General features: G+C 53.3%; 58 protein-coding genes, 1 tRNA gene and 1 pseudogene (1 of these 60 only partly in view). 23 read left to right on the forward strand and 37 right to left on the reverse strand.

The genetic code is table 11. From position 1 onward, the window contains the following. The 4 genes and pseudogenes from CLV80_RS13640 to CLV80_RS13655 form a co-directional block, all read left to right on the forward strand. Positions 1–445 (forward strand): annotated as a pseudogene (locus tag CLV80_RS13640) (helix-turn-helix domain-containing protein); the annotation flags it as partial. Between the two features lie 267 nt (positions 446–712). Continuing rightward, positions 713–1,318, forward strand: a complete 606-nt coding sequence (locus tag CLV80_RS13645) for an ATP-binding protein (RefSeq protein WP_133169779.1) — start codon at positions 713–715, stop codon at positions 1,316–1,318. Between the two features lie 271 nt (positions 1,319–1,589). Continuing rightward, a complete protein-coding gene (locus CLV80_RS13650; RefSeq protein WP_243394574.1) occupies positions 1,590–1,796 on the forward strand; it encodes a hypothetical protein in 207 nt (68 codons plus the stop codon). A 5-nt stretch (positions 1,797–1,801) separates the two neighbouring features. After that, entirely contained in the window at positions 1,802–2,527 is a 726-nt protein-coding gene (locus CLV80_RS13655) for a nucleotidyl transferase AbiEii/AbiGii toxin family protein (RefSeq protein WP_165793385.1), read from the forward strand. Positions 2,528–2,694: 167 nt separating this feature from the next. On the opposite strand, the gene CLV80_RS13660 is transcribed toward CLV80_RS13655, so the two are convergent. From CLV80_RS13660 to CLV80_RS13675, 4 genes are all read right to left on the reverse strand, one after another. After that, the gene (locus CLV80_RS13660; protein WP_207766588.1) at positions 2,695–3,123 is read right to left on the reverse strand and encodes a hypothetical protein; all 429 of its coding nucleotides are present in this window, start codon (positions 3,121–3,123) and stop codon (positions 2,695–2,697) included. After that, positions 3,117–3,284: a plasmid mobilization relaxosome protein MobC gene (gene mobC, locus CLV80_RS13665; protein WP_243394575.1), complete on the reverse strand. Its 168-nt coding sequence runs from the start codon at positions 3,282–3,284 to the stop codon at positions 3,117–3,119. Before mobC ends, CLV80_RS13660 begins: the two co-directional genes overlap by 7 nt. Next, complete coding sequence (locus CLV80_RS13670; protein ID WP_243394576.1) at positions 3,230–3,595, reverse strand: hypothetical protein; 366 nt, start codon at positions 3,593–3,595, stop codon at positions 3,230–3,232. Before CLV80_RS13670 ends, mobC begins: the two co-directional genes overlap by 55 nt. Positions 3,596–3,750: 155 nt before the next feature. Beyond that, positions 3,751–3,827, reverse strand: a tRNA-Arg gene (locus CLV80_RS13675). Positions 3,828–3,916: 89 nt separating this feature from the next. On the opposite strand from CLV80_RS13675, the gene CLV80_RS13680 reads away from it, so the two are divergent. Both CLV80_RS13680 and CLV80_RS13685 read left to right on the forward strand, forming a co-directional pair. Continuing rightward, on the forward strand, positions 3,917–4,942 hold the full coding sequence (locus CLV80_RS13680; protein WP_106358496.1) for a LacI family DNA-binding transcriptional regulator: 1,026 nt from the start codon (positions 3,917–3,919) through the stop codon (positions 4,940–4,942). Positions 4,943–5,046: 104 nt separating this feature from the next. Next, a complete protein-coding gene (locus CLV80_RS13685; RefSeq protein ID WP_106358497.1) occupies positions 5,047–5,622 on the forward strand; it encodes a hemerythrin domain-containing protein in 576 nt (191 codons plus the stop codon). 49 nt (positions 5,623–5,671) lie between these two features. On the opposite strand, the gene CLV80_RS13690 is transcribed toward CLV80_RS13685, so the two are convergent. From CLV80_RS13690 to CLV80_RS13705, 4 genes are all read right to left on the reverse strand, one after another. Next, on the reverse strand, positions 5,672–6,616 hold the full coding sequence (locus tag CLV80_RS13690; RefSeq protein ID WP_106358498.1) for a type IV pili methyl-accepting chemotaxis transducer N-terminal domain-containing protein: 945 nt from the start codon (positions 6,614–6,616) through the stop codon (positions 5,672–5,674). 129 nt (positions 6,617–6,745) lie between these two features. Beyond that, on the reverse strand, positions 6,746–8,326 hold the full coding sequence (locus CLV80_RS13695) for a phosphate ABC transporter substrate-binding/OmpA family protein (protein ID WP_106358499.1): 1,581 nt from the start codon (positions 8,324–8,326) through the stop codon (positions 6,746–6,748). Between the two features lie 281 nt (positions 8,327–8,607). After that, positions 8,608–9,306, reverse strand: a complete 699-nt coding sequence (locus tag CLV80_RS13700; protein ID WP_207766589.1) for a winged helix-turn-helix domain-containing protein — start codon at positions 9,304–9,306, stop codon at positions 8,608–8,610. Next, the gene (locus CLV80_RS13705; RefSeq protein ID WP_106358500.1) at positions 9,284–9,565 is read right to left on the reverse strand and encodes a hypothetical protein; all 282 of its coding nucleotides are present in this window, start codon (positions 9,563–9,565) and stop codon (positions 9,284–9,286) included. Before CLV80_RS13705 ends, CLV80_RS13700 begins: the two co-directional genes overlap by 23 nt. 167 nt (positions 9,566–9,732) lie before the next feature. On the opposite strand from CLV80_RS13705, the gene CLV80_RS13710 reads away from it, so the two are divergent. From CLV80_RS13710 to CLV80_RS13720, 3 genes are all read left to right on the forward strand, one after another. Next, a complete protein-coding gene (locus CLV80_RS13710) occupies positions 9,733–10,194 on the forward strand; it encodes a hypothetical protein (RefSeq protein WP_133169780.1) in 462 nt (153 codons plus the stop codon). 121 nt (positions 10,195–10,315) lie between these two features. Further along, positions 10,316–10,933: a ribonuclease HII gene (rnhB, locus tag CLV80_RS13715; RefSeq protein ID WP_106358502.1), complete on the forward strand. Its 618-nt coding sequence runs from the start codon at positions 10,316–10,318 to the stop codon at positions 10,931–10,933. 104 nt (positions 10,934–11,037) lie between these two features. Next, positions 11,038–12,147, forward strand: a complete 1,110-nt coding sequence (locus CLV80_RS13720) for a site-specific DNA-methyltransferase (protein ID WP_106358503.1) — start codon at positions 11,038–11,040, stop codon at positions 12,145–12,147. 126 nt (positions 12,148–12,273) lie between these two features. On the opposite strand, the gene CLV80_RS13725 is transcribed toward CLV80_RS13720, so the two are convergent. Then, on the reverse strand, positions 12,274–13,395 hold the full coding sequence (locus CLV80_RS13725; protein ID WP_106358504.1) for an alkane 1-monooxygenase: 1,122 nt from the start codon (positions 13,393–13,395) through the stop codon (positions 12,274–12,276). Positions 13,396–13,442: 47 nt separating this feature from the next. Further along, complete coding sequence (mutY, locus tag CLV80_RS13730) at positions 13,443–14,495, reverse strand: A/G-specific adenine glycosylase (RefSeq protein WP_106358505.1); 1,053 nt, start codon at positions 14,493–14,495, stop codon at positions 13,443–13,445. A 68-nt stretch (positions 14,496–14,563) separates the two neighbouring features. Between mutY and CLV80_RS13735 the strand changes: the two genes are divergently transcribed. Together CLV80_RS13735 and CLV80_RS13740 are read left to right on the forward strand one after the other, a co-directional pair. Next, positions 14,564–15,073 (forward strand): DUF721 domain-containing protein, encoded by a 510-nt coding sequence (locus tag CLV80_RS13735; protein WP_106358506.1) that lies wholly within the window; start codon positions 14,564–14,566, stop codon positions 15,071–15,073. Between the two features lie 12 nt (positions 15,074–15,085). Further along, a complete protein-coding gene (locus CLV80_RS13740) occupies positions 15,086–15,751 on the forward strand; it encodes a DsbA family protein (protein WP_106358507.1) in 666 nt (221 codons plus the stop codon). 51 nt (positions 15,752–15,802) lie between these two features. On the opposite strand, the gene lpxK is transcribed toward CLV80_RS13740, so the two are convergent. From lpxK to CLV80_RS13775, 7 genes are all read right to left on the reverse strand, one after another. Continuing rightward, a complete protein-coding gene (gene lpxK / locus CLV80_RS13745) occupies positions 15,803–16,789 on the reverse strand; it encodes a tetraacyldisaccharide 4'-kinase (protein ID WP_106358508.1) in 987 nt (328 codons plus the stop codon). Next, positions 16,790–17,986, reverse strand: coding sequence for a 3-deoxy-D-manno-octulosonic acid transferase (locus tag CLV80_RS13750; protein ID WP_106358509.1), 1,197 nt, complete (start codon positions 17,984–17,986; stop codon positions 16,790–16,792). It lies immediately after the preceding gene. Between the two features lie 20 nt (positions 17,987–18,006). Next, positions 18,007–18,249, reverse strand: coding sequence for a DUF4170 domain-containing protein (locus CLV80_RS13755; protein WP_106358510.1), 243 nt, complete (start codon positions 18,247–18,249; stop codon positions 18,007–18,009). Positions 18,250–18,285: 36 nt separating this feature from the next. Next, positions 18,286–19,077: an inositol monophosphatase family protein gene (locus CLV80_RS13760; RefSeq protein ID WP_106358511.1), complete on the reverse strand. Its 792-nt coding sequence runs from the start codon at positions 19,075–19,077 to the stop codon at positions 18,286–18,288. Continuing rightward, on the reverse strand, positions 19,064–20,410 hold the full coding sequence (locus CLV80_RS13765; RefSeq protein WP_106358512.1) for a TldD/PmbA family protein: 1,347 nt from the start codon (positions 20,408–20,410) through the stop codon (positions 19,064–19,066). The genes CLV80_RS13760 and CLV80_RS13765 overlap by 14 nt, the downstream gene beginning before the upstream one ends. Positions 20,411–20,462: 52 nt before the next feature. After that, the gene (locus CLV80_RS13770; protein WP_106358513.1) at positions 20,463–22,001 is read right to left on the reverse strand and encodes a hypothetical protein; all 1,539 of its coding nucleotides are present in this window, start codon (positions 21,999–22,001) and stop codon (positions 20,463–20,465) included. Between the two features lie 72 nt (positions 22,002–22,073). After that, positions 22,074–23,576, reverse strand: coding sequence for a DUF2125 domain-containing protein (locus tag CLV80_RS13775; protein ID WP_243394577.1), 1,503 nt, complete (start codon positions 23,574–23,576; stop codon positions 22,074–22,076). A gap of 127 nt (positions 23,577–23,703) precedes the next feature. Between CLV80_RS13775 and CLV80_RS13780 the strand changes: the two genes are divergently transcribed. The 7 genes from CLV80_RS13780 (at position 23,704) to CLV80_RS13810 (ending at position 30,744) form a co-directional block, all read left to right on the forward strand. Then, positions 23,704–24,453: an SDR family oxidoreductase gene (locus tag CLV80_RS13780; protein WP_165793392.1), complete on the forward strand. Its 750-nt coding sequence runs from the start codon at positions 23,704–23,706 to the stop codon at positions 24,451–24,453. Continuing rightward, positions 24,450–25,064 (forward strand): enoyl-CoA hydratase/isomerase family protein, encoded by a 615-nt coding sequence (locus CLV80_RS13785; RefSeq protein WP_106358515.1) that lies wholly within the window; start codon positions 24,450–24,452, stop codon positions 25,062–25,064. Before CLV80_RS13780 ends, CLV80_RS13785 begins: the two co-directional genes overlap by 4 nt. Positions 25,065–25,124: 60 nt before the next feature. Then, entirely contained in the window at positions 25,125–26,435 is a 1,311-nt protein-coding gene (locus tag CLV80_RS13790) for a mechanosensitive ion channel family protein (protein ID WP_106358516.1), read from the forward strand. After that, the gene (locus CLV80_RS13795) at positions 26,432–27,604 is read left to right on the forward strand and encodes a TIGR03862 family flavoprotein (protein ID WP_106358517.1); all 1,173 of its coding nucleotides are present in this window, start codon (positions 26,432–26,434) and stop codon (positions 27,602–27,604) included. The genes CLV80_RS13790 and CLV80_RS13795 overlap by 4 nt, the downstream gene beginning before the upstream one ends. A gap of 62 nt (positions 27,605–27,666) precedes the next feature. Further along, entirely contained in the window at positions 27,667–29,787 is a 2,121-nt protein-coding gene (locus tag CLV80_RS13800; protein WP_106358518.1) for a YjbH domain-containing protein, read from the forward strand. Next, positions 29,784–30,428, forward strand: a complete 645-nt coding sequence (locus tag CLV80_RS13805; RefSeq protein WP_106358519.1) for a YjbF family lipoprotein — start codon at positions 29,784–29,786, stop codon at positions 30,426–30,428. The genes CLV80_RS13800 and CLV80_RS13805 overlap by 4 nt, the downstream gene beginning before the upstream one ends. 103 nt (positions 30,429–30,531) lie before the next feature. Beyond that, positions 30,532–30,744, forward strand: coding sequence for a hypothetical protein (locus CLV80_RS13810; RefSeq protein ID WP_106358520.1), 213 nt, complete (start codon positions 30,532–30,534; stop codon positions 30,742–30,744). Positions 30,745–30,797: 53 nt separating this feature from the next. Here CLV80_RS13810 and holA read toward each other — a convergent pair whose 3' ends face one another. From holA to CLV80_RS13835, 5 genes are all read right to left on the reverse strand, one after another. Continuing rightward, on the reverse strand, positions 30,798–31,826 hold the full coding sequence (gene holA / locus CLV80_RS13815) for a DNA polymerase III subunit delta (RefSeq protein WP_106358521.1): 1,029 nt from the start codon (positions 31,824–31,826) through the stop codon (positions 30,798–30,800). After that, positions 31,823–32,305: an LPS assembly lipoprotein LptE gene (lptE, locus tag CLV80_RS13820; RefSeq protein ID WP_243394578.1), complete on the reverse strand. Its 483-nt coding sequence runs from the start codon at positions 32,303–32,305 to the stop codon at positions 31,823–31,825. Before lptE ends, holA begins: the two co-directional genes overlap by 4 nt. Beyond that, on the reverse strand, positions 32,295–34,826 hold the full coding sequence (gene leuS / locus CLV80_RS13825; RefSeq protein ID WP_106358522.1) for a leucine--tRNA ligase: 2,532 nt from the start codon (positions 34,824–34,826) through the stop codon (positions 32,295–32,297). Before leuS ends, lptE begins: the two co-directional genes overlap by 11 nt. A 77-nt stretch (positions 34,827–34,903) precedes the next feature. Then, positions 34,904–35,296, reverse strand: a complete 393-nt coding sequence (locus CLV80_RS13830) for a DUF3576 domain-containing protein (protein WP_106358523.1) — start codon at positions 35,294–35,296, stop codon at positions 34,904–34,906. Between the two features lie 160 nt (positions 35,297–35,456). After that, positions 35,457–36,572, reverse strand: a complete 1,116-nt coding sequence (locus CLV80_RS13835; RefSeq protein ID WP_106358524.1) for a porin — start codon at positions 36,570–36,572, stop codon at positions 35,457–35,459. A 226-nt stretch (positions 36,573–36,798) separates the two neighbouring features. Here CLV80_RS13835 and CLV80_RS13840 point away from each other — a divergent pair, with 226 nt between their 5' ends. Together CLV80_RS13840 and CLV80_RS13845 are read left to right on the forward strand one after the other, a co-directional pair. Further along, complete coding sequence (locus CLV80_RS13840) at positions 36,799–37,452, forward strand: YggS family pyridoxal phosphate-dependent enzyme (RefSeq protein ID WP_106358525.1); 654 nt, start codon at positions 36,799–36,801, stop codon at positions 37,450–37,452. Next, complete coding sequence (locus CLV80_RS13845) at positions 37,452–38,096, forward strand: pseudouridine synthase (protein ID WP_106358526.1); 645 nt, start codon at positions 37,452–37,454, stop codon at positions 38,094–38,096. The genes CLV80_RS13840 and CLV80_RS13845 overlap by 1 nt, the downstream gene beginning before the upstream one ends. Here CLV80_RS13845 and CLV80_RS13850 read toward each other — a convergent pair. Both CLV80_RS13850 and CLV80_RS13855 read right to left on the reverse strand, forming a co-directional pair. Continuing rightward, positions 38,093–38,689 carry an alpha/beta hydrolase gene (locus tag CLV80_RS13850; RefSeq protein ID WP_106358527.1) on the reverse strand — a complete coding sequence of 199 codons (597 nt, stop codon included), beginning with the start codon at positions 38,687–38,689 and terminating at the stop codon, positions 38,093–38,095. The genes CLV80_RS13845 and CLV80_RS13850 overlap by 4 nt on opposite strands. A 1-nt stretch (position 38,690) precedes the next feature. After that, positions 38,691–39,620, reverse strand: coding sequence for a VOC family protein (locus CLV80_RS13855; protein WP_106358528.1), 930 nt, complete (start codon positions 39,618–39,620; stop codon positions 38,691–38,693). Positions 39,621–39,811: 191 nt separating this feature from the next. On the opposite strand from CLV80_RS13855, the gene CLV80_RS13860 reads away from it, so the two are divergent. After that, a complete protein-coding gene (locus tag CLV80_RS13860) occupies positions 39,812–40,459 on the forward strand; it encodes a peroxiredoxin (protein WP_106358529.1) in 648 nt (215 codons plus the stop codon). A 43-nt stretch (positions 40,460–40,502) separates the two neighbouring features. Here CLV80_RS13860 and CLV80_RS13865 read toward each other — a convergent pair whose 3' ends face one another. The 10 genes from CLV80_RS13865 to CLV80_RS13910 form a co-directional block, all read right to left on the reverse strand. Then, entirely contained in the window at positions 40,503–41,156 is a 654-nt protein-coding gene (locus CLV80_RS13865; RefSeq protein ID WP_106358530.1) for a hypothetical protein, read from the reverse strand. A gap of 228 nt (positions 41,157–41,384) precedes the next feature. Next, entirely contained in the window at positions 41,385–43,520 is a 2,136-nt protein-coding gene (gene pnp, locus CLV80_RS13870) for a polyribonucleotide nucleotidyltransferase (RefSeq protein WP_106358531.1), read from the reverse strand. Positions 43,521–43,888: 368 nt separating this feature from the next. Then, complete coding sequence (rpsO, locus tag CLV80_RS13875) at positions 43,889–44,158, reverse strand: 30S ribosomal protein S15 (RefSeq protein ID WP_106358532.1); 270 nt, start codon at positions 44,156–44,158, stop codon at positions 43,889–43,891. 133 nt (positions 44,159–44,291) lie between these two features. Then, on the reverse strand, positions 44,292–45,134 hold the full coding sequence (locus CLV80_RS13880) for a calcium-binding protein (RefSeq protein ID WP_243394579.1): 843 nt from the start codon (positions 45,132–45,134) through the stop codon (positions 44,292–44,294). A 98-nt stretch (positions 45,135–45,232) separates the two neighbouring features. Next, positions 45,233–45,751, reverse strand: coding sequence for a DUF1643 domain-containing protein (locus tag CLV80_RS13885; RefSeq protein ID WP_106358533.1), 519 nt, complete (start codon positions 45,749–45,751; stop codon positions 45,233–45,235). A 33-nt stretch (positions 45,752–45,784) separates the two neighbouring features. Further along, complete coding sequence (gene truB / locus CLV80_RS13890; RefSeq protein ID WP_106358534.1) at positions 45,785–46,690, reverse strand: tRNA pseudouridine(55) synthase TruB; 906 nt, start codon at positions 46,688–46,690, stop codon at positions 45,785–45,787. 173 nt (positions 46,691–46,863) lie between these two features. Next, on the reverse strand, positions 46,864–47,772 hold the full coding sequence (locus tag CLV80_RS13895) for a type IV pili methyl-accepting chemotaxis transducer N-terminal domain-containing protein (RefSeq protein WP_165793386.1): 909 nt from the start codon (positions 47,770–47,772) through the stop codon (positions 46,864–46,866). A gap of 86 nt (positions 47,773–47,858) precedes the next feature. Continuing rightward, positions 47,859–49,439: a phosphate ABC transporter substrate-binding/OmpA family protein gene (locus CLV80_RS13900; RefSeq protein WP_106358536.1), complete on the reverse strand. Its 1,581-nt coding sequence runs from the start codon at positions 49,437–49,439 to the stop codon at positions 47,859–47,861. A gap of 357 nt (positions 49,440–49,796) precedes the next feature. Next, a complete protein-coding gene (gene recQ / locus CLV80_RS13905) occupies positions 49,797–51,830 on the reverse strand; it encodes a DNA helicase RecQ (protein WP_106358537.1) in 2,034 nt (677 codons plus the stop codon). Between the two features lie 139 nt (positions 51,831–51,969). Beyond that, positions 51,970–52,302, reverse strand: a complete 333-nt coding sequence (locus tag CLV80_RS13910; RefSeq protein ID WP_106358538.1) for a hypothetical protein — start codon at positions 52,300–52,302, stop codon at positions 51,970–51,972. A gap of 407 nt (positions 52,303–52,709) precedes the next feature. On the opposite strand from CLV80_RS13910, the gene CLV80_RS13915 reads away from it, so the two are divergent. Continuing rightward, a complete protein-coding gene (locus CLV80_RS13915; protein WP_106358539.1) occupies positions 52,710–53,354 on the forward strand; it encodes a histidine phosphatase family protein in 645 nt (214 codons plus the stop codon). Between the two features lie 9 nt (positions 53,355–53,363). Beyond that, entirely contained in the window at positions 53,364–54,404 is a 1,041-nt protein-coding gene (locus CLV80_RS13920; protein ID WP_106358540.1) for a saccharopine dehydrogenase, read from the forward strand. A gap of 11 nt (positions 54,405–54,415) precedes the next feature. Here the strand turns inward: CLV80_RS13920 and CLV80_RS13925 are convergent, their stop codons facing one another. The 3 genes from CLV80_RS13925 to mutL all read right to left on the reverse strand — a co-directional run. Then, a complete protein-coding gene (locus tag CLV80_RS13925) occupies positions 54,416–54,733 on the reverse strand; it encodes a DUF3775 domain-containing protein (RefSeq protein ID WP_106358541.1) in 318 nt (105 codons plus the stop codon). Positions 54,734–54,796: 63 nt separating this feature from the next. Continuing rightward, positions 54,797–56,026, reverse strand: coding sequence for a DNA recombination protein RmuC (locus tag CLV80_RS13930; RefSeq protein ID WP_106358542.1), 1,230 nt, complete (start codon positions 56,024–56,026; stop codon positions 54,797–54,799). Continuing rightward, on the reverse strand, positions 56,023–56,442 hold the 3' portion of the coding sequence (gene mutL, locus CLV80_RS13935) for a DNA mismatch repair endonuclease MutL (RefSeq protein WP_165793387.1). It continues 1,419 nt past the right edge of the window; the window shows 420 of its 1,839 coding nt (coding positions 1,420–1,839); the start codon falls outside the window, past its right edge — the gene reads right to left on this strand; its stop codon occupies positions 56,023–56,025. Before mutL ends, CLV80_RS13930 begins: the two co-directional genes overlap by 4 nt.

Genomic DNA, 56,442 nt, shown 5'->3' on the forward strand with positions numbered 1-56,442 from the left:
ACCACGAATGAGGTACCCTGCATCAGAGAAACTGGAGATCATCCGCTTAGTCGAAGAGTCGCATCTTTCGGCCCGTTTGACACTGGCTAAACTGGGTATCCCCCGGACGACGTTTTACCGTTGGTATGATCGGTATCTGCAGCGCGGTGAGGCCGGGTTGCAGGATCAATCTCCTAAGCCAAAGCAGGTCTGGAACCGTATCCCAACCGAGATAAAGGCTGACGTCATCAAACTGGCGTTGCAAGAGACGGAACTATCGCCGCGTGAGTTGGCGGTGACGTTCACGGATCAGAAACGCTACTTTGTATCGGAATCCACGGTTTATCGCACACTCAAGGCCCACGACTTGATCACCAGCCCTGCGTTCATCGTCATCAAGGCGGCCAATGAGTTCAAAGACAAAACGACTGCGACCAATCAGCTTTGGCAAACAGACTTCACCTATCCGTGAGAAACTCAATCGTACCATCCATGGAGAAACTCCCTCAATCCGCACCGAAGTTCGTTCTGGCAGCGCGAGACGCAAAAACTGAACAACAACTGAATACTTCGTTCATGGGAATGATCACCGAGGTCGAACTGCCGCCGGTCCAAAATTTTAGAACATCTCAGCGACAGCAAGCAGTTACAGTCAGCGCAAGTCCCTACGCACGATGCCTCACCTCAGCCCCAATCTAGCAATTTGCCAAATTGGAATAAGGAAGTTCTATGGTTGCGCGGTGGCCTGCCCAATAGTTTGATTGCAGATACTGACGCCGATAGTTTCGATTGGAGAAGACGCTATCTCAGTAGCATGCTCAAGCAGGATCTTTGTTGTTGGGGCATCGATGCCAGTGATCGCTTTCCAGAGGTATTTCAATGGATTGCCAATAATACCGGCGAAGAGTTTCATGAGGCCAACTGCGCCAAGGGTCTATCGATAAAGAGGGATAGCGTAAGAAGATCACTGGACCTTCTCGAAAGGATGGGACTGCTGCGTTGCTTGCCGAATTGGCCTGCTGGCAGCAACAAGAGCAACAGTTCGATGCAAGCATACCATGTAAGAGATTGCGGATTATTGCATGCCATGCTGGGAATCGACACACTTAACAAACTTCGCGAAAGCGACGCGCTAGGACACAGTTGGGAAAGCTTTTGTATCGAGGCAATCATCAATGCGGCATCCGATAATGTAACCCCCGCATTTTATCGCGACAAAGAAAAAAACGAAATCGATCTAGTTCTAAAATTCTCCAATGGAGCGACTTATGCTATCGAGATCAAAGTGAATGAAACTGCGCGTGCAAAAAAGGTTTTGCCATTGGATGCGATGCAATAGGAGCAACACACAGGATCGTAGTTCACACTGGCGAAACCGACATAACTTCGAAGGAGGGCGTGTCGAGGCTATCTCTAGCTTCACTATTCAGTCATTGCCTTGATGGGTTTTGGGTGCTGACCGTAGGGCACAAGAGCTTTTTTGCAGGACTATTCCATTCGAAGGGTCATCTTGAAAACACATTCTTTAAGAATAAGTGTTAGCACGAGTGCAGAACAACGGCAGCACGAAAGAACTGGAAGCAAGCCACTCCATCTGATAGGTACAAGACATGCAGATTCACGTGAACACATATCCTCAGCTGCACAACCTGTGCTGGAATCGCCCCGACAATGCTGTTGTGGATGGTCAAGAGGCGCTTGGTTTGTATGAGCGGAACTGGCGTTTTGTCGAAGCTGATAAGATCTGCCCGGATGAGCAAAAGCTGCTTGGAGTGCTAGTTGATCGTTATGGTAATGGCGTCTTTATGGCTGCGTGACAGCCTTGTTTGAGACAGTATCATTCCAGCGTGAACACCACACAGCAATCCTGAACGTCCTACGAGCGATTGACGGGGATTTACTAGACAAATCAAAATGTTACTTTGGCGGTGGCACCGCTATTGTACTTAATCTCGGTGAATACAGAGAAAGCGTAGACATAGACTTTCTCTGCGCTGACAAAGACGGTTACCGAGAGCTTCGTACTCGCATTGCAAACAAACCAAATTTGGACAACATCCTACGCAGTGGAGCAAAATTAGACGTGTTGCGCGACGTGCGGGCTGACCAGTACGGCCTGAGGACGTTAGTTGAAAGCAACGGAACGAAGATCAAGTTCGAAATCGTCAAAGAATCGCGAATCGATTTGAACGGAAGTATTGATCCACGTTTTGGCGTGCCAGTACTTGACCGGCACCTGATGTATGCAGAGAAGCTTCTGGCCAACTCTGACCGATATTATGCTCCTGAGGTACTGAGTCGAGACATTCTTGATTTATCAGTGATGATCTCTCGATGGGGCCCCGTGCCTGATAGCGCATGGAAAGTCGCAGCAGAGGCATACGGAGAAAAGATTCGAGATGACTACGATTCTGCGATTGATAAGATTCGTGTCCCCGAATGGATGGAAAAATGCGCCCAAGGAATGGAAATCAATGCCGAAGTCGCCGAAGAAATCCTGACGATTCACGGTGGCTCAAAACCTAGCCAACCATCGCCTTTCGATTGAATGACTACCTCGAAGAAAGCAGCTTTAAACTTGACTTTTGGGCTGGTTAGCAAAAACGATTTGGTACGTTCCGTTCGTGTCAGACATCATCAAATTCGTAACAGTCGCTCTCTTTCACTTTGCGCCTTAAGTTCAATATTTGCTCCGCCGTTATCGGGCTCAAGGTGTTAACCAAAGCGGATTTTGCGTCCAATCGTTAGCCGAATACGCGCGCCTTCATCAACTTGCCTGTTTTGCGGTTCTTGGGTCTCTTCGGCGGCAAGGCGAGTATTTCGTCCATCATTTGAGGAGAGATCGTTATCCAAATGTCGCCATGTGCTTTGCTGCTCTTCGGTAGGGGCATCCTCGGCAGCAAAGCTGATCACGCCTGCGCGGTAGGTCCATTGGTGGCGGCTAGTGTCGATGATGGCTTCAGTGCGGTCGGGATTGCCGCGCAGTACCTCGGGTAAAGGCTCGCGCGTGACGGTCACAGGCTGGCCGTCGGCATCGCGGATCAAGTCGCGATTGTCGTCATAGGCCAGCACCTTGTCCGCGACGAGGTAACCGACCGGACCAGCGCCCGCGCCTTTGCCGTTGCGAAAGAACTTGATCAGCATCGGCGGGCGGCCTCGATGATCTGGGCAAGCTGGCGCTCGATGATCAGCAAGCGACGGGCAACAGTGAGCGCGTCGAGGTCAGTGCGGCCCAACAGCATCGCGCGGTTCAGCCAGCGGGCGATCTGGTTGAGGTTGCCGCCAATGCGTCCGACGGCCAGCACCAGTGCCGGATCAACGCGGGGGACGGGCTTGCGTCGGCGGGCTTGGCCAGATCGATCCGGTAAACGACGGTGAAACCGTTCTTGCAGGTCCGTGCGCCGGTCTCGACAAGGATGCCTTCCTTCAGAAACTCACGCACGGTTCGCTTCACTGTGGTCTCGCCCAGCTCGGTATGCCGCTGGATCGTACCCTTGGAACACCAGATGCCTGAGCCATCGTCGCTCGCCTTGTCGGCCAGAAACATGATGATCTGCTTACGCGTTGCGCTGCCGAACTTGCGTTCCGCGCATGTGTTCGCAACCCGCCAGCTCATTGGAAGGCCCCTAAAAGCGCAAAGACGTGCGAATTTTGTACAGGTTTTGTACGAGATTTCCGCCATTTCAGCAGAATTCGGCGCGAAAGCTCGCGGGACTTTCTGCAAGCTCCTGCACAAAGCACTGTAAATAATCCATATTTTTCAGGTGTTTTTGGTGACCCCGGCAGGATTCGAACCTGCAACCTGCCCCTTAGGAGGGGGCTGCTCTATCCAGTTGAGCCACGGGGCCGCCGTGGCTGATCAATGCCTTTCTTTGCCCATCTGGTCAACGGGCCAAAGGGCCGTTAACAATGTCGGATGCAATGACAGGACCGATCCGTGACCAGCCGCAATAAACGACCACTGACTCTGCGCGATGTTTCTGAAGCATCGGGCGTAAGCGAAATGACTGTTAGCCGCGTTTTACGTAACAAGGGTGATGTAAGTGCTGCGACCCGTCAAAAGGTGCAGGACGCCGCGAAGAGCTTGGGGTATGTGCCCAACAAAATCGCGGGTGCATTAGCGTCGCAACGCGTGAATCTTGTTGCGGTGATTATTCCATCATTGGGGAACATGGTCTTCCCAGAAGTTCTTTCTGGTATTTCGGAAGTGTTGGAAGATACCGTGTTGCAGCCGGTTGTTGGCGTTACCGACTATCTTCCTGAAAAAGAAGAAAAAGTTCTCTTTGAAATGCTATCTTGGCGGCCATCTGGGGTGATCATTGCTGGTCTTGAACACTCTGAGGCTTCGCGCGCCATGCTGCAGCAATCTGGCATTCCGGTTGTTGAAATCATGGATGTGGATGGCGATCCCGTTGATGCTTGCGTTGGTATTTCACACCGTCGTGCAGGCCGGATAATGGCCGAAGAGATCATCGCAGCGGGCTATAAACGTATCGGTTTCATGGGTACGAAGATGCCGCTTGATCACCGTGCCCGCAAACGGTTTGAAGGTTTTACGCGGACGCTTGCGCAGTCTGGTGTCGAAATTGCAGATCAGGAGTTTTATTCTGGCGGTTCTGCGCTTGCAAAAGGCCGGGAGATGACGGCCAAGATGATCGAACGGACGCCGGACCTCGATTTTCTATATTTCTCGAATGATATGATTGGGGCGGGTGGCCTGTTGTATCTGCTTGAGAAGGGGATCGACGTTCCGGGGCAAATTGGGCTTGCGGCGTTTAACGGTGTTGAATTGCTGGACGGTTTGCCGATCCAGTTGGCGACCATGGATGCATGTCGCCGTGAAATCGGTGCTAAGGCCGCTCAAATTATTGCCGATTACCATGAGGGTGCCGATCAAGAAGAGGGTCCGCTGGTAACGCTTAGTCCCAAGCTTGCTTTGGGGGATACTCTGCGTCGCCGCTGATGGGTCGTGCTTGAAAGCACAGAAGTTCATCGTTCAATTGATAGCAAACTAGGGTATCCAAATAGCAACGCACGCGGTGCGTCTGTTTGACAGATTGGATTGCCATGACTCCTGAACTTGCCCTTGCGAACCGTAAAGCGCTGCCAGATCCATTGCGCGTGTTGATCAAAGAATTCCCCCGTGACGAATGGAAGACCAATCCAAACTATTCGCAGTTGATTGCTTTTTGGTTAGACCGTCACCTCATGTTTCGTCGTTTGCTCACGCAGTTGAATGGCGACCTTGAAGGTGTGATGGATTCAAATATGGATTCTGAAAACTATAAACGCAGCCTGTCACGCTATGGCGGGATGTTGATCAATCAGCTTCACGGACATCACCAAATCGAAGATGTACAGTATTTTCCGGTTATGGCCAAATTGGACAAACGTGTTTCACGTGGCTTTGATTTGTTGGATTCCGATCACCATGCGATGGATGGTTTGCTTTCCGGGCTTGCTGGTGGCGCGAATGATGTCTTGCAGTTTGATGCGAATAAGAAGGCAAAGTTCACGGATCGCCTGGGTGATTTGCACGGGATACTTGATGACTTTGGAAAGATGCTGAATAGGCATTTGATCGACGAAGAAGAACTGGTCGTTCCAGTCTTGTTAAAATACGCGCCAGAACAGCTGCGCTAACAAAAAAAGGGCGCCTCTGCGGGCGCCCCTTTCAGTCAAACTGGTCGCTTTACAAGCCCAGTTTCGAGTTTTTATCGTAGAGCACAGTAACGTTGTTCATACGAGCTTCGATGCCTAAGAACGCAAAGAACACACGTTGACGCGTTGCTTCGTCAAGCGATGCGCCACTTTGTGCCTGCTCAAGAAGTGGCTGAAGCGCGTCCCATTCTTCGACAGCGAATTGAAGGCCTTCTTCGATGCGGGCTGTCGGTGGTGGGCGGACCCCAACGCTTTCCAAACCATTACGCAGGGCTGACAGGGTGTCACTGAACAGCTTTGCGTTCTTGGCTAGGTCTGCTTGTGCTTGCTCGACGTTGATCCCTGATGCGATCAAGCAAACGTCTTTCGACATTTGCGCTGCCAATGTCCGTTGGCGGCCTGAAAGATCGATCAAAAGCGCATCAGCGTGCAGCAATGCAACAGGATCGGCGTATTGCCCGGTGATTTCACTCACAAGAATGTTGGCAGTTTCCAAAAGCGGACCACTTTTGTCGGCAAGCGCTTTGATCTGCGCGTTATCATCTGCAGCAACGGCTGTCGCGGTTGCTTGGTCAAGCAGCGGACCCCATTCATCGTTTAGCGAGCTAATAACTTGCAACGTGCGCGGTCGGGTTTCTTCGCCCAACACGCCCATCCGGCGGTTGCCTTGCAGCAATGCATCGCTGATGACCGTGAACTGTTCTGCTGAGATTTGCAGAACGGCTTGGCTTTCGCGAACAGTGATGCCTGAGTTGAGGTTGCACGCTGAAGCAATGATGCGTTGGCTTAGCGTAGAAAGCTGGCCTGCAATATTGATCCGTTCGCTCGCGCCAACATCGGTTGCAATATTTTGGGCGGATGCGCCCGTCGCAATGCAAAGTCCGATCGACGCGACCGAGGCAACGCGGGTAAGTCCAGAGAACGTGAACCGCCGTGATGCTGCCAACTTTGTCTTTAGATTAGTTGTTTTTGACATATCATTTCCTTTATCGTTCCCGTCTCAGGCACTGGCTTAGACAATCGTTAACTCTTGCAGGTATCGCTAGATAAACTTTGGTCGGTTGCGAGTGCTTGAATTGGGTACGTTGGTCATTGGCTGAACAAGTTACGCTGGTGACTTGATCCAAACTTCGACGCGGCGGTTGATGCGGCGGCCTTCTTGGTTTGCGTTGCAACCAGATGGTGCGATTTCACCGTACCCAACCGAAGAAACTGTGATGCCATTAATACGGTCCCCAGCATATGAAACGAGGTCTTGGGCGACTTGAGACGCGCGTTGCTGTGATAAATCACGATTGCCATCGAATTGGCCTACGTCATCCGTAAAGCCGGCAAGCAAAACTTCTGTGCCTTCTGGCTGCGTCTCGAGGTATTCGATCAGGCGATCACGGTCGATCCGACCGCGTTCATCCAGCTGTGCAGACCCTGTGCGGAAGCGGAATGTCGTTGAAAGACGGTCATAGTCAACCATCTGGCCCAACATTTGACGCATAAATCCGGCTTCGTAGGCATCTGCAGCAGGGTCAAGCAAGCTGCGTGCGCGGCTGCTTTCAAGTGATTGTTCGCGACGATCTACGGCAAAACCGATAAACCCAGCTTTGCCGATTAGGCTATCTGCATCGTTTGAGCGGGCAAAGTCGACGAACGCAAGCGTTTGATCCGAAGCGGTGTCTTCGCGTGTGTAAAGGTACAAGCGACGCTGCAACGCGTATTCTTCGGTACGTGCTGAAAACGCATCAGGAGTCATTGTGATCCCGCATTCGTTCACAAGGCTAACCGGGTTTGCACCACGTTGGAACGAGTAACCGACTACGCCGATTGCACCTTGTGTTGCGTTTACAAGCTGTGATGCTTCGCTTCCGGATGCGGCGATCTGCGCACCAGATGCAAGCGATGCAGTGGTTTCACCAAAAATACGGTCTTCAAACACAGCACGGGTACCCGAGTCTTCGGATTGGGTAATGACCGTGATGGGCATATCAGGCCCGCCAACCTGTGACCAATTCGTGATTTGACCAGAATAGATTGCGCGAATTTCTTCGGTTGTCAGTGTGTCGATCGGGTTTGCCGCGTTTGTAATGACAACGAGGCTATCGATCGCGACGATGTGTTCTTGGGCTGGGTCGACCATGTTACCACCGCCAGCATCACGCAGGCTGCGGGCTTCGTCAGGGACGATGCGCCGTGACGACATAGCGATTTCAGCTTCGCCTGACAGCAACTGTTGGAAACCGTCACTAGAACCGGTTGAAGCCACAAGGAACGATACCAGATCGTCACCAAAGCCCTGATCGGCAGTCAATGTCGCGATGAGTTCACCGTTTTGCCCTGTGTTTCCAAGCGACGCAGCAGCATCAAGAACGCCTGCATACCCTTCGAGCAAAAGCGGCATTAAGCCGGAACCAACAACATCAGACCCCCCAATCGTGATGTCAGTTTCGACGGTGTCAAATGTCGGGCAGGACGCGCCAGAACAGCTTACTCGACTTGCGGCAACCCGCAATTCGCCAAGTGCTGTTGCGATGATATAGGCGTTGTCTTGGAAGTCGATGAACTCCCCGGTCATGTTCACTGTGCCGTCGCCTGATGACAACGTAACTTCGCCTGCTTGTGCCATACCCGCGATGGTCAAGCTACTTGCAAGGGTCACAATACCCAATGCAGCGTTCGTTCGCTTACTTAACATTAATTACTCTCCTCCCTGGGTGGGTGATCAATTTGTCGGCGAAAAATTGCCGCAAATGGATACGCCCAGGTTTATGTGTCTACGTAATTAACCATTAGTTGGTCGAATTGTGCGCAAATTGCGGCGAATCTTTTCCAAATTAGAGGAGAAGAGGGGAAAAGCACTAAAATAGTCAACTTTTTGGATCAAATCCTAACCAAATGCCCCATTCATTTTAGACGCATTGCGCGGAACGCCGCTTATTGCGAAAGTGATTCGTGCGACTTAACGCCGCGTCACCTTTAGACCATTTTGATTACATCTTTGTCGATCGCGAGCATGTATCCTTTGCGCGCGATGTTTTTGACCAGCAGTTCGCTGATCATCTGATTGCCCAAAGTATCGCGCAGCCGTTTGATCCGGGTTGCGCCTGCTGCCTCTTCGCAGTCGGCGCTGTTTCGGCCCGAAATGACGCCTTCAATTTCGGCGCCCGATAAGACTTCATCGTCCATGCGCGCCTCTGCTAAGACGGATAAGGTTTCGATTGCGGCTTCGGTTAGTTTAAATTCAAAGTCATTTAAATAGACGGCTTTTTGATCGCGGCTAATGATCAGTGAATTCACTTCGATCCCCTGCCGTTCAATTTTGCTCATCCGTCGGTTCAATACGACGAGCATGGCAAGGAACGCGACTGCCGCGATCAGCAGGGCGGTCGCAAATACCAACAGGACAAAGATCACAAAACGATAAGACGATAGTGTATCTGAAAACGCTGTCCCCGATTGCGCCAGAATTTCTAGCAGTTTGATTTCTGCGTTTCCTGTGAGCGTGTCATTTTCCACGAACAATCGTTCTACGCGTACATTAAATGCGTTTGCGTCCGGCAGATTGATAAACAGCAAAACCGCAGCGATGGCCAAAATCAGAACAATTGCCGCGATGCCCGCGACAACGATCTTATTGCCGATCTCACGTGCTTCAGTAGCGGAGGAAGTAGTCACCAGCGCTGCCCCTTCTTTCTTCTAGCCCGGCGTCATCAAAGACACTAAGCACATTCAATAGTTGCCAGCCGTCGCGTTCCAACGCCGGGCGTAGTTGATCTTCGGCAGACCGTACACTGCAATCGCCGCGCACTTGGGTCACACCATAGTGAAGCCGCAGTGGTCCGTCTTGCTTGGCCTTATAGTCAGCATAGCAATCAGCCTGAGCGGCCCCTGCGGTCATGCAGAAAATCATGAATGTAAAAGAAAGATGTTTCATGGCTCTAATTGACCTTAAAGCGGGCTGATATTCAATAACGTCATATGTTATCTTGTGCGCCATCGCATAACCATACCCCGTTATTGTTTGGCAGCGAAGGTCCGCTCCAATTTCGTTTCATCAGCGTCACCCACTCTTTTTTGGCGCAACAGATGAAAGGAACACATATGTTTAAATCACTGATCGCAGGTGTCGCCGCAGTTTCGCTTACCTTTGCGACCGCTATGCCAGCGCAAGCAAATGGGTTTGACCGCGAGGATGCTGGCAAATTGATTATCGGGCTGGCCGCAATTGCAGCATTGAACGCGGCGCTCGAGAACAGAGACCGCAATGACCGCGAGCCAGCACAGGTAGAGGACCGGACCCAGCGCCATCCACAAGGCTGGACAGGCCGTCCGCGCCCGGCAGGCAATCGCAATGTTTTGCCGTCTGAATGTTTGGGTCAAATTGATACCCGCTATGGCGATCACCGGATGTACATGAGCCGTTGCCTTGAGCGGCATCAAGTCTGGGTTGCCCAATTGCCGCGTCGTTGTGAAGTACGGCTGTTCACTAACGACGGCCCCAGAAATGGCTTTGATCCGGCTTGCATGCGCCAAGAAGGTTACCGTTCTGATCGGCGTCGCTAAGACGCTGACACCTAGCGCGACTTCAAGCCCCAGTCGTCGTGCCACCTTGGGGCAAGGGTTCGATATGGCCCTTGCCCCTTTTTATTCTTGAACCGCGGGCCGTGTTCTGGTCACTGATCACATGACAAATCCTGATTACACATTTGAACAAGCCGCCCTAGATCGCGGTTTCACCTATATCGCTGGCGTGGATGAGGTTGGGCGCGGCCCGCTTGCTGGTCCCGTCGTTGCAGCCGCTGTCGTGCTGGATACAAACAACATCCCAGACGGATTGAACGACAGTAAAAAGCTGACAGCCAAGAAACGTGACGCCCTTTACGACGCGATAATGGAGCAGGCGGATGTGTCGCTGGCAGAAGCCACCGTCGCTGAAATTGACGAGCACAACATTTTGCGTGCATCACATATTGCGATGGTGCGGGCGATTGCCGGGCTTGGCCAGCCAACAGACCACGCATTGATCGACGGCAACATGGTGCCGCGCGGTTTGACCATTTCAACCGAGACAGTCGTCAAAGGTGACGGGCGTAGCCTTTCGATTGCGGCCGCTTCTATCGTCGCAAAAGTGTGGCGTGACCGACACATGGTGGATTTGGCGCAACAGTACCCCGGCTACGGTTGGGAAAAGAACGCGGGTTACCCGACAGCGGTACACAAATCAGGGTTGGAAAACCTTGGTGTGACCCCACACCATAGACGTTCGTTCAAGCCGGTGCACAATATCTTGTATCAAGAGTAAAACGTAAGCCATTGATTCAATAAAACTTTTGACAGTGAATCCAGTCTGACTCACACTAGGGACAACCAAAGAGCGGAATAACCGCCGGGTGTATGAGGCAGAAAATGACGATTAAAACCAAAGCAAAAGGGGCTTCTGAGCTCCCTCTGAACACGATTCTTGATGGTGACTGCATCGAGCGTATGAACAGCATGCCTGCGGGTTCTGTTGATCTAATCTTTGCGGACCCACCCTATAACTTGCAGCTAAAAGGTGATTTGCATCGCCCGGATAATTCCAAAGTCGACGCAGTTGATGACGCTTGGGACCAATTCGATAGCTTCAAGGTTTACGATAACTTTACACGCGAATGGCTAAAGGCCGCGCGTCGTTTGCTGAAACCCAATGGCGCGATCTGGGTTATCGGCAGCTACCACAACGTATTTCGCATGGGCGCAGAGCTGCAGAACCAAGGTTTCTGGCTGCTGAACGACGTCGTATGGCGCAAATCAAACCCGATGCCGAACTTCCGTGGCAAACGCCTGACCAATGCGCACGAGACGCTGATTTGGGCCTCTAAGGAAGAAGCCAGCAAATACACCTTTAACTACGAAGCGCTAAAAGCCCTAAACGAGGGCATCCAGATGCGGTCTGATTGGGTTCTGCCCATCTGCACTGGCCACGAGCGCCTGAAAAACGATGCAGGCGAAAAAGCCCACCCAACACAAAAGCCGCAGTCACTGCTGCATCGTGTACTGGTTGCGACAACGAACCCCGGTGACGTTGTTCTTGATCCATTCTTTGGCACAGGTACCACGGGTGCGGTTGCTAAGATGCTTGGCCGTAACTTCATCGGGATTGAGCGCGAAGAAGCATACCGCAAGGTCGCGACGAAACGTATCGCCAACACGCGCAAGTTCGATAGCGAAGCGCTTGAAGTATCTACTTCGAAACGCGCAGAGCCACGTGTTGCATTCGGTGTTCTGGTTGAACGCGGCATGTTGCGCCCCGGCGAAGAGCTGTGGTCGCTGAACGGTCGTCACAAGGCCAAAGTACGTGCAGACGGCACGCTAGTTGGTGACGACATCAAAGGATCAATCCATCAGGTCGGCGCCCATCTCGAAGGCGCACCAAGCTGTAACGGCTGGACTTATTGGCAATTTAAACGCGACGGACAAAAAGTTCCGATTGATCTGCTACGCCAGCAGATCCGCTCAGAGATGGCGAAGCACTGACGCAGGCTTAACTGCGTCACATTCCCCAACGTTGATACCGCCGGTGATTGCGGAGAACCCTTCCATGGTGGAAGGGGCCGCGATTACTAACTTTGCCCGCCGTCTTAGTACGGCGGGTTTTTTTGTTTAGCGAGGTAGAGGATTGCTTGCTGTTTTGTACGGTGCCCAGTCTTCGATTTCCGGGTAGTACAGGTTGCGCCATGTTTGTACGCGTGGGTGCATGACCTTTTTCCAGATAGGTGGGACCAGCGCGGCCATCGTCATAACGGGGTATCCGAACGGTAGCTGCGGTGCTTCATCGTCGGTGTAGTTTTGTAGAAGCGGGAAGCGCCGGTCGGGTTTGTAGTGGTGGTCTGAATGGCGTTGTAGGTTGATCAACAGCCAGTTCGACGCCTTATGTGCCGCGTTCCATGAATGGCGCGGTTTTACATGTTCGTATTTGCCGTCGCCCAGATGTTTGCGCGTTAGCGCATAGTGTTCGACGTAGTTCACCAGCTCTAGCTGGAACACCGCCCAGAATGCCTGCGTGGCAAAAAGGAATACGCCCCACCATCCGGCAATAGCGAATGACAAAACCGCAAACGCTGCCTCAAGCGCCCAATACCGCCAAAAGGGATTGGATTTGTGATGCCAAGGTAGATTTTTACGCGCGAGCATCGCTTTCTCCGCAAGAAACGATGACTCTAGGCTTTGCCAAAGGACACGCGGGAAGAAGTGGTAAAAGCTTTCGCCGTACCGCGCCGTGACGGGGTCGCGCGGTGTGCCAACATAGCGATGATGAACTAAAAGATGCTCGGATCGGAAGTGACCGTACAGGACGGAGGTCAGCAAAATGTCACCCAACCAACGTTCAGTTTTCGGTTTCTGGTGCATCAGTTCGTGGCTGTAATTTATGCCGATGGTGCCGGACAGTATCCCCAGCGCGGCGAATAATGCCCATTGTTCACCCCAGTGCAAATGCCCGGATCGGGTTACATAGGCCATCAGTCCGAAAATCGTGATCAGTTGGACAGGCACCCAAATCAGCGTGATAAGCCGATACCAGAAAAGGTCTTTATCCTCGGTTTCGGGGTCCTTATTTTCTAGATTTAAGCCCAGCAAAAAATCCAAGAATGTAAACAGATACCACGTTGCCAGCGGCAACAGCGCAATACTCCACCCACCGTAAACCGCGGCGATAACAGCGAGCGGGATTAATCCAAGCGACAGCCAGAACGGTAGCGCGGCACTGATGCTTTTGATCGACATGGGGTACCTCTTAGTTAAGATAACCCTACGCTTGGGTCTCTTAACGCTCAAGCGTCGCGTAGCGTCGGACCCGCCAGATCGAACACTTTGCGCATCGCTGTGGGTAGGGCTGTTGGGCTGAAATCAGCCTTTTTGACGAATTCACCACGTGTTGGGGCTACGTCCAGACCGACTGTTGCCGTCATGATGGTTAGGCGCAGATGGAAATGCGTAAAGGTATGTCTCGCTTCTTCGTTTAGCGTTTGCCAATCCGTATCAACTGGCGGTGCGGGTTCAGGCGCATCGCCCCATTCTGACCCCGGCCAACCTAACATCCCGCCCAAAAGCCCGCTTTCTGGGCGCGTTTCCAACAGCCACGCGCCGTCACTGCGTCGCACGACATAGGCAATCCCAAACCGAGTCGGCGTTTTCTTTTTTGGTGTTTTCTTTGGCAGCTCTGCCGCGGTTCCTGCAATCCGTGCATCGCAAGGGTCACGCCAAGGGCAAATTCCGCAAGCCGGACTTTTCGGTGTGCAAATGGTTGCGCCTAGATCCATCACTGCTTGGGCATAATCGCCGGGGCGTTTGGCGGGGGTAAGCGCGCGTGCTTTTTCGGTTAAAGCAGGCTTTGATCCCGGCAATGGGTCGTGAATGTCATGAAGTCGCGCCATGACTCGTTCCACATTACCGTCCACAACCGTTTCAGGCAGATCAAACGCGATGGATGAAATCGCTGCAGCTGTGTAAGGGCCGATGCCGGGCAGCATCAGAAGTGTTTCATAGTTTTGCGGAAAAACACCATCATGGTTATCAACAACTGTACGGGCACATTTCAGCAGATTTCGGGCACGCGCATAATATCCTAACCCCGCCCAAGCCGCCATGACATCGGCGTCTTCGGCTGCTGCCAATTTGTGCACGGTTGGCCATAACGACATGAATTTGTTATGGTATTCATGAACGGCAGCCACGGTTGTTTGTTGCAACATGACCTCTGACATCCACACCGCATAAGGATTCGGAAGCGTCCCGGCCTTGCGTGCATCAGGTGGCACGCGCCACGGCATTGCCCGCGCATGGACGTCGTACCAGTCCAAAAGCTGTAAACTGAGGTCACGCAATGGTTATTTACCTTTCACATGTCAGGCGCTGACTTGGCGCAACGGCTGACATACAGTAGAGCTTAGTTATGAAACAAGCACGCCATAAGGGCACCACGCGCGGATTTTCTCGTGCGGCGACGTTGATGCAAACCCGCATTCGCACTGCAAGCGAAGAGCGTGGCTTTGCTGTGACCCGCCTTTTGACACATTGGTCAGAGGTGGTGGGTGAAGCAACCGCAAGCGTCGCGACCCCTGTGAACGTGAGTTACGGCAAAGGCGGCATGGGTGCGACCCTAACGTTGCTGACGACTGGCGCGCAGGCCCCGATGCTTGAAATGCAAAAAGAGCAAATTCGCGAAAAGGTGAATGCCTGTTATGGCTATCGCGCAATTGCGCGTGTGCGTATCACGCAAACCGCACCGACAGGATTTGCTGAGGGGCGCGTGGCTTTTACCCCAGCCCCGAAAACCCGAAAAACGCCAAGCCCCGCCGCGCAGTCCGAAGCGCAGGCGTTGGCAGGCACCGTCGAAAGCGACGATTTGCGTGCAGCCCTTGCGGCGCTGGGCGCAAACGTCTTATCAAAACAAAAAACCTGAAAAGAGGTGAACATGAAACGTAGAACTTTGTTAGCTACTGGCGGCGCTGCCATTTTGACTGTTGGGGCTGGCCTTGGGCTTTTGCCACGTAATCAGCAGACAGGTCTTTTGCCTGGCGCTGCAAATGCACAAGAAGCAACAGGTGAACGGCCCGAGGTCATGGAAATGGTCGTCGGCAACCCGATGGCGAATGTCGAAGTGATCGAATACGCGTCATTCACTTGCCCGCATTGTGCCAGCTTTAACGCGAACCAGCACAAGCTGCTAAAAGCGAACTACATTGATACGAACAAGATCCGTTTCGTGTATCGCGAAGTGTATTTTGACCGTCCCGGCCTTTGGGCGTCGATGATTGCGCGTTGCACTGACAACCCTGACTTCTTCTTTGCGTTCTCGGACGTGTTGTATGAACAGCAACGCGAATGGCTGGCAAGCGGCGACCCCGCAACGATCATCGAAGAACTACGTCGCCTAGGTAAGACAGCTGGCCTTGATGATGCAGCGCTTGACGCCTGCCTTAGCGATGCAGCAAAGGCCGAAGCGTTGTACACGTGGTACCAAGAAAACGCTGACCGTGACGGTATCAGTTCGACACCAAGTTTCTTGATTGATGGCGAAAGCTATTCGAACATGGATTACGATGAATTTGCTGCAATTCTAGATGAAAAGCTAAGCTAAGTATTGTTGAACGATAGTGGAAAGGCGGGCCATCTGGTCCGCCTTTTTGCGTTATAACCCAAGCTGGTCAAATGCAGCGTCAATTGGCGCCCAATCTGCGATCTGTAGGCGAACGGGCAGCGTTATGACCTTCATCCGAAAACTGTCGGGCAGGCGTACCGCGTCTTTTTCGGTTGTAACCAGCTGTGCGTTTCGTGTTTGCGCCTCGATTTCAAGCCGCTTCATCAACGCATCGGTTAGTGGTTGATGGTCTGCCAATGCTTCGACGCGCACAACATCGGCACCCATTTCGCGCAAGGTTAAAAAGAATTTCTCGGGGTGGCCGATACCGGCAAAGGCAAGCAGTTTCAGGCTTTGCCACGGCATTCCCGTCGGAAGCGGCGCAAGGTGCCCGGTCAAATGCGGTACATCGAATGACCAATCTGTGGCGAATTGGTCCTGCGCCTTGGCTGGCCCGATCGACAGTACAAGATCAGCACGCCGAAGTCCGACATCGACTGGTTCACGCAATGGCCCAGCAGGAATAACCCGCCCATTGCCGAACCCGCGCATGGCATCAACGACAACGATAGATAGGTCTTTGGCGACGGTAGGGTTTTGAAATCCGTCGTCTAGTAGGATGACATCTGCACCCGCGTCTTGCGCTGCCTTAACACCAGCAGAACGATCACGCGCGACCCAAGTTGGCGCAAAAGCAGCGAGCAGTAGGGGTTCATCGCCTGTTTGGCCGGCTTTATGGTTGCGCTCATCTACCTGAATGGGACCTTCGAGGCTGCCACCGTAACCGCGCGACACAACATGGGGTGTGTGTCCCCGTTCTTTTAGCCGTTCAATCAACGCAATCGTCGTGGGCGTTTTGCCGGTGCCGCCAGCGTTAATGTTGCCAAGACAAACAACAGGGATATCGGCGCGGATTGCAGGCGGTTGCCGTAAACGGCCGGCGGTAAGGCCAGCATAAATAGCCGCCAATGGAGCTAATAGACGTGCTGTAAAAGCGGGGCGATCTGGAGCCGTAAACCAAAATAAAGGCGCGCGCATTCAGTGCCCCAATTCTTCGAGCCGTAGCCGAATATAGTCGGCAATCCGGTTGCTTACCGTTGCCCCACGAGAGGTGACATCCCATGCGGCATGCGCAAGTTCAGCAGTTTTATCAACAGCGAGCAAAATTTCGATGATTGATCCCAAATCGCCGCTTGATCGAATAAGACGCGACGCGCTTGCGGCATTCAAACGTGCCGCGTGTCGTTGAAATGGCGCAACAAGCGGACCGTATAGGACGGCCGAACCCAATGCTGTCGCTTCGAACGGATCACGGCAGCCGCCACCACGTAACGTACCGCCGATAAACGTGATTGGCGAAATCCGATACCACAAACCTAGATCATCATCGGTGTCGATCACATAAACTTGGGTCAGTTCTGTGGGTTCGGGTTCTTCGGATCGCAGTGTGACATAGAAACCTTGTTCACGCATCGTTTCCGCAAATGCTGTCGCATCGTTTTTGTTGCGTGGTATCATAATGAACAAAAGGCGGTGCGCGCGGCGGCTTGCCTGTAGGTGCGCACGGCTAAGGTCGTTTAGCTCGGCCAGATGCGCAGCGGCGGCCAACCATGTGGGGCGCGTACCAATTGCTTTTGCCAACGCTTGACGTTCGTCTTCGTCGCAGGGCAGGGGTGGCGGGCAATCTTCCATTGCGCCAGACACGATAATTGCTTCCTGCGAAGCACCTGCACGGGTTAAGCGATTGGCAGCGTTTTTATCAAGGGCAAGGATGGCTTCGAATTGGGACAGAAGGGATCGCATTGCGCCGGGCACCCAGCCACCCGTGACCTGTTCTAGCCCATCGCCGTTTGCATCGACCAGAATACTGTGCATCTTAGCGGCACGCATTTCGTCCATCAGTAGCGGGTCAAGGTCACCTCTTACCCAGATCCCCAGAGTGGGCTTCCAGTGGTCGATAAACTCGCGGATCGTTTCCTTATTGCGAGGTTCTTGCATGGCGCGCCCACCATTCGCATGGGTCCATTCGCGTAATGTAGCAATGATTGTGATCGGATCACCGTCTACGGTTACCTTCCGGCCCAAGGTCTCGATGGCGGTGAGTTGGTCGGCGTGCGTACACCGTGCCCAAATAACGACCCCTTCCGGGCGCGCCGGATAGGCAAGAAGACGTGTCGGTTGGTCAGCCGACCCCCGGCTTGCCAGATAGGCTGCAATTGAAAGGGATCGGGCCATGTTCGACTATCCAGCGGGGCTTAGCCCAGTTCTTCGGTCGCAGATGCGGCTGTTTCTTCGTCACGAAGACGGTGAATGTGCGCGATAAAGTAACGCATGTGGGCGTTATCAACAGTGCGCTGAGCAGCGCCTTTCCACGCGTTATATGCCGTTTCATAGTTTGGAAACATGCCAACAATGTCGATTGCGTCGACATCTTTGAACGCATTCTTCGTTGGGTCGATCAGTTCGCCACCGAAGACAAGGTGTAGGCGCTGGGTCATAGGGAAACCTTTGTGAGTGTTACGATTGCAGCCATTCTACGGGTTTGCGTTCTGCGGCTCAAGGAGCACGGCCAGATTGGCATGCAAATTGGGGCCGGCGGCCAAAACACCGGGCACCTTTGGAAAGATGTTGTTGAACTGAAGCGGGCGGTCATGTTGGTCAGTAACGCGTGCGCCGGCCTCTGTCGCGATCAAAGCGCCAGCAGCAATGTCCCATTCCCAACTGGGCCGCAGGGTCATCATGCCGTCAAAGCGGCCTTGCCCGACCAAGCACAATCGGTAAGCCAGAGAAGACCGAAAGGCTCGTTTGATCGGCGGCGCCACGCCACCACGCCAAAACCGGCCGTCAAAGTTGGGTTTAGCACCTAAAACAGTAGCGCCTTCGACTTGGACCTCAGAGGCACGGATAGGAACGCCATTCATTGTTGCGCCGCCGCCAAGCGTGGCCGCAAACATGACGTCGCGGACGGGTAAATAGACAGCTGCCGCAACGACTTGGCTGTCCTTTACAATGGCAAGGGCATGCGACCAGTCTTTACCGCCTTCGATGAACGCACGGGTTCCGTCGATGGGGTCCACCACGAATTGGCGTTCCGTCGACATCCGGGCGTCAGAGTCCTCGGTTTCTTCGGATAGCCAGCCATAGTCGGGACGCGCATCGCCTAGCGTTTCTTCTAGCATGTTGTTCACGGCCAAATCGGCCTCGGTCACGGGGCCTGCACCGTCGGGTTTGTCGGTGACGTTTGGGTTTTTCTGGAAAAACCGCATGGCGATGTCGCCCGATTGGCGGGCGGCATCGATCAAAAGCGAAAGATCAGTCTCCGGCAAGGGTTAGCCCTTCGACCAGAAGCGATGGAACCACGCGCGACAGATGCGTACGGGCATCGTTTGCTGGGATGATCGACATCAGCATATCGCGCAGGTTCCCGGCGACCGTGCATTCGTTCACTGGATACGTGATTTCACCATTCTCTACCCAGAACCCAGAGGCACCGCGTGAATAATCACCAGTGTTGGGGTTAATCGTTGACCCAATCATTGAGGTCACGAGCAGGCCAGTTCCCATCTGCTTGATGAGTTCACCACGGGTTTGGTTGCCCTGAGTAAGGGCCACGTTGGTTAGGCTTGGGTTTGGCGGTGCGCCGGTGCCACGTGCAGCGTTCGCTGTGCTTTCCAGCCCCAGCTTGCGCGCAGTCGCAAGGTCAAGTGTCCAGCCCGTTAGCACGCCATGATCAACAATCGCGCGTTGCGAAGTTTGCAGTCCCTCGGCGTCAAACAGTTTTGATCCAGGAACGCGCGCGCGGTGTGGGTTTTCAATGATCGAAAGACCCTTGGGCAATACCTGCTGGCCCAATGCATCTCGCAACCAGCTAGATCCGCGTGCGATCATAAGGCCGTTTGTCGCCTGTAGCAGGTGACCGATCAGACCGTTGGCAATCCGTTCGTCGAACAGGACGGGGTACGCGCCGGTTTTAGGCTTGCGGGCACCTGTGCGTTCAACGGCACGGGCTGCTGCGATTGTACCGATTTCATCAGCATCGCGCAGGTCCGCCTGAAACACGCGGTTGTCGTAATCATAGTCGCGTTCCATCTCGGCGCCGGTGCCGCTGATTGCAACGCATGACAGGCCGCGATCGGTGCGTGCATAGCCTGCAGAAAACCCGTTGGTCGCGGACATATGGATGTGGCGACGGCTATAGCCGGACGATGCAGACTGCACCTGACTGATGCCTGGATTGCGCAGGGCAGCGGCTTCGGCGCGGGCGGCTGCGTCTTGCAGCGCGGCGGGATCGGGTTCTTCGCTTGGATCGAATAATTCAAGAATATCTGTGTCGAGGTTCGTTGCCAGCTGCGATGGGTCTGCCAACCCGGCATAGGGGTCTTCTGGCGCTTCTTTCGCCATCGCGACAGCGCGTTCAGCAACTTGGATCAGCGTATCCGGCTTGGTGTCGGATGATGACACACAGGCCTGACGCTGGCCGACCAGAACACGCAATCCGATATCCACCCCTTCGGACCGTTCCGCATGTTCAAGCGCGCCGGCGCGGACGTCGATAGAAATAGAAGTGCCGTCCACGGCAATCGCATCGGCGCTATCAGCACCAGCACGGCGCGCAGCATCCAATAGCTGCTGGGTCAGATCAGAAAGAGGCTGTGTCATCAGGTATCCTTTGTTCCCTCAGACGTAGTGCGCCGGGCCGATACTCGCAAGACTACTTGACGCGTTCGCCGTTCATTCTGATTTCGCCATCGTCATTGATTTCCACCGATGTGGTCAAAGTTCCGTTGCCATCATCCCGAGTGAACGTACCGATCATCATACGGGGCATAGTGACATCCTGACTGGCTACAACGCCAATAGAAACAAGGTTATCCAGCAGTTCATGCACGCCCGTCAGCAAGATTTCTGCTGCCCCTGCTGGTCGTGGCATACCATCAAATGTATCAAAATCGTCCATGTCAAAGGTGAACGCGCCTTTGCTCTCTATCGATGCGCCAGCAGCACTAAGGTCAAACGCATTAATCGTCAGGTTGTGCAATTCGACAGGGTTCTGGTTTATCAAAAGCCCGTTCTCGATGTTTAGAAAATCCAACCATTCGACATTGTGCATGATGTCGGCTGAGAGATCGATATTCATGTCCATCTTGTCGCGCGACAGGATACCGCCAGGATCAAATCGATCCCAGATATTGTCGCTGAAGTTCGCCCCGCCAATGCCCATCTGGTACTTTGCATTCGTAGGTGTGTCAGTGCTCAACAGGGGAATGTTCAGAGACATCGACAGTCTGTCAGCCTGCGCTTTGATCGCAGAATTCAATCCAGCAAGGTCCATCCAAGAACTTGCTACAAAATCGCCCGAGCAATCATCCACGAGACTATCAATAAGTACGCCGTCCGCCGAGATGTTTACCGTAGAGCTTGAAGTGCCGCAGTTATGATCCACCGAAACAACTGCGTCATTGTTGATATAGTCGGTTTGCTCGCCTGAGCTTGAAGCCATTGATTGTGATGTCTGAATGAACATCCCATCACGCAACGCTGTACTGAGGTTCAGAACATCTAAGCCGCGAGCCGGAAAGGCGGCGCGGGCCTGGGCCTCTAACGCGCCGTAACGGCCTTTATCTACTGAGCGCGTTCCAAAGCCGTCGTTGGTTTCCAGCTCGTATCCTTGCGGGCCGTAGGAAATTGATGAGACAATTTCGATCAACTCACCTTCGTTCACAGTTGTTGTGTGTGAATAGCTCTCGCCGCTGAAGATCATCGACATTCCTACACCGTTATCGGTGGCATCGTCGCCTAAATCGACGTTGAATTTGCCGCTATAAGCACCCGCAGATTGTTTATAAGTTAGTGCGCCTGCGAACCCGCTTGCGCTGGTTTTCAATTCAGCTTGTTCTACCTGAATTTCACCCGAAAGTTTCTCATCTGTGAGTGAAGGATAGTCGAGTTCAAATCGGTAAGTGATCTTTTTGGGGTAAATGATTGAAACTGTGCCGTCGTCCTGTTCGATCATGGTCATCGGTGGCAGCGTAGAACGGATGGCTCCGGCTTCGAAGGGAAGGGCATAGCTGAACAGTATATCGTTCACGAATAGCATGTTGCCGTCACGTTCTAATGTTGCGTCTATCGTGCCACCAAAAGCCTGCACCAAAGCAATACGATTGTTCCACACATCATCCGCCGTAATATCGGCAAAGGTGGGTGAGGCAGCTAAGGTAAACGCTGTGGCAAGAAAAGAACGATTGGGCATCTGTAAATTCCAGTTAGATAATAAAAAAGGCGCGCCGGTTGCCCGACGCGCCGTTCGCTTCATATGTGGAGATTATTTAACGCGTTGTCCGTTGACAAGAACATGACCTTCGCCATTCACTTCTAGCGTTGTTTCAAGCTGGTCGTCGCCGGTGGTGCGGGCGAACATGCCCATCATCATCCGTGGCCCCATGACTTGCTCTTCTGGAACCAGACCCATTGCGATTAAGTTGTCGATCAGTTGGTTCAGGCCATTCACCTTGATCGCGACTTCGCCTTCGGGGCGTGGCATTGGCGCGAATGTCTGTGTGTCGGTTGGGTCGAATGTAAAGTCGCCTGCACCCGTGACCAAAGCACCCGCAAGTGCGATTTTCAGATTTTCGAGCGATAGCGTGTTCAATTCAAACGGCAGGTTGTCGCCTTTGATTGTTGCCTGCTGCGCAGGGTCCATCATGTCGATCATCGGTTGGGCAGTTCCGGCAAGTGCGAATTGGATCGTTGCAGGGTCGTGCGGCAGTACATTTCCCGGATCAATCATACCCCAGATCATTTCGTTGATCGCAACGTCGATGAAATCAAAGCTCAGGCGGAAATCTTCGGGTTGATCGGATTTGCCCAACGGTGCTTCGAAGCCAATACCATACTTTGCAAATGTGAGTTCGATTGGGAAGGGAACTTCGGATCCTGTGATGTTAAGGGCAACGTCGTTTGCGTTCGCATCATAAGAAACCACAGAACTATTGAATTGTCCCTTAAGGTCGGTGTCGCCCATGCTGACAGACCCAGCGAATTGTTCGCCATCTGCGTTCACATCAAAAATATAGCTGGCTGCATCGAGAGTATAACCTCCCTCCATCGCAAAACCGTTCGCAAACAGTTCTTCGGGGTTTTCGAAGTTGGCATCGATAGGCATCGCGATTGTAGCGGCCATATTTATGCCTTCGATCTTACCGCCGCCGGTAAAATATTCGTCTTTGCCGCCTGGGACTTGCACATCGACAAGGATATCCGTTGACGCGATGTCCAAGTCATAGCTGATATCATGCGTTTCAGTCTCGGCGGTGGTGTAGGTGCCTGACATATCGTTCAGCACAATGCTTGCTGTGCCGTCAAACGTGACATCACCGTCAACGACGTCTTTCAGTGCAATCGCGATGCTGTCTGCTTTTACGTCATAGTTCATCGCATCGGGATCGCCGGACACAACGAGTTCGAGGCCGGACTGTGTGGTTTCAACTGTAACGACCACATCGGATTCGGGCGTGAATGTGATCGGGTAGCTTTCGCTCATCGTGATGACGACGCTACCATTACGTTTTTCTTCGAAGCGTAGTTCTTTGATAGAGTAGTTTGAGGTGACTTCAGGTGATGTTGATGTGACGGACAGGTTACTAACAACCAGTGTATCGCCAGACATTTCTTCTGACCCAACTTCAATTTCAGTCTGCTGGTAAAGCGACATTTGCTCTTTCCAGTCGTCCCAGACCTGCTGCGCAGTCACGTCAGCCTGTGCGGCGCCACCAGCAACCATTGCCGCAATGCAGACAGCGCTGCGCATTTTCATTGAGTAGGTCATTCGAATTCCTTTTCGTTATAATCAGTCCCGGTCGTTGTCGGCGCCACCAAGTCGTGCCAAGATCGGGTGTATCGATCGATAAACTAATCACCAATGCAGCTTACCGAAAGGGACAAGCGTGAAAAACATTAACATGGTCGGGAAAACCATACTTATCACGGGTGCCAGCCGGGGTATCGGTGCCGCTGCCGCCCGCGAATTTGCGGCAGCAGGGGCCAATGTGGCATTGCTTGCACGTAGTACAGACCACATTGCGGACATCGCCGGAGAGATCGGCGAAAAGGCGCTCGCCATTCCTTGTGACGTGTCGCGACATTCCGAAGTGGAGGCCGCCGTCGCAGCAACAGCCCGCACATTTGGTGGGTTGGATGTACTTATCAATAACGCCGGGGTCATCGATCCGATTGGCGATCTATCTGATGCTGACCCGGATGCATGGGGGCGTGCAATTGATATCAACCTAAAAGGCGTGATGTACGGTATGCATGCCGCGCTTCCGGGAATGATTGCACAGGGTCACGGTACAATTATCACTGTATCGTCGGGTGCCGCGCATGGTCCCGTCGAAGGCTGGACCGCATACTGTAGCTCAAAGGCGGGTGCGTATATGCTGACGCGTGGCGCTGATCTGGAAAACCGCTCTAAGGGCCTGCGCATCATGGGGCTGTCCCCGGGAACTGTGGCGACAGAAATGCAACGCGAGATTAAGGCGTCAGGGATTAATGCGGTCAGTCAGCTAGATTGGTCTGATCACGTGCCGCCGGAATGGCCAGCCAAGACCCTTGTTTGGATGTGCACGCCAGAGGCCGACGCCTACATGGGGCTAGATGTGAGCCTGCGTGAACAGACCATTCGCGAACAGGTAGGTCTTGTATGATCCACTGTGAAGTGACGGGTGATCTATGGCGGATCACGATTGATCGGCGTGATAAAGCGGGTGCATTGACCCGCGACATGTTGGTCGAACTTGCCGAAATTGCAGAGCGCGCAACAGATGCAAAAGTTGTCGTTTTTGCAGGAACAGGGTCTGTTTTTAGCGCGGGTGCTGATCTAGAGGAGGCCCGCGCAGGACTCGCTGTCGATCCTGTTTGGGAGCGACTATCTTCGGCGATTGCTGCTTTGCCGGGATTGACGATTGCTGCGCTGAACGGAACCGTCGCAGGTGGTGCCTTTGGATTGGTGCTTGCCTGTGATCTGCGGATCGCCGTGCCAAAGGCAAAGTTCTTTTATCCAGTGATGAAGCTAGGCTTCCTTCCGCAGCCGTCGGACCCTGTTCGCATGGCCACATTGATCGGCCCATCGCGTGCGAAAATGATCCTGATGGCGGGCCAAAAGGTTCTTGCGGATGAGGCTCTGCAATGGGGGCTGATCGACCGGATTGTGCCTGAAAGCGAACTTGATGCCCATGTCGTCACGTTATCGCAGGACGCGCTTGGCGCTGAACATAGACATGTTAAGGGCATCAAAGGGCTGATTCCGGCGGGGTAATCCTTACTTGCTCTGCTGGATTAGTGACGTCAAAAGACAGGCAACTTGATCGGGGGTTTCATGGAACAAGACAATGCATTGATTGATCAAGCGCGTGCAGCAATTGATCAGGGCATCGTGCTAGCGCAGGATTGGCTGCTTTCGCCCGCCGCTTGGTCGCAGTTTGGATTGCTTATCGTAGCCTATCTTCTTGCACGTGTCGTGAATGCAAAGCTTACGCCGCGGCTTGAACGTTTCTTGAAGCCGGACGCAGAAAGTAATTCGATCCTGTCGCAGGCGCGCAGGTTTATTCTGCAATTCTTGCCGTTGATTCTGCCGCTGTTGGCCTATGGTTTCACTGCCGTGGGCGAGATTGTCACCCGGTCGATCTTTGGCTCTGGCGCTGTCATCGCGTTCGGTAAGCGCGTGTTCTTGTTCCTTGCGGCGCGTGCGTTGGCGCGTGACATTATCAAAGACCCATTCCTGCGGACGCTGGCAAAGTTCGTGCTTGTCCCGGCGACTGCGCTTTATGCGCTGGGCTTTTTCGATCAGGTGATTGAAACGCTAGGAAACACATCTGTAAGCTTGGGTAACATCAGCTTTTCGGCGCTTGCGATCCTACGAGGGATCGTTGCGGGTAGTTTGCTGTTCTGGTTGGGGCAGTGGTCCAACTCGCAGTCGGCTGCCTATATCGAACAGCAGCCTATGCGCCCCGCGATCCGGCAACTTGTTGTTAAGGTAACCGAGTTCTCAATCTTCGGGATCGCCTTCCTGCTGTTGATGAACATCATGGGCATCAGCCTTAGCTCGCTTGCTATCATTGGTGGTGCCGTTGGTGTCGGTCTTGGTTTTGGTCTGCAAAAGATCGCGTCCAACTTTATCTCTGGCGTGATCCTGTTGGTCGAAGGCCAAGCGACTGTTGGCGATTATGTCGAACTTGACGGCGGCGAGGCCGGGACGATCATCAAGATGACAGCGCGTGCGACGTTCCTTGAAACCTTTGATGGTCGCTGGATTGTTGTCCCCAACGAAGACTTCATCACGACCCGTGTTGTAAACTATTCCGACAGCGGGTCCGCTAACCGTTACGAAGTCGATTTTTCTGTTAGCTACGATACTGATATCAACAAAATTCCCGCGATTATCGAAGCGGCTGTTGCGAAGCATCCAGAAGTGCTGACCGAGCCCGAAGCCCCAGATTGTGAACTGCGTGGGTTTGGCGATAGCGGGATCGATTTCGCGGTCGAGTTTTGGGTTAACGGCATTGATGACGGAAAGAACAAATATACCTCTGATGTGTTGTTCTTCGTTTGGAATGCTCTCAAAGATAACGGTATCGAAATTCCATATCCGCACCGCGTTGTGGAAATCAAAGGCAACATGCCAACGTGACCGATGCCTTGGTCATTGGGGCTGGCCCTGCTGGGTTAATGGCCGCCGAGGTATTGGGAAAGGCTGGCCTATCGGTGTTGGTCGCGGATGCGATGCCATCGGTTGGCCGCAAATTCTTGATGGCCGGAAAGTCGGGTCTAAACCTGACAAAAATGGAGCCTATTGAGCAGTTTCTGGATGCTTACGGCGATGCGCCAAAGGTCATGCGTAATGCTGTTGCCGCATTTGGTCCGCAGGACGTTTCGGATTGGGCCGAAGGTCTGGGTCAGCCCGTTTTCACAGGTTCGACCGGGCGCTTATTCCCGACGGTTATGAAGGCATCTCCGCTGTTGCGTGCTTGGATTGGTCGACTGACTGATCTGGGGGTTGATCTGAAAACCCGCTGGCGCTGGACAGGTTGGGAAGGTCGGGCTGCGCGGTTTGATACGCCGGAGGGTCCACAGGAAATCATCCCAAAGGTCACCATTCTTGCATTGGGCGGCGCCAGTTGGGCACGGCTTGGATCGGATGGTTCTTGGGCGCAGTTTTTGCCGGATGCAGTCGCACCGTTTGCCCCCGCGAATATGGGGTTCGTGGTGGATTGGTCAGAACATATGGCCCGGCATTTTGGGACGCCGGTTAAGTCCGCGATGCTATCCGCTGGGCACACAAATTCACGGGGCGAGTTCGTGATTTCGGAACGCGGTATCGAGGGCGGCGGTATCTACAGCCTGTCCAAGCCGTTGCGCGAAGGTGCACGGTTGACCGTTGATTTGCTGCCGGACTGGTCCGAAGATCGCGTTCGCGCGGCGCTCGCGAAACCTCGCGGCAAGGCAAGCCTCTCAAATCATCTGCGCAAGGTTTTGCGGCTTGATCCGGTGCGCATTTCGTTGCTGTCCGAATTCGGTCGCCCATTTCCCGATGATCTTGCGCCACTGATCAAGGCGCTACCCATTCAGCATGCAGGCCCGCGTCCCATGGACGAGGCGATTTCGACCGCGGGTGGTGTTCGTTTTGATGCCCTGACAGATGGATTGATGTTACGCGACCGCCCTGGCGTATTTTGCGCGGGCGAAATGCTGGATTGGGAGGCCCCGACAGGCGGCTACCTGATAACCGGATGTCTTGCGACCGGTGTCTTGGCTGGCGCGTCGGCTGTTGACTACGTCGTCGGCAAGAATACCCACTGACCAGTAGCAATCCTTAATGCTGCGCGGTAGACATTTGTAACCAGAGTGATGGAGTGACGTTTATGCTAAGAAAAGCTTTCCTTGCGACCACAGCTTTGACAGCCGTGATTGGGCATCAGGCAAACGCGCAGGACGTTGATCTAAGCTATGGCTTTTTCGGAATGCCGGGTCTTATCGATATGCCAATCGCACAAAGCGCTGACGAAGGTGAAATAGCGGGTAGTTTGATTGCCAAGGATGGCATGTTTCGCCTGAATTTTGGCGCGCAGTTGACTGATCGTCTGTCAGGAAGCGCGAGCTATACTTTAACAGATATTTATGACGCAACCGGGACCGGTATCGAAACAAGCGAATTGGAGCGATCATTCAGTCTTCAGTATCGGTTGGTTAACGAATCCACCTATGTACCCGCAATTGCGATTGGGATGCGTGATTTTCTAAACCCGGGACGGTTCCAGTCTGAATATGTCGTGGCAACTAAATCTATTGGTGACAGTCTGACGGTGACTGCCGGATTAGGTTGGGGGGCGATGGGTACACATGACGGTTTCGATAATCCAATCGGTAGCCGCGGTGACAGACCTGAATTTGATGAAAACACCCCTGAAGGGCAGCTGGCAACAGACCAATGGTTTTCGGGTGACGCTGCGCTGTTCGGTGGGGCATCGTACCAAATTAATGATAAATGGGGCATGATGGCGGAGTATTCATCAATTGCATATCCCCAACAGGCATTTGCACCAGTTTTTGATGTCGAAAGTCCTTACAATTTTGGTGTAACTTACAGGCCTCTTGACGGTGTCCAAGTGTCGCTTGTGTCTTTGTATGGCGCTGATGTGGCGCTGTCCGGAACCTTTGTCCTGAATGCGAATAACCGACCGGGAATGGGTGGTATCGAAAGCGCACCTGCACCGGTGAAAGTGCGTAGCGAGAATATGCGCGCGGCCCGAACTTGGGATCGTGAAGCTGTTTCTGAAGCGGGGCTTCGTTCTGCTATGCAAGCGTTGCTTGAGATCGAAGGGCTTGAACTTACTGGACTGGAAGTTACCGATAGGACCGCGCGCGTGCGCTATGTCAACGGTCAGTATCGTTCGCAGGCCCAAGCGATGGGACGCGTTGCACGTATGATGACGCAGGTCATGCCAGGATCAGTAGAAACATTCATTCTTGAACCTGAAGTCAATGGAATTCCGTTGTCGTCTACGTCACTGGCGCGAAGCGATCTCGAAAGGCTGGAAAACCGGGCGGGCGCATCGGATGCGATTTTGGCCCGTGCTCAGTTTTCTGATGCGAGTGGTGATGCTGGCCTGATGCCAGTTGCTTCTGATGCTTCCGCTTTTTCATGGGGAATTAGCCCGTATTTCGCCGTAACGTCGCTTGGGTCCGAAGGAGATCGTTCCGCTGACATCGGTTTAAAATTAAATGCGCGCTATCAGATCACGCCTCAGATATTGCTGTCGGGGGCGATTGTTCAAAGTTTGCTGAAAGATGATTCAGAAGACCCCGTTACTGATACGACGCCAGATTTGCATAATGTCAGGACTGACGGCGGATTCTACGGTGATGATGGTGTTCCTGTCATGGAAAGCCTGATGCTAACCCACTACGGTCGGCCGGCTGAGAATCTTTATAGCCGTGTTAGTGGTGGGTATCTTGAACGGATGTACGGCGGTGTATCAGCGGAGTTGCTTTGGAAGCCCGTTGAAAGTGACTTTGGCTTCGGCGCAGAGGTCAACTATGTGTCGCAACGTGATACCGATATGGGCTTTGGATTTGATGAATACGACTATGATATCGTAACCGGTCACGTGTCCGCCTATTACGATATTGGCGACGGGTATCACGCGCAGCTTGATCTGGGGCGGTATTTGGCTGGCGACTGGGGGGGCAAAGTGACGCTTGCCCGTGAATACGCAAATGGCGTCACTGTCAGCGCATATGTAAGCCAAACAGACGTGAGTTATGAAGATTATGGCGACGGATCCTATAATAAGGGTGTGCGCATTTCCATTCCGCAAGATTTCTTGACCGGACGACCAAGTCGCAAAGATTACGGTGCGACCTTGCGGACCCGCTCTGGCGATGGCGGCGCGATGTTGAATGTGGATGGCCGACTGTATGAGGTTGTCCGCGATGCACACACCAATGATCTATCTGATAGCTGGGGACGGTTTTGGAGATGAAAAAGATTATGCGTTTAGGGGTTTGCGTTGCGGCTTTGACGTTGCTGGTATCTTGCGGTCAAAGTGGGCTGACTGCGCGTTTGGCTGGCCTTGTCACGGGTCAGTCGGCACCCGCAGAACAGGTTGCAAATACGCTTGTTCCTGCGGATGAAATGCACGCAAACCCCGGCAAATACTTACGCGTCAATATTCGTAACCAAGAGGCGTGGTCATCAATGGTTCAGGTTGCGCGCAATAGTGGTCGTGTGACTTGGGTGGATCAGCGAAACGTAACTATGACGTTTGAGAATGGTTTGCTTGTTGCAACTCGTGGTTTAGTGCGTGATTTGATGGGTGCTGATGTTTCGCAGTCATGGGCGGCAATCCAGCGCGGGGGTGGAACGGCACAAAGACGGCATGATTTTATCACTGATCAGGATGGAATTTCGACGGAACTGTTGCAATGTAGCATCGTTTCAGAAGGAACTGAAGTTATCACACGTGCCGAAAAAACCATCTCGACCCGTAGATTTAATGAGAAATGCGAAGGCGAACGCCTTACTTTCACCAATATTTACTGGGTAAATCAACGTGGTGCTATGGTGCGGAGCCTTCAAGCAGTGTCGCCCGACGCTGGATATCTGCAAATCGATGTTTTCTGAACATGCGCAAACCTCTTGGATTTCGCATTAGGCCCTGATTAAATAGGGTAATGTGGATCACCACACAGTGGTAGACCACCCGTGCATTAATTGGAGTACCGACATGCGCCTTACAACTACTCTTGCCGCCACAGCTGTTCTGGCTGTTTCTGCTGTTTCCGCCACCGCTGGCGGTATGTCTGAGCCAGTAATGGCTCCACCTGTTGTTGTTGTTGAAGAACCAGCACCAACTTCTTCTATCAGCAGCACATATGTAATCATCGGTGTTGTTGCAGCTCTGCTTATCGCAGCTGCTGTAAACGCTGACGACGACTAAATCTAAGTCGAAAGACTTGATGAAAAGCAGGCCTTCGGGCCTGCTTTTTTCGTTCAACGGCTAGCGCGGGCCATCATTGCAAGGCGCATCAAAGTACGTTCCATCAGGGGGCCTTGCGGTGCTGTGCTTGCCGAACGTAGCTGCAAATCCACATCGGTCAGCGCAGTCAATGCGCGTTCCAAACGGGGGCGGCCCCAATGGGCAGCTTGGCGTACGATTTTGTCACGGCGTGGTCCAAAGACGGGTGGGCGCAGCCGACCAACACCAGCGGCCGGACCTCCGGGATCAGAAGCCGCAGTGTGCAAGCGCCGAAAATGTCGCATCGCGCCAATGCACAGCGTCACAGGGGTCACGCCTTGCGCATATAGATTACTTAGGACTGGTCCCAGTTTGTCGGCCTGCCCAAGCGCCACGACCTCTAGCACATCATCAACGTCGACTTCAGCTGATTGTGGCGCGTTTAGCATTACCTCGGTCACCGACAGCGGCGTGTCGTCACCACGCTTGTACAGGCTGATCTTTTCGAGCGTCTGCCTAAAGTCACCGGGTTCAAGCGAAGAGGCTAGCGCAACAAGTGCATCCATCACGTCTCGCTCTGGCTGGTCAATTCCCGCCTGTGTCAGGCTTTGTTCGATATCCGCGACCGATGGCGGGTCGTCATAGATGCCGATAGCCATCGCATTGCGGTGGTTTTCGAACAGCTTGCGTAGTGCGGATTTCACAGTCAGTTGGCTGGCCGTGACGATGATCTGCGCATCGCCGGGCTTCCAATCAACCAGCGCGTTGGTGATCGCTTTGGCGGCTGTATCAGTTGCGTCTTCAACAAACGCAACGCGGTGGCCCGGAAAGAAGCCCTGCGCCTTTACCGCGTCATCCAGCAACGCTGGGTCCTTGCGGAGGTCGGCTGCCGCCATGCGTGTCAGGCGCATTTCTTTTTCGCCGTTGGGGCCGACAAGAGCAGCAATAGCTTGCTGGCGCTTTTCGGCGACGCGCATGGGATCGGCGCCAAAAATCAGCAGGCCCGTATGGGTTGGATCCGGCTTGCGGAAATATGCTGTTGCCGCGGACCCTGTTAGCTTCATTGCATTAACTTTGGGCTAAGGATCAGCAAGCGACTAACGATCATGTCTGCAAGGATGACCGACAGGCGCGCGGTCGCGTCTGTTGCAGCCGTTTGGGTCGCAGTGGTCGAACCAGTGGCGGAATAGCTGGTAAAGGCGTCAACCTTTCCCTTTTCAACTTGCTGCCCTGTGGCATCAGTAAGGGTCCACTTAGCAATGCCTGTCACGTTGTAGCGGGTTGTGTCGCCGTCGTCTGTAATGGCTGCGCTACGGCTTCCTCTGGTCATGGTTACGTCCAGCGTATAGCGGGGCGCTGTCGCCCGCCCCAGCCGCTGTTCTAGTCGCTCTTGCAGTCGATATCCCGCGATCGTTTCATCCGCCTTAAATGCAATCGCGCCGCGCAGGGTGTTACTGTCACTGTAGACAGGTGCAAAACCACAGCCACCTAGGGCAAGAAGCCCCAGAATGGCAAAGCGACGCGATGGCAGGTTAGACGACAATGTTAACAATCCGTCCCGGTACGATGATCAGTTTCTTTGGCGCGTTGCCATCCAAGGCTTTTTGCACGACCTCAAGACCCATTACGATTTCTTCGATAGCGTCTTTGCTCGCGTCGGACGCAACCTTGATTTCGCCACGACGTTTACCGTTGATCTGGATCGGCATAGTAACTGTATCTTCAACCAACATGGCCTCGTCTGCAACAGGCCAAGGCGCATTAGCGATTAAGCCTTCGCCACCCAGCAGGCTCCAGATTTCCTCGGACAAATGCGGGGTCATTGGTGACATCAGCTGCGCAAGAACCTTGGCCGCTTCGCGTTTAGCTGCGCCACCTGCCTTGGATTTCGCCAAGACGTTGGTAAAGCCATAGAGTTTCGCGATTGCGGCGTTAAAGCCAAAGGTTTCAACGCCCATGGTCACGTCATGGATCGCCTTGTGCGTGGCGCGCAGCAGATCTTCGTCACCTGTGCCGGGTGCTGTGTCCATCGTTGCGATGTCGTTGGCGACACGGAGCACGCGCGACAGGTGCTTATGCGTGGCTTCTGCGCCAGATGCCGTCCATTCTACGTCGCGTTCCGGAGGGCTGTCGGACAGCACGAACCAACGTGCAGTATCCGCACCATATTTCGCCAAAATGTCATCTGGATCGACGACGTTCTTCTTTGATTTCGACATTTTAGCCGAAGGTACGATTTCTACCTCGGTGCCGTCGGCCAGTTTGCCGTCTGTGACTTCTTCGGGGAAGTGGTAAACCGCGCGACCTTCAGCATTACGCGTTTGGTAAATCTCGTGTGTCACCATGCCTTGGGTGAACAGCGCGTTGAACGGCTCTTTGGCGCTATCAGGCAGGTGCCCAGTGATGTTCATCGCGCGGGCAAAGAAACGGCTATACAGCAGGTGCAAGATCGCGTGTTCGATCCCGCCGATATACTGGTCAACGTTCATCCAATATGCCGCATCTTCAGCATTGGCCGGCGTTTCAGCGTGTGGCGAAGTAAAGCGGGCATAATACCAGCTGGAATCCACAAAGGTATCCATCGTGTCAGTTTCACGCTGGGCTGGCTTACCGCATGATGGGCATGTGCAATCGCGCCATGTTGGGTGACGATCCAGCGGGTTGCCGGGGATGTCGAATGTCACATCATATGGCAATTCAATTGGCAGGTTTTCTTTCTTTTCAGGCACCGCGCCACAATCATCACAATGGATAATTGGGATTGGGCAACCCCAATACCGCTGCCGAGAAAGGCCCCAGTCGCGCAGACGATACTTGGTCACGCCTTCGCCGATACCTTTGCCTTCACAATAGGTAATAGCGGTGTCGACTGCGTCGTCGCCAGTTTGAGCACTCTCACCGGCAAAGCCTTTGACGTAGGTAACAGTGTCGGTTTTGGCTGGGGTATAGGCTTCGGTCAGGTTGGCGTCCGCGTCGGCGGATGGCAGGAACACCGCGTTGATCGGTAGGCCGTATTTTGTCGCAAAGTCAAAATCGCGCTGGTCATGGGCGGGGCAACCAAAGATCGCACCAGTGCCGTAATCCATCAGGATAAAGTTCGCGATATAGACCGGCAGTTCCCAGCTGTCGTCCAGCGGATGCTTGACGGTCAGGCCGGTATCATAGCCTAGCTTTTCAGCCTTTTCGATTGCTTCGGCGGTTGTTCCACCTTTGCGGCATTCAGCGCAGAAGGCGGCGACTTTTTCGTCTTTGGCTTCCAATTCTTTTGCCAGCGGATGGTCAGGTGAAATACCAACGAAGGACGCACCCATCAATGTGTCAGGGCGGGTCGTGTAAACTTCGATCTGGCCGCCATCAGTGCGATCAAACGCGAATTGCAGACCGCGCGATTTGCCGATCCAGTTCGCCTGCATCAGTTTGACCTTGGCAGGCCAGTTATCGAGGCTATCGATTGCTGTCAGCAATTCTTCGGAATGGTCGCTGATTTTAAAGAACCACTGCACCAACTCGCGGCGTTCGACCTCTGCGCCAGAACGCCAGCCTTTGCCATCGATGACCTGCTCGTTCGCCAGAACGGTCATGTCGACGGGGTCCCAGTTCACAACGGCCTTTTTACGGTAAATCAGACCCTTTGACAGGAAGTCGATGAACAGCGCCTGTTGCTGGCCGTAATATTCGGGATCGCAGGTCGCGAATTCGCGGGACCAGTCGATGGACAGGCCGAGCGGCTTCATCTGTGCCTTCATGTCGGCGATATTGTTATATGTCCAATCCTTGGGGTGACCGCCGGAAGCCATCGCAGCGTTTTCTGCGGGCATACCAAAGGCGTCCCAACCCATTGGGTGTAGGATGTTATGACCTGTCGCCAGTTTGTACCGCGCGATCACGTCACCCATGGTGTAGTTGCGAACGTGCCCCATGTGGATACGGCCCGATGGATATGGGAACATCTCAAGCACATAGTACTTTGGTTTGTCAGCGCTGCGGACGGCTTTGAATGTCTCGGCATCGGCCCAAGAGGATTGCCATTTCGCTTCGATATCGGCGGGTGTGTAAGTGGTCATCAGAGCGGTCTTTCAAGAATGCAAACGCCGGGCAACAGGGGCCCGGCGGATTTGATAATCGGGCGATATGCCGAAGGCTATAGGATGCCGTCAGCAATGCGAAGCTGTCGGGCGCGTGATAGGATCGCGTTTTCTATGGCTGTCTGTGTTTCGATTGAAACGGGTCCACTGCGGCTTTGCAGTGCGACTTGGAGCGAACGGGCATCCAATGCAGGATCAATCACGCGTACTGTTGCGCGATAGGCGCTGCCACTGCCAGGGGGCGTGCCATAGCCCGTCGAGATGACACCAGTAAACGGATCAGCAGATTGTACAGGCAGGAAGTCCAGCACATCAAGGGACGCGGCCCAAAGATAGCGGTTCACCGCAACGTTTTCAGCACCACGCGGTGTCGGGGTTTGGCCACCGCCACATGAAGCGAGCGAGCCGATCAACAAAGCAACAAGCCCTGTGCGAACAAATTTCAACATTGACGTCAAACCACTTCCCCTTTGTCGGGATACTTTGCCATTGGCGAAATATGTAGCGAACGGTTGAACGGGTCACAAGCGGTTATACAACAAAGCAGTCCCCACAAAAGCAAAGAGCGACCCAAAGGGCCGCTCTCGCTTAGTCAAATACTGGCTTCGCTTAGAATGCGAATGTCAGCTCAACAGTCGCGCCGTCTTGGTAGTCTGGGCCACCAACTTCATCGTCTGCTTTTGCGCCAGCTGTTTCAGCTTCTGCATAAGAAACGAGGATCGATGCGCCGCCACCCAGGTCGTATGTACCTGCGATGTATGCGTCTGTACCGTTGTTTGCTTCAGTCGCGTCGTCAGACTGGTCGTAAACACCAGCAAGGATAGTCAGACCGTTACCCAGGTCGTAAGAACCGTCCAAGCCGATTTTGTTTACGCCTTGGTCGTAGTCGTAGTCGCCTTTAACAGACAGTGCGCCTTCGGAGTAAGCAAGTGTTACACCGTAGTTGTCTTCGTCAGCTGCGTCGTCTTCTGAAACGTAGTAAACTGTCGCAGTTACTGGACCGAATGGGTAAGCAACTTGAACACCTACAGAAGATTCGTCCAGTGTTTCGTCAGATGCGTATGCAACTGTGATGTCTGCGCCAGAGAAAGACGCGCCTACAGACAGACCGAAGATTTCGGACGTGTTGTAGTCACCGTTTGCGCCGTTTGCCAGAACGCCGAATGCAGCTTCGGATTCTTCTTGGTACGCAGCAACTACTGAGAACTGACCGAAGTCACCAGCAGCAGCAACAGACAGCTGGTCAACGTGGCTGTCGTCTGTTGGGAAGTTGTTGTCTGCATCGGCAACTGTGTAAGAAACGGCTGCTTCAACTGCACCGAAAGATGCTTCGCCGCGCAGAACTGTTTCGCCGTCAGCTTCTGAGAAGCCGTCAGATTCCATGTCGCCTGCAGATTTCCACAGTGTTTCAGCAGCAAATGCTGTGTCACCGTAGTACATGCCAGCAGATTCTGTTGTCAGAGACAGAACATAGCTTTCGCTGATGATGTCTGTTTCGTTGTCGTTGTCGATTGCGTCAAACTGAAAAGACGCAGCAGCAGTTACGCCGTTGTCCAGTTCCTGAGACATTGCAGTTGCAACGTTTGCGTCCCAGTAGAAACCGTCGTTGTCGCCAGCGATGCGTGAGTTGTAGCCCAGTGTTGCTTCACCGGAGAAAGATACTTCAGCAGCTGCGGCGCCAGCAAAGGCAACAAGCGCAGATGTTGTAAGAAGGATGCTTTTCATGGATTTATTCCCTCGTGTTTTGCATTCCCAAGAATGCCAGTTTTCCTAGCATTGGCGTTTAACTGCGCCCATTGGTTCTGACACTCAAGTAAATTAGACCATAATTAGGCGGGTTCGCGGAAAATGATGCATCAAGGACACACAGTGTTTTGGGCGGTGACATCGTCCCTAATTGCCTTTATTTCGGCCTGAAACGTGACGTGACCCTTATTTTCCGGAGCCTTACATGCCCTTAGCCGATATTCAGGATCGTATTCGTGCCGCTTGTGAGGCATCAGGGCGAAAAAAAGATGATGTGACCCTTATTGCAGTGTCTAAGGTGCAACCTAATGACCGGGTCGAGGCTGTCTTGGATCAGGGACATCGAGTCTTTGGTGAGAATAAGGTGCAAGAAGCGGCAGGAAAGTGGCCTGCGTTTTGTGAAGTCTATAGTGACGTTCAGCTGCACATGATTGGGCCGTTGCAGACGAACAAGGCCCGTCAAGCGATGGAGCTTGCACAGGCGATCCATACTGTTGATCGCCCAAAGTTGGCTGCGACCATTGCGCGATTGGCGCAAGAGATTGGAGATTGCCCAGATTTATTTATTCAGGTGAACACAGGTGAGGAGCCGCAGAAGGCGGGCGTGTTCCCTGCACAGGCAGACACATTTGTTGCCGAAGTGCGTGCGCTTGATCTACCCGTTAAGGGGTTGATGTGCATTCCGCCCGTGGACGAGGAGCCATCGCTGCATTTCGCACTGCTTGCGAAGATCGCAGCGCGCAACGGTTTAACTGGTCTTTCGATGGGTATGAGCAGTGATTTTGAGCGGGCTATTGCGCTGGGTGCGACGCATATTCGCGTTGGCTCTGCTATTTTTGGCGATCGCGTATCTGTGTGATGACGGATTATAACCCGCCACAGGATCCGCTTGTCATCTTACATGACGACCACGAGGTCGTTTTGGTTGATAAGCCGAGTGGGCTATTGTCAGTTCCCGGTAAAGGCGAGTTGCTGGCCGATTGCCTGATGGCGCGTGTAAAGGCGGTGTTTCCTACTGCGCTTTTGGTCCATCGCCTAGATAGAGACACATCTGGGGTGATGATTTTTGCGCTTACTCCACATGCGCAGCGCCACCTAGGGTTGCAGTTTGAAAAGCGTCAAACCAAAAAGACATATGTTGCGCGGGTCTGGGGCGAAATGCAGGAAAAGACGGGTACGGTTGATCTGCCTTTAATCGTGGACTGGCCCAACCGTCCAAAACAGATGGTTGACCATGAAAATGGCAAGCAAGCGCTGACCGACTGGCGTGTTATGCGGAAAGGCAACGGCGAGACGCGCGTACGGTTAATGCCTAAGACCGGGCGTTCACATCAGCTACGGGTGCATATGCTGGCCATGGGGCACCCAATATTGGGTGACCCATTTTATGCCGAAGGACCTGCAGGTGACTACCCCCGGCTTATGCTTCATTCTGAGACATTCCAGTTTCGACACCCGGATGGAGGGCAAGGTACGCGCATCACAGCAAAGTGTCCGTTTTAGCCAGAGACAAATTCCGCAATTTTTTCGATTTCGGATTGGCTGATTTCATGTCCGCCTTGATGCCAATGCAGTGTGACAATCGCCCCTTGGTCCGTGAAATAATCCGCAAGATCCTGCGTTTGAGGTGCTGGGCAAATTGGGTCACGCTTTCCCGCAGTGATCAAGATCCGGCGGCCAGTAAGATTAGGCTGAGGTTTGGGCTCCCAAGGAATTAATGGATGCATCAAGATTAGATCATCAACGATGTCTGGCTGTTCTAGTGCTACAGCCGCAAGAATATTCGCGCCGTTTGAATACCCAAGCCCAAACGTGCGAGGTGCATTCGCCGTCGATATTTCGGTGCGGATAAACTGCGCCATTTCGGTCGTGCGGCGTGCAAGATCAGGCATGTCATAGACGCCTTCGCCTGTTCTGCGAAAGTAACGCAAGGCACCATGTTCGGTTACGTTGCCCCGCGGCGATGTAATATGCGCAGCCGGAGCCAGTTGTTCTGCAAATCCGTGGAACTGATCCTCGTTTCCGCCTGTCCCATGAAACGTTAGGAACAGCGGCTGTCCCGCTGCGCCCTTTGTGCGTTTGGCGTGATATGGCATATTAGTTCTCGATAGGTTGGAGGTAGCCTTCAAGGCGGGCGCGTAGATGTTCGTGCTGGCTTGGCAATTTCAGCGCTTCGCCAAGGTGTGCGGTGTCCTCGTCACGGTCAAATCCCGGTTCGTTTGTCGCGACTTCAAACAACACGCCACCCGGCGTGCGAAAGTAGATCGCATAGAAGTAGTCACGGTCGATGACTGGCGTAACTTGGTATCCAGTGTCCAACAGCGCCTCGCGTACTTCTAATTGGCGGGCGCGATTTTCGACGGCAAAGGCTATGTGGTGTACTGAACCTGCACCTTGGGCAGCGCGACGTGCACCGGGGATAAGCTCTATATCAATTACGTTGGCATCATTCCCGCCCGGAACGATGAAGCGGGTCACGTTGTTTTCGGTCTCTTGCTTTTCGTAGCCCATGAACTTTAGCAGCTCTGCGCTTTGGGCGTCATCGGCCAGTTGCATGTCGGTCGAATGAAAACCGCGAATGCCCATATCGGCGCTGACACCATTGCCAGTCCATGGCGTACGGTCATCATTGCTCTCGACAAGGGCAAATCTATCGCCGTCTGGGCCATCAAACAAAATGCGGTTTTGACCAAAGCGAACGTCTTGAGACATTGCCGTCGTTTCAAATGTGGCCAAGCGATCAAGCCATGCCTGCGACGTTCCTGTTGGGATACTGAACGATGTCCGCCCCACTTCGCCAGTACCAGCGATGCCGCGGCCAGCATTTGGAAACGGAAAATATGTCATGACAGTCCCCGGCGTTCCGGCTTCGTCCCCATAGTACAGGTGGTAAACGTCGGGGGCGTCAAAATTGACGGTCTTTTTGACGCGTCGTAATCCAAGTACGTTAGTAAAGAACGCATTGTTTGTACGGGCATCACTGGCCAGCGATGTGACGTGATGCAGGCCTTTGATTTGTTTTAGCATTGGTCATCTCCTGATCTGTTGCCGCATAAATAACGTGTTTCGATCCGCACTAAATACCGCTGAGCGCACTGCAATGGTTCGAAAATGAACATGAAAACATGACAAGCTGCGACAAAGGGTATGACCCTGTAGCGCAATCAACGATGCGGGCATATATATCTACTAACGCATTACAACAAAGGAGCGTTCCAATGGGCCTACGCATTAACGATACAATTCCCGATATGACGGTTGAGACAGACCACGGCACGATTTCCCTACATGATTGGATCGGCGACAGCTGGGCAGTCCTGTTTTCGCACCCCAAGGATTTTACCCCCGTCTGCACCACAGAATTTGGCGCGGTCGCGCAGTTGGCAAACGAATGGGAAAAACGCGGAACGAAGGTTCTGGGCATCAGTATTGATGGTGTCGAAGATCATAAAAAGTGGAAAGGTGACATCGAAACTGTTGCTGGCACTAAAGCAGGTTTTCCCATCGTTGCCGATGAGGGGCTGGAAATGGCTAAAGCCTTCGACATGCTTCCTGCCGAGGCCTACATGCCTGACGGGCGCACACCTGCGGATAGCGCGACAGTGCGTTCTGTCTTTATCGTTGGGCCAGATAAGAAGCTAAAGCTGTCGATGACATATCCAATGACCGTTGGCCGTAACTTTGCCGAAGTCCTACGTGCACTTGATGGTTTGCAAACGTCGGTTGGGCAGGGTGTGGCTACGCCTGCAAACTGGAATGTCGGTGATGATGTGATCATTCCAGCATCGGTAAGTAATGAAGATGCCAAAGCGAAATACGGTGATTTCAAAACCGTGTTGCCGTACCTACGTACGACGAAGCTGTAACAAAAATGGACCGCATTCAATATTGGATGCGGTCCACCTAATTTTAGAAACGGTACGCAAGCCCAAGGCTGAGGTACGGATAGATGTTTAGATCATCCGCGTCATCACGCGCTTCTGCGTAGTCGTCGCTGCTGTCAATTTCAGCTTGCAACGTCGCATCGTCAGATTTCGCTGACAGATCAACACCACCGATGAAAATCGCACCGATTTCGCTGCTGAATGTCCAGTTGTCTGCGAAATGCAGATCATAACCCGTTGTCAGGACAGGTGCGACGGTGTTGTTAAATTCAGACTTTGTCGTCACAGAGCCGCTTGTGTACTCAGTTCCATCAATCTCGATTGGGTTGGCAGCTGATGCTTCTGCAACACCGGTGAAATCTGTGTTGGATAGGAATAGGCCACCTGACACACGCCAGCCGCTTTGTGTTGGATAGTAATCTGCTAAGACGGCAAAACCGCCAAGGCTTGCGTCAAATTCATAGGAACCGTCGCCAGGCTCAGAGCCGGAATCTTCATAAGAGAAGCCGCCCATTAGTGCACCGCGAACGCGAAACTGTTCGTTGATGACGTATGATGCTTCTAGGTTGCCACCGAATGTCGAAACACCAAGCCCGACGGACATATCGCCAGCTTCTTGCGCTTGAACGGCAGTGCATGAAACAAGTACTGCTACGCAGCTAGCAAAAGTAGTATTCATTATTAGTCTCCAAAAAGTGAATGGATTTTATCTATAGGATTTAAATTGAGAGAATAGTTGAACTACAAAAGTAGTTCTTTGATTTGCAGGTGGTTGTGGCTGCACCGCAACGGTTGTGTTTTCGGAGTGGATTTTCGGTTATCCCGTGTGCACGAATATGTAGCGTAAATTGAAAAGGCCCCGACAAATCAATGTCAGGGCCTTCGCTTAAACTAAGAGTGGGCTGAATTATTCTTCAGCGGCTTCTTCTTTAACGACTTCTTTACCAGTTTCCTGATCAACCATTTTCATGGCCAAGCGGACTTTGCCACGATCATCGAAGCCAAGCAGCTTAACCCATACTTCCTGGCCTTCTTTTAGAACGTCAGAAGGGTGGTTCAGGCGGCGGTTTTCGATTTGGGACACGTGTACCAGACCGTCGCGTTTGCCGAAGAAGTTCACGAAAGCACCAAAGTCGACCAGTTTCACAACTGTCCCTTTGTAGATCACGCCTTCTTCTGGCTCTGCTACGATTGAATGGATCATGTCGTAGGCTTTTTTGATCGCTTCAGCATCGTTAGATGCCAGCTTGATCACACCGTCATCGTTGATGTCGACTTTTGCGCCGGATGTTTCAACGATTTCACGGATGACCTTGCCGCCAGAACCGATTACTTCACGGATCTTGTCGGTTGGGATCTGCATTGTTTCGATCTTAGGTGCGTGAACGCTAAATTCCTGCGCGCCTGTCAGGGCTTTGCCCATCTCTTCGAGGATATGCAAACGACCGGCTTTCGCCTGCTCAAGCGCCTTTGACATGATGTCAGACGTGATGCCTGCAATCTTGATGTCCATTTGCAAAGACGTGATACCGTTTTCAGTACCGGCAACTTTAAAGTCCATGTCGCCAAGGTGGTCTTCGTCACCCAAGATGTCAGACAAGATTGCGTAGTCGCCATCGTCTTCCATAACCAGACCCATCGCAACGCCAGCAACTGGTGACTTAAGCGGAACACCAGCGTCCATCATGGACAGAGAGCCACCACATACAGATGCCATCGAAGACGAACCGTTTGATTCAGTGATCTCAGACACCAAGCGGATTGTGTATGGGAAATCAGTTGCAGCAGGCAGAACAGCCTGAAGCGCACGCCAAGCCAATTTACCGTGGCCGATTTCACGACGGCCAGGACCAGACACACGACCAACTTCACCAACAGAATATGGTGGGAAGTTATAGTGCAGCATAAAGTTAGATTTATACATGCCAGTCAGCGAGTCGATCATTTGTTCGTCGTCGCCAGTGCCCAATGTCGTTACAACCAGACCTTGGGTTTCGCCGCGTGTAAACAGGGCAGAACCGTGTGTACGTGGCAGGATGCCTGTTTCTGAAACGATTGGACGAATTGTGTCCAATGCACGACCGTCGATACGCTTGCCGTTTTTCACAACATCGCCGCGCAGAACGTTTGATTCGAGCTTCTTAAGCGCAGCGCCCAAGTTGCCGTCTTCTTTTTGTTCGTCTGTCAGGGCTTCGATGATTGATGCCTTCGCAGCAGCAACCGCGGCTGTGCGCTCTTGCTTGTCTGTGATTGCATAAGCAGCGCGCATTGCGTCTTCGCCAGCGGCTTTTACAGCTGCGGAAAGCTCAGAGTAATCCTCTGGCTGGAAGTCAAATGGCTCTTTCGCACATTCTTCTGCCAGATCAATGATCAGGTCGATCACAGGCTGGATCTGTTCGTGGGCGAAAGTCACCGCACCCAGCATTTCTGCTTCGGTCAGCTCGTACGCTTCTGATTCAACCATCATCACGGCGTCTTTGGTGCCGGCTACAACAAGATCCAAACGCTGCTCTGGGTTCAGGCGCAGGTTATGCATGTCGTCGATTTCAGGGTTCAGGATGTATTCTCCGTCCACGAAACCAACGCGACAAGCGCCGATTGGGCCACGGAATGGCGCGCCGGAAATTGTCAGCGCAGCAGAAGCAGCGATCATCGCAACCATGTCTGGGTCGTTGACCATGTCGTGCGACAGAACTGTACACATGACCAGAACTTCGTTTTTGAAGCCGGGAACGAACAGTGGGCGAATTGGACGGTCGATCAGGCGGGATGTCAGCGTCTCTTTTTCAGTTGGACGTGCTTCGCGCTTGAAAAAGCCGCCTGGTACTTTACCGGCGGCGTAGTATTTTTCTTGGTAGTGAACGGTCAGAGGAAAGAAATCCTGACCGGGTTTTTGGGCGCGTGCGAATGTCACGTTTGCCATAACACTGGTTTCACCCAGCGTGGCAATGACAGAGCCGTCAGCCTGACGAGCAACTTTGCCCGTTTCAAGTGTGAGCGTTTCTTGCCCCCACTGCATCGATTTTTTAACTTCGTTAAACATCATGTTTTCCTAGTCGGGCCGCAGCCCATTTTGCGTAGGGGGCGTATTCCCCCTCATTCCGGTATCTTCTTTGTCAGGCGCTGGAATGCGGGCGCCGGTCTCTCAAGATTTGCGGGCCATAGCTGAATTTTGCGTATTTGGGAAGAGAAAGCTCTTTCAACTGCGATTTGGTCACATTTTGTACTGTGTCCGATCAATTACATGGCCTTTGCTAAATCATGAAATTTGGAATTATTCATCCACACACTTTATGCGTGTGTTGTGGCGGTTTTCAAGAGAATTAGTCTCGATCTAGCTTAAAGTAAAAAACGCCCACCAAAAGGTGGACGTTTTGTATCGTTGCTGAAGCTATGCTTCGATGCGTCGGCTTAGCGACGCAGACCTAGACGCTCGATCAGGCTTTGGTAGCGTGCTTCGTCTTTGGCCTTTGTGTAGTCCAAAAGCTTACGACGCAGAGCAACCATTTTAAGCAGACCGCGGCGGCCGTGGTTGTCTTTTTTGTGGGTCTTGAAGTGCTCTGTCAGTGTCGCGATGCGCGATGACAAGATAGCAACCTGAACTTCGGGCGAACCTGTGTCGCCTTCTTTGGTTGCAAATTCCTTCATGATCCGTGCTTTGTCTTCTGCAGTAATCGACATCGGGGTCTCCTTGTTATTAAGGGTGAATGGCGCGATCCGGGATGTCGTCCAGAAAGGCCCGTGGAGGCTCCGGCAAGGTATTCCCTGCGCGGATGGCTGCATTTAGGGGGATTCCTTCAAAAAGGAAAGCTTTTTATGTGGAAACCAGCGTGACCGAAGAAAGATCAAGCTCTATCAGATTGCTGAACGTGGCAACGATTTGATCGTCGGCGAGCAATACCAAGCCATCGTCAGATAGCTGAGTTGTAATTGTTGGTTCGTTACCCGCATAGCTAATTTCGATTACGTCTTCACCGGGGATAAAGTCTTGGATGATTGCCATGGTGTCGGTACCCAATGCAAAGGTATCGGCGCCAGTGCCACCGTTTAGGACGTCATCATTCCCACCAATCAGCACATCATTTCCTGCGCCGCCGTTCAGAAAGTCGCGGATGTTGTCTTCGCGATCTTCAATAATATCGTCGCCCGCGCCGCCATGTAGCGTGTCAGCACCGTCGCCACCGATTAGTGTGTCGTCGCCCAATGAGCCAAGCAGCATGTCGTCGCCTGTGCCTCCCGATAGGATGTCATTGCCGCCGCCACCGTTCAGGCTATCGTTCCCAGCACCTCCTTCGACAAGGTCATCGCCGATATGGCCAAACAGGTTGTCGTTCCCGGCATTGCCATTAATCTGGTCGTCTCCCGCCCCACCGTGGATTTCATCGTCGCCTGCGCCACCTGCCAAAAGGTCATGGCCATCTTCACCATCAAGATAGTCATCGCCTGATCCTGTGGTCACAACGTCATCGGTATCGCCCGAAAAAACGATCATGTCTGCATCGACCGCATCCATGAATTCGTCCATTGGCATGATGTCTTCGTCATCGATTTCATCGGGGTCGTCTTCGTGTGTGGTAGTCTCTGGTTCGTCGTCTTCAGGGTCCACCAGCATAATCGCTGACATCGTCACCCCAAGAATTCCTAAAATCGCCAACATTGTCATTACCTACGATCGAGCGAGTCGCCATCGACCCAGCTGCCGGTAATTTTCTAGCATGGCCAACACGTTGAGCGGTCTGGAAACTGCCGCTATGGTTAACGTGCCGCCGGGTCCCAACGCATCGGTTGTTGGGAATAGCTGATGTATAATGGGTGTTTTGGGTTGCCGTGTTTGGTCACGCCTAAGGTAAAGATCGGTTTGCCTGTCTTGTGCAACAGTTCTGCGGTCGCGGCACCGCGTTTCAAATGTTCGCCGTGCGTCCCCCAAGCGGCGATAATTTGATCCGCCCAATTGACCGATTCCTGTAGGACGGTGTCATTTTCTGGGCCGACTGGATCATTGGCTTTGCGCATCAAATGGGGATCAGTCTCGCGCCACGCAAAGATGTTTGTTACCCGGAATGCGCCAAAACCCAATGTGCGGGCACGTCTTTCGCAACGCTCAACTGTTGGGTCGTTTTGAACCTCGGTTGCTTTGGACGGGTTTAGCATCACGAACAATACGCGCTTGCCGGTGTCGTCCCAGCTACGGGTCAGCGCATAGCGGTAGCGTTCGCAGTCCGAATAAAGCGCGGTCGAAGGTGCGTCGTCTTTGGTATGGCTTCGAACAATCATCAGGGCAAAGGGTTAGGTGGATTAAAATCCACCCTACGTTACAAATACGCGTGTTGGTTGGATTTCGCCACCGCGATAAGTGCCGACAGCGACGGCCTTGCCTTCGAAGGATGCCCATACTTCTTCGCCGTATTCAACGCCTGACGCGATCACCGATGCCGGGTTGCCATTACGTAGTTTGGTCACGCTTTCGGCAAGGCACCGGACTTCTGGTAGATCTTGAAGACCCACTTCGAGAGGTTGAATAGATGCGTCTAATTCAGTTGTTTTTGCCGCTGCATCAATCTGTTCCAATGTTACGCCATCGGTCGCCTGAAATGGGCCAGACCAAATGCGGCGCAGCGATCTGACGTGGGCTTTGCAGCCAAGCGCCTCGCCTAGGTCGCGGGCGATGGATCGGACGTAGCCACCTTTGCCGCAAGTCATTTCCAAAACGACGTGGTCCGCGTCGGGACGGTCAATAAGAAGGAGTTCCTCGACCCATAGGGGACGTGCAGCTAGTTCCATTTCTTCGCCGTCGCGTGCTTTCTTATAGGCGCGTTCGCCGTCGACTTTGACAGCTGAAAATTGAGGGGGGACCTGCATGATGTCGCCGATAAAGGCACCAAAGGTGGCCTTGATGGTTTCGTCGTCTGGACGTAGGTCGCTTGTTGCGATGACTTCGCCTTCGGCGTCGTCAGTATTTGTTGCCTGACCAAGCCGAATGGTAAACGTATATGCTTTTAGGGCATCAGTGATGTAGGGAACGGTTTTTGTCGCTTCGCCCAATGCCACGGCTAGAACGCCAGTTGCTTCGGGGTCAAGCGTGCCTGCATGGCCTGCCTTTTTCGCGTCAAGCGCCCAGCGAACTTTGTTCACTACGGCGGTCGAGGTCAGCCCAGCGGGTTTGTCCACCACGAGCCAGCCAGAAATATCGCGTCCCTTGCGTTTGCGCGCCATCGTTCATGTCCTTTGTCAGATTGCGCGCTTGCTAGTCGCCCAAAGCGCAGCGGTCAAGCACGACAGGATGTTGCACGATGTTAGCACTCTGAAACGAGGGGCTATTTCTTTGTCATTTCACATAATAAAGCCGCCCGTACATTGGTGGCGGGCGGCTGTTTGTCATAAGTAGCTCAGAGGCCCGATTTACTGCTTTCGATGTATGCGGGGATAATCTCGTCGAACTTGCCGTTAATCACTTCGAATTGCTGATCGATGCTCAGGGCGAGTGTGACGTCGGTCGATCCCGCTACCTGCTCAAGGTCGGCTTTTAGTGTTGCCCAATCTGCGGCGATGGCTTCGAGCGATGCACGAACTTCTGGCGTTGGTGGTGCCGATACGCCGAGGCTATCGAAACCATTGATCAGCGCGCCCATTGATGCGTCAAACCGACCCACAGATTTGTCAAACCGTGTTGTGCTTCCCATCACGGTGTTTCCGGTTATCAAGCCGCAAGCTTCTTTGCTGATTTGATTGGAAAGCGCTGGCTGGCGGGTCACAATATCAAGGGTAAATGCGTCGCTTTGCAAAAGCGCTGGCGGGATTGCATAGTCGGCAATGATTTCGCGCAGCAAGTATTTTGACGTATGCATCATGTTAAGATTGTGACGCGAAACATAGTCTGTCCCGTCAGTCGGGCCTTCACCGTTTAGGCGCCCCAGTGCGGCTTCTTTAAAGCGGTCCCACTGTGACGACACACTATAAATCGTCGAGTTCAGTCCGCGCCCTTCTTCGGCTGTGTCGATGCCCAGTGCAGCGTCACCTTCTGTCAGCGCTGTTAGGTAGCTGTCATAGTCGGAAACGCCTTGCGTGATTTGTGCGCTGTAGGCGTCTACCTCGATGCCGGCGTCGAAAAAGCAGGACGCGACGGCCATACGTTGCGCCGTTTCGCGCATCAACCCACCAACATGCACGCGTTCTGCGCCAGCCATGTAAACTGCGTCGGCTTCGCTTTGGGCGAAAGCTGATGTGCTTAAGCAAACGCTTGCGATCACAACGCCTGTAAGGTGTTTGGTTGCGGCGATGGGTGACTTTTTAGACATGGCGACCTCTTTACTCCGCGACAGGGTGGGATGCGCGTTGCCGCGCATCTGTGATGTCAAAACGTTTGAAAACTTGTTGAACCCGCTCATTGTGTGCTGATCCATGTTTCGACACGACGGTTAATCTGACGTCCTGAATCTGTTGTATTGCAGGCCGCAGGGGCGATTTCACCAAAACCAGTGGTTTTGATTGTCACGTTGCTAAGACTATCGCCCGCGAGTGTTTCAAGTGCAGCGCGTACTTGGGCCGCGCGCCCCTCTGCGAGTGATAGGTTGGGACCGAATGCGCCGACCGAGTCCGCAAACCCGACCAATGTTACTTCAGTGCCTGCTGGCATATCCTTTAGATAGTTTGCGAGCCGCGTCAGGTCGGCTTGGCCGCGCGGGTCAAGGATTGTCGAGCCGGTGCGGAAACGGAACGTGGATGACAGGCGGTCGTTGTTTGCCATCAGCGCAAGCATGTTGCTTGCGACGCGCTGTTCGGTGGCGTTTGTGCCTGATTGAAGAACGGTTTTGGCACGTTGACTTGCGAGGCCCATTTCGACCCGCTCAACACCCAGATTGATAAAGCCTGATTGCCGGATGACACCGTTCGCAGCATCAGACGTCGCGTAGTCGATGAAACCAGTTGCCATCGGATCAGCAACATCGCCGCGGTTGTACAAGAACAAACGGCGGAACAATGTGTATTCCTCGGTCTTGACTGAAAACGCATCAGGCTCTGTGCCAATTCCACATTCGCTGATCAATGTCAGCGGTTTCTGTCCACGCTTAAATGCAAATCCAACGTATGCAATTGCGCCTGCATTTTCGTCAACATAGTTTGAGGCTTCGACGTTGTCGGTTGCTGTAAATGCGCTGGGTGCATTAGCTGGTGAATTGCCGCCAAACACGCCTGCGTTAAACACTGATGCTGTATCAGTGTCGCTTGTTACGACGGACACAGGGAGATTAGGGCCGCCGACCTGAGCCCAGTTCGTGACTTCGCCGCGATATATGCGTGCAACGTCCACAACGGAAAGTTGTGTTACCGGGTTAGATTGATTTACGATCACGACCAGACCGTCCAGCGCGAGGATGTGCTCTTGGTCCAGCGCGGTCATGTCGCCCGCGCCATTGGCAGCAAGCGCAGCGGCTTCGTCTGCTGTGATGGGGCGCGCCGACATTGCGACCTGCGTAGAATTGTCGAGCAGCCCAGAGAAAGCATCCCCAGCGTTGCTAGAGCTAACCAGATAGGTGCCCATTGAATCACCGAACCCTTGCTGTCCGACAAGTGTCGCTGCGAACTCTCCGTCGTTAGCGGTCGTTGTTATTGTGGATTCAGCATCTTGTGATGTCGCGTAGCCGCCCATCAATAGGGGCATCAAACCTTGTGCAATAGTGTCAGACCCGCTGACTGTAATGTCGGCTTCAATCGCTTTGGTTGTTGGGCAACTTTCGCCCTCGCAACGTACGCGGTTGGTCGCAATACGAAGATCGCCCAACGCGGTTTGAAGAAGGTAGTAATCATCGACGACACCGATCAAGTCGCCCTGAAGGTTGATCGTACCATCGGTCGACCGCAATGTGACGACGTCAGCTGCTGCGTTCGTGCATAGCGTGGTTGTGCTCGCCAGAATGAGGGTTCTCAAAATAGAACGTTGTTTGGTGCTGGTGGTGTGTTTCAAAGAAGAGCTCCATTCTACTATGTCCCTGAGCGGGCTGCAATTTTAGGGCGTATTGTTTACCCGTTTTAATGATATTGTCCGATACCAATGAGATTTTACAGCATCCTGAGAACAATTGTGGTGCCATTATGGCAGAGATCAGGCGTGAAACTACTTTGAGCTTGGCAGTATAGCGTCATAAGCTGCTTATCGTGATAGCGCTAACTGCCTGATTTTTGTGTATCTACAACGAGATAAGATGAATAATTGATCAAATATAAAACGTCGCTGTTGGGCGTTGAAATGTGGCGAAATTTTCAGTGTTGCCGTGAACGTTTTTTCATTTTCTGAATAAGCTGTGGGTAAAACGACACGCTATCAGGAGGATATGACCTCTAAGAAAGCTTCGCCAAACCGCTCAGCGTACCGTTCTCCGATTAAGCGTTCTAGCTGATCAGCGTCAGCGCTGCGCATTTGTGCCACCTTAGCGAGCGTGGATGCGGTGCAGCTCATCGGTTTATCCGCGCCATGCGGTCCGCGTGACAATGCCGCTTGTACTTCAAGTAATCGATCGTAGATTTCGCCTTCGTTACGTCCGGCAAGTTTCCGTCGGGCGGGGTGGGTTTCTTCGACCGCGCCAGCAATGACTTCAAGGAAATCACGCCCGTAGCTTTCCAGCTTTTTCGCGCCAACGCCACCGATCTGCGCCATCTGGTCCAAGGTAACCGGCCGCTTTTCAGCCATTTCGATAAGGGTACGATCATTAAAAATGATGTATGCGGGAACCCCGCCTTGCTCTGCCAGATAGCGGCGCTTTGCCTTAAGCGCAGAAAGCAATGGAGCGTCTTCTTCGCTGACGAGCATCCGGACTTTGGGGCCGCTACCACGCGCGGCGCGAATAGTATCACGGCGCAGTTCGATTGTTGCTTCGCCGCGCAAGATTGGCCGGGCGGCTTCGGTCATGCGCAGTGCGCCGTGGCGTTCGCGGTCGGGCCGCAGGAGGTCGTGCCCCATCATTTGCCGGAATATCGCCTGCCATTGGCGTTTGTCGTATTCCTTGCCAACGCCGAATGTGGGCAGGCTGTCGTGCCCGCGTTGCTGGATCTTATCGGTTAGATCGCCACGCAAAATATCGATCAGATGCCCCGCGCCGAACCATTCTTCGGTCCGCAACGCAGCAGACAGCGCCATGCGCACAGCGGTTGTGCCGTCGAATACCTCGGCCGGCTTATCGCAAAGATCACAGTTACCACAGGGGCCGGGGGTTTCGCCAAAATACTCAAGCAGGTTTTGACGGCGACAACGAAGCGCCTCGGCCAGTCCGAGTAGCGCGTTCAAACGCCCATGGTCAGCAGCGCGACGTTCTGGGGGCGCTAACCCTTCATCGACTTGTTGGCGGCGGAACCGGATATCGTCGGGGCCAAATAACGTTAGCGTTTCGGCTGGTGCACCATCACGACCGGCGCGACCGATCTCTTGGTAATAGCCCTCGATAGATTTCGGCAGATCGGCATGCGCGACCCAGCGAATATCAGGTTTATCGATACCCATGCCAAAGGCGACGGTCGCGCAGACGATTAGCCCGTCTTCTTGCTGAAAGCGGCGTTCAACGATGCGGCGGTCGTCAGCTTCCATGCCGCCATGATAATGGCACGTCGCGTGACCAGCTTCGTTCAAGGCTTTGGCAAGGGTTTCTGTTTTTGCACGGGTCCCACAGTAGACAATGCCGGACTGGCCTTTGCGTGCGGACGCAAAATTCAAGATTTGCGCGCGTGGTCCATCTTTGACAGCAAACGCGAGGTGGATATTCGGCCTGTCGAAGCCACGCAAAAATGTGGACGGTTCTGCACCATCAAATAGCTTTTGAACGATTTCGATTTGGGTTTCCGCATCGGCCGTCGCTGTGAACGCGGCAAGCGGTACATCTAACGTGCGGCGTAGTTCGCCAATACGCAGGTAATCGGGGCGGAAGTCGTGGCCCCATTGGCTAACGCAATGGGCTTCATCCACGGCGATCAGGTTCACACCAACACGTTTGAGCATATTGACTGTACCACCAGAGGCGAGCCGCTCTGGCGCCATGTAGAGCAGCTTTAGCGTCCCTGCCTCTAACGCGGCAAACACTTCGTCGGTTTCTTCTTGGGTGTTGCCTGACGTAAGTGCGCCAGCAGAAACCCCAGTTTCGCGGAGGCCACGGACCTGATCACGCATCAACGCAATCAAGGGCGAAATAACGACAGTAACGCCATCGCGCACCAATGCAGGCAATTGGAAACACAGAGATTTTCCCCCACCTGTTGGCATAATTGCCAAGGTGTTTTCCCCTGCAATGACCGCCTCTACGATGTCTTGCTGGCCCGGGCGGAACGCATCAAAACCAAAGATATCGCGAAGCAGCGTGGCAGCGGGCATATAGGGTAACCTGTGTGGACGGATATTTGAGTTCCGCGCACATTCCCACGTTCAGATTCTGGCAGCAAGCACCGCAACGAAAAAAGGCCGCCTTCGTTACGGAAGACGACCTTTCTGGAGTACCGCTTGCGCGGATAACTTAGCGAACGATGTCGTAGTCTTGCTGAGCAACAACTTGACCGTCTACTTTCAGTAGGGCGATCACTTTGTTCAGCGGTGTGCCACCAACGTTGACGCGAACGTCGCTGTTTGCACCGGCGTGGACAGATTCTGTCCCGATCAATGTGCCGATTTCGCCTGAAGCGCTTTTGTAGATCTCTACAACGCCGTCGCCTTCGGCGCGAACGATGCCTAGATCCAGAATTGAAGTCGCATCCAAGTTTTCACCTAGCTCGAAGTAGCTTTCTGCAGAAGCAGCAGAACCCAGAGCGGCGACAGTTGCAGCAGCAAGTGCGATTTTTTTGATAGACATGATATGTTCCTTTTTCTCTTTTATTTTGCGACGCTAATGCCGCTGATTGTTTGTCTCGGCGGCGTTGTTTGCCGTGTTGATGAATTGCATATCGGGTGCTTGGTGCCGTTTGAAAAGGCTGATTTCGATCACGAAAATGGTGATCAATGTGATCGGAAACAGTTCTTGAAAATGGTGCAAGCAGCCCCAATAGGTCAGTTCTGTGCGGCACCGAACGAAACTAAAACTAACTCTGTGCGTTCGTGCGATGCTCAGAGTTTGGGCGCGATCACAAAACTTGTGCGAACGCATAATTGTGAGACGAAATATTTCTGACAAATTACGCGGGCGTGATCGATTTTGGCGTTCCACAGCCGTTGCTATGGATGAAATCGCAACGTAGCGTCCCCGAAAATAGGAGTACGACGATGGGCGAGATCATATTTGTGCGCCATGGGCAGGCAAATTCGGGCGCGACTGACGAAGAAAGCTATGACAAGCTATCTGATCTTGGTCATCAGCAGGCGCGTTGGCTGGGCGACTACATGCGCGACCGCGAAGAACCGTTTGATAAAGTGATTGCTGGCAGTCTACGCCGTCATCGTGAAACGGCGGCGGGAATGGGATTTTCTGACCCGGTGATTGATCCTCGTCTGAACGAGATGGATTATTTTAGTCTTGGTAAGGCGCTTGATGATGTTCATGGCGTACCGATGCCCGGCCCGGATGAATTCGCCGCACATATTCCACAAGTCATGGAAGCTTGGCATCGGGCTGAAATCAAAGGTGTTGAGACATTCGCATCGTTTGAAGAGCGCGTAACAGGTGTGCTGCAAGAGGCAGCGCAGCCGGGTGTTCGTGTGCTATGTGTGACCTCTGGTGGTGTGATCGGGATGATTTTGCGCCATCTACTATTGTTAGACCCAACACGGTTGGCGCATGTATTGCTTCCAATCATGAACACGTCAGTGCATAGGGTTCACGTCATTCCGCAAGGGCCGATTTTGGCAAGCTTCAACGCAGCGCCGCATCTGGATCATCCAGATCGTGCATATGCAATTACTCACTTTTAAGGATAAAAAATGGTGCATCTTTGGGTCCGCGCGGAAAGTCGCGCCAACGAAGAACGTGTTGGTCTTACGCCAGATGGCGCAGCGCAGCTGCTGAAACAAGGGTTCAAAGTTACGGTCGAAGAAAGCAGTCAGCGTATTATCCCAATTGCGGATTACGTTGCGGTCGGTTGCGAAGTTGCGCCCGAGTTCTCATGGGTGGATGCACCGGATGATGCACTGATCTTTGGGTTAAAGGAATTGCCCGAAGACGGCACGCCACTACGTCACCGTCACATCATGTTCGGCCATGCCTATAAGGGGCAGCCATCGGGGCGCGTCCTGCTGGACCGGTTTCAGGCTGGCGGTGGCGCGCTGTATGATCTGGAATATCTGACCCATGCAGATGGTCGCCGGGTCGCGGCGTTTGGTTATTGGGCTGGCTATGCAGGCGCGGCTGTGTCGCTGATGTGCTGGATTGCACAACAATATGGCGAACAAGCTGCACCCGTGCATGCTTATCCAAATGCTGCCGATATGCGTGCCGATCTACTGTCGCGTTTGGGCGATACGCGGCCGAACGCATTGATCATCGGGGCGCTGGGCCGTGTGGGTACTGGCGGTGCCGATCTATGCGAAGCGATGGGGATGAAGGTTACCAAGTGGGACATGGCGGAAACCGCTTCGGGCGGTCCATTCCCCGAGGTGCTAGCGCATGACATCTTCTTGAATTGTATCCTTGCACGCCCTGGTACACCTGTGTTCGTGCCCGCGGATGCCAAGGTAGCAGAACGCAAACTGTCAGTTATCGGGGATATTGCTTGCGATCCAGATAGCGATTTTTCACCGATCAAGGTTTATGACCGGACCACGACATGGGCTGATCCCGCGCTTCGCGTACACGATGATCCGGTTTTGGATGTAACGGCGATTGATAACCTGCCTTCGATGTTGCCTGCGGAAAGCAGTGAAGATTTCGCCGGGCAGTTGCTGCCGCATCTCATGACGCTCGGTGCCTTGGACCAAGATGTCTGGGGACGTGCTGGAGCATGTTTCAAAGAGGCGGTGGGTTAAAACCCACCCTACTATAACAGGTCGTCCTGTGCATCGGTGGGGTCTATACCTAATGCTTGCAAACCGCTCTCAAGGTGGTTGGCCAAATGTGGTGACCCCTTGAGGTACTCTACCGTTGGTGTCGTTGCTTCTTCGGCGGCCGTGCGCAGCGCTTCGTCCAGTTCTTCTGGTTCAAAGTTACCACGACCAATCCAAAAAACGGCGACTAATACGGCCTGTTCTGTTTGGGTTAGGTGATTAACAAAGCCATCGAACTCTGGCTCGGCCCGATTGAGTTCGCGGGCAAGGATAATCACCTCTGCGATTTTATCTGTCGTGATTGGTAGCATGTTCACGTCCTCCTTATCCGCACTATGGGGCAAGGCGTGATGCGTGACCTTGATCTGGCGCAACTAGTCCCGAAGTGGGACGACCTTTGCGTCTGGTGGCGTTTCGAGTTCTTCGAAGTCAAAATGGTCGAGCCGATTGGCGCGTTTGCCAGCCTTATCCGCCGATATCTTGATTTCTTCGATATCTTTGGCGGCCTGCGCAAAGTGACGGTCAAGGTTCCCGACACGCCCAACCAGCCGATCAACGTCACCGCCTAGCAGCGCCAGTTCTTTGCGGATCGCACCGGTTTGTTCGCGCATGCGGGCATCTTTCAGGATCGCGCGCATGGTGTTCAGCGTTGCCATGCAGGTCGTCGGCGAAACGATCCAGACGCGTGCACTAAATCCTTCACGAACAATATGAGGCAGGCGACCGTGGATTTCGGCATAGACCGCCTCGGAGGGGAGGAACATCAGCGCGCCGTCAGCGGTTTCGCCTTCGATAAGATAGCTGTCTGATATTTTTCGAATGTGTACGCGCACCGCCTGACCTAGCGCATTTAGCGCACGGTCGCGTTCTGCTTTGGTTTCGGCTGCGACAAGGGCCTCATAGGCCTCAAGCGGAAACTTCGCATCGATCACAATAGGGCCGGGAGGATTGGGAAGATGCACCAAGCAGTCAGCGCGGCGGTTGTTTGATAGCGTGGCCTGCCAAGTGTAGCTGTCAGAAGGCAGGGCCTTGGATACGATGTCTTGCAGTTGGATCTCGCCAAAGGCACCGCGTGTCTGTTTGTTCGAAAGAATGTCCTGCAAGGACAGCACATCGCCCGATAGCTTTTCGATATTGGTTTGGGCCTTGTCGATTGTGGCAAGGCGTTCCTGCAGCTCTGTCAGGCTTTTGGTCGTTTTTTCAGACGAACCAGTGAGAGTATCCTTCATCCGTTCTTGCATCTCTGCGAGTGCATATGCCGATTTCAGGGCATTATCGGCCAAGCGTTCCGACATCTGTGCCTGAACCTCTGCCATTCGCGTTTCCATCGTTTGGATGACCCGGATTTGGGCGTGGGCCTGTGCGTCTGAAACGGTTTGGATGTTACCCGCCAGTTGCTGTTGTCCTTGCCCAAGCGCGTTGACGTTCATGGACAGCTGCCCGACTTGCTGGGCTACGTTGTAAACGGCATCAGCCGACCGACCTGCGCGTCGGGCGGTTGTTATCAGCAGCATAAGCACCAGCAATATAAGGCAAGTTGCCGAAATCACGCCAACCACCAGCGGATCGCTGAACGCATAGGTCTGGTCGCCGATCTGGATCATGTGCGTCCGAACAGCCGTTCAATGTCAGAGAGTTTGAGTTCCACATAGGTTGGGCGCCCGTGGTTGCATTGCCCCGAAAGTGGAGTTGCTTCCATTTCGCGTAAAAGTGCGTTCATCTCTGGACCTTGCATGCGACGCCCAGACCGGATTGACCCATGGCAGGCAACGCGGCTTAGGATCGCTTCGATCTTGGCTTTGACGCTGGCGCTGTCGCCCTGGTCGGCCAGTTCGTCGATGATGTCGCGGATCATGGCAGCTGCGTTGACCTCGCCCAAGATGGCAGGGGTTTCGCGAACAGCGATCGCGCCGCCGCCGAAAGGTTCAATGGTCAGCCCAAGGCGCGACAGATCATCGGCAATCGCAAGTAGCATCGCGGCATCGCCCTCGGCCATCTCGACGATTTCAGGGATCAAAAG

Source organism: Yoonia maritima, from assembly GCF_003003285.1.
In the GTDB taxonomy this organism is placed as follows: domain Bacteria; phylum Pseudomonadota; class Alphaproteobacteria; order Rhodobacterales; family Rhodobacteraceae; genus Yoonia; species Yoonia maritima.

Excerpts from the sequence above, each read along its gene's own strand:
- CLV80_RS13650 (WP_243394574.1), top strand. The coding sequence starts at position 1,590 with ATGCAGATTCACGTGAACACATATCCTCAGCTGCACAACCTGTGCTGG.
- CLV80_RS13660 (WP_207766588.1), bottom strand. The coding sequence starts at position 3,123 with ATGCTGATCAAGTTCTTTCGCAACGGCAAAGGCGCGGGCGCTGGTCCG.
- CLV80_RS13670 (WP_243394576.1), bottom strand. The coding sequence starts at position 3,595 with ATGAGCTGGCGGGTTGCGAACACATGCGCGGAACGCAAGTTCGGCAGC.
- CLV80_RS13685 (WP_106358497.1), top strand. The coding sequence starts at position 5,047 with ATGACTCCTGAACTTGCCCTTGCGAACCGTAAAGCGCTGCCAGATCCA.
- CLV80_RS13690 (WP_106358498.1), bottom strand. The coding sequence starts at position 6,616 with ATGTCAAAAACAACTAATCTAAAGACAAAGTTGGCAGCATCACGGCGG.
- CLV80_RS13695 (WP_106358499.1), bottom strand. The coding sequence starts at position 8,326 with ATGTTAAGTAAGCGAACGAACGCTGCATTGGGTATTGTGACCCTTGCA.
- CLV80_RS13705 (WP_106358500.1), bottom strand. The coding sequence starts at position 9,565 with ATGAAACATCTTTCTTTTACATTCATGATTTTCTGCATGACCGCAGGG.
- CLV80_RS13710 (WP_133169780.1), top strand. The coding sequence starts at position 9,733 with ATGTTTAAATCACTGATCGCAGGTGTCGCCGCAGTTTCGCTTACCTTT.
- rnhB (WP_106358502.1), top strand. The coding sequence starts at position 10,316 with ATGACAAATCCTGATTACACATTTGAACAAGCCGCCCTAGATCGCGGT.
- CLV80_RS13720 (WP_106358503.1), top strand. The coding sequence starts at position 11,038 with ATGACGATTAAAACCAAAGCAAAAGGGGCTTCTGAGCTCCCTCTGAAC.
- CLV80_RS13725 (WP_106358504.1), bottom strand. The coding sequence starts at position 13,395 with ATGTCGATCAAAAGCATCAGTGCCGCGCTACCGTTCTGGCTGTCGCTT.
- CLV80_RS13735 (WP_106358506.1), top strand. The coding sequence starts at position 14,564 with ATGAAACAAGCACGCCATAAGGGCACCACGCGCGGATTTTCTCGTGCG.
- CLV80_RS13740 (WP_106358507.1), top strand. The coding sequence starts at position 15,086 with ATGAAACGTAGAACTTTGTTAGCTACTGGCGGCGCTGCCATTTTGACT.
- lpxK (WP_106358508.1), bottom strand. The coding sequence starts at position 16,789 with ATGCGCGCGCCTTTATTTTGGTTTACGGCTCCAGATCGCCCCGCTTTT.
- CLV80_RS13750 (WP_106358509.1), bottom strand. The coding sequence starts at position 17,986 with ATGGCCCGATCCCTTTCAATTGCAGCCTATCTGGCAAGCCGGGGGTCG.
- CLV80_RS13755 (WP_106358510.1), bottom strand. The coding sequence starts at position 18,249 with ATGACCCAGCGCCTACACCTTGTCTTCGGTGGCGAACTGATCGACCCA.
- CLV80_RS13765 (WP_106358512.1), bottom strand. The coding sequence starts at position 20,410 with ATGACACAGCCTCTTTCTGATCTGACCCAGCAGCTATTGGATGCTGCG.
- CLV80_RS13770 (WP_106358513.1), bottom strand. The coding sequence starts at position 22,001 with ATGCCCAATCGTTCTTTTCTTGCCACAGCGTTTACCTTAGCTGCCTCA.
- CLV80_RS13775 (WP_243394577.1), bottom strand. The coding sequence starts at position 23,576 with ATGACCTACTCAATGAAAATGCGCAGCGCTGTCTGCATTGCGGCAATG.
- CLV80_RS13785 (WP_106358515.1), top strand. The coding sequence starts at position 24,450 with ATGATCCACTGTGAAGTGACGGGTGATCTATGGCGGATCACGATTGAT.
- CLV80_RS13790 (WP_106358516.1), top strand. The coding sequence starts at position 25,125 with ATGGAACAAGACAATGCATTGATTGATCAAGCGCGTGCAGCAATTGAT.
- CLV80_RS13800 (WP_106358518.1), top strand. The coding sequence starts at position 27,667 with ATGCTAAGAAAAGCTTTCCTTGCGACCACAGCTTTGACAGCCGTGATT.
- CLV80_RS13805 (WP_106358519.1), top strand. The coding sequence starts at position 29,784 with ATGAAAAAGATTATGCGTTTAGGGGTTTGCGTTGCGGCTTTGACGTTG.
- CLV80_RS13810 (WP_106358520.1), top strand. The coding sequence starts at position 30,532 with ATGCGCCTTACAACTACTCTTGCCGCCACAGCTGTTCTGGCTGTTTCT.
- holA (WP_106358521.1), bottom strand. The coding sequence starts at position 31,826 with ATGAAGCTAACAGGGTCCGCGGCAACAGCATATTTCCGCAAGCCGGAT.
- leuS (WP_106358522.1), bottom strand. The coding sequence starts at position 34,826 with ATGACCACTTACACACCCGCCGATATCGAAGCGAAATGGCAATCCTCT.
- CLV80_RS13830 (WP_106358523.1), bottom strand. The coding sequence starts at position 35,296 with ATGTTGAAATTTGTTCGCACAGGGCTTGTTGCTTTGTTGATCGGCTCG.
- CLV80_RS13835 (WP_106358524.1), bottom strand. The coding sequence starts at position 36,572 with ATGAAAAGCATCCTTCTTACAACATCTGCGCTTGTTGCCTTTGCTGGC.
- CLV80_RS13840 (WP_106358525.1), top strand. The coding sequence starts at position 36,799 with ATGCCCTTAGCCGATATTCAGGATCGTATTCGTGCCGCTTGTGAGGCA.
- CLV80_RS13845 (WP_106358526.1), top strand. The coding sequence starts at position 37,452 with ATGACGGATTATAACCCGCCACAGGATCCGCTTGTCATCTTACATGAC.
- CLV80_RS13850 (WP_106358527.1), bottom strand. The coding sequence starts at position 38,689 with ATGCCATATCACGCCAAACGCACAAAGGGCGCAGCGGGACAGCCGCTG.
- CLV80_RS13855 (WP_106358528.1), bottom strand. The coding sequence starts at position 39,620 with ATGCTAAAACAAATCAAAGGCCTGCATCACGTCACATCGCTGGCCAGT.
- CLV80_RS13860 (WP_106358529.1), top strand. The coding sequence starts at position 39,812 with ATGGGCCTACGCATTAACGATACAATTCCCGATATGACGGTTGAGACA.
- CLV80_RS13865 (WP_106358530.1), bottom strand. The coding sequence starts at position 41,156 with ATGAATACTACTTTTGCTAGCTGCGTAGCAGTACTTGTTTCATGCACT.
- pnp (WP_106358531.1), bottom strand. The coding sequence starts at position 43,520 with ATGTTTAACGAAGTTAAAAAATCGATGCAGTGGGGGCAAGAAACGCTC.
- rpsO (WP_106358532.1), bottom strand. The coding sequence starts at position 44,158 with ATGTCGATTACTGCAGAAGACAAAGCACGGATCATGAAGGAATTTGCA.
- CLV80_RS13880 (WP_243394579.1), bottom strand. The coding sequence starts at position 45,134 with ATGTTGGCGATTTTAGGAATTCTTGGGGTGACGATGTCAGCGATTATG.
- CLV80_RS13885 (WP_106358533.1), bottom strand. The coding sequence starts at position 45,751 with ATGATTGTTCGAAGCCATACCAAAGACGACGCACCTTCGACCGCGCTT.
- truB (WP_106358534.1), bottom strand. The coding sequence starts at position 46,690 with ATGGCGCGCAAACGCAAGGGACGCGATATTTCTGGCTGGCTCGTGGTG.
- CLV80_RS13895 (WP_165793386.1), bottom strand. The coding sequence starts at position 47,772 with ATGTCTAAAAAGTCACCCATCGCCGCAACCAAACACCTTACAGGCGTT.
- recQ (WP_106358537.1), bottom strand. The coding sequence starts at position 51,830 with ATGCCCGCTGCCACGCTGCTTCGCGATATCTTTGGTTTTGATGCGTTC.
- CLV80_RS13910 (WP_106358538.1), bottom strand. The coding sequence starts at position 52,302 with ATGTCTATCAAAAAAATCGCACTTGCTGCTGCAACTGTCGCCGCTCTG.
- CLV80_RS13915 (WP_106358539.1), top strand. The coding sequence starts at position 52,710 with ATGGGCGAGATCATATTTGTGCGCCATGGGCAGGCAAATTCGGGCGCG.
- CLV80_RS13920 (WP_106358540.1), top strand. The coding sequence starts at position 53,364 with ATGGTGCATCTTTGGGTCCGCGCGGAAAGTCGCGCCAACGAAGAACGT.
- CLV80_RS13925 (WP_106358541.1), bottom strand. The coding sequence starts at position 54,733 with ATGCTACCAATCACGACAGATAAAATCGCAGAGGTGATTATCCTTGCC.
- CLV80_RS13930 (WP_106358542.1), bottom strand. The coding sequence starts at position 56,026 with ATGATCCAGATCGGCGACCAGACCTATGCGTTCAGCGATCCGCTGGTG.